This window comes from Acidimicrobiia bacterium, from assembly GCA_040878325.1.
In the GTDB taxonomy this organism is placed as follows: domain Bacteria; phylum Actinomycetota; class Acidimicrobiia; order Spongiisociales; family UBA11373; genus JAUYIV01.
Map to the genome: position 1 here is coordinate 54,762 of JBBDMM010000012.1, position 56,504 is coordinate 111,265.

60 protein-coding genes and 1 tRNA gene (2 of these 61 cut by a window edge) are annotated in these 56,504 nt (G+C 65.7%); 12 read left to right on the forward strand and 49 right to left on the reverse strand.

Features of this window, described 5'->3' with window-relative positions; translation table 11 throughout:
* From WD184_07070 to WD184_07090, 5 genes are all read right to left on the reverse strand, one after another.
* A protein-coding gene (locus WD184_07070) for a CTP synthase (GenBank protein MEX0826490.1) crosses the window boundary here: on the reverse strand, positions 1–1,125 show its 5' portion. The gene continues 528 nt to the left of window position 1, outside the view; 1,125 of the gene's 1,653 nt are visible here — the first part of the coding sequence; its start codon is at positions 1,123–1,125; its stop codon lies off the left edge, out of view.
* A gap of 99 nt (positions 1,126–1,224) precedes the next feature.
* Positions 1,225–2,835, reverse strand: coding sequence for an AAA family ATPase (locus WD184_07075; protein ID MEX0826491.1), 1,611 nt, complete (start codon positions 2,833–2,835; stop codon positions 1,225–1,227).
* Complete coding sequence (locus WD184_07080) at positions 2,828–3,661, reverse strand: NAD(+)/NADH kinase (GenBank protein MEX0826492.1); 834 nt, start codon at positions 3,659–3,661, stop codon at positions 2,828–2,830. The genes WD184_07075 and WD184_07080 overlap by 8 nt, the downstream gene beginning before the upstream one ends.
* Positions 3,658–4,407: a TlyA family RNA methyltransferase gene (locus tag WD184_07085; GenBank protein MEX0826493.1), complete on the reverse strand. Its 750-nt coding sequence runs from the start codon at positions 4,405–4,407 to the stop codon at positions 3,658–3,660. Before WD184_07085 ends, WD184_07080 begins: the two co-directional genes overlap by 4 nt.
* A gap of 7 nt (positions 4,408–4,414) precedes the next feature.
* On the reverse strand, positions 4,415–4,558 hold the full coding sequence (locus tag WD184_07090) for a hypothetical protein (protein ID MEX0826494.1): 144 nt from the start codon (positions 4,556–4,558) through the stop codon (positions 4,415–4,417).
* A gap of 39 nt (positions 4,559–4,597) precedes the next feature.
* On the opposite strand from WD184_07090, the gene WD184_07095 reads away from it, so the two are divergent.
* A complete protein-coding gene (locus tag WD184_07095; GenBank protein MEX0826495.1) occupies positions 4,598–5,323 on the forward strand; it encodes a rhomboid family intramembrane serine protease in 726 nt (241 codons plus the stop codon).
* Positions 5,324–5,327: 4 nt separating this feature from the next.
* On the opposite strand, the gene WD184_07100 is transcribed toward WD184_07095, so the two are convergent.
* Positions 5,328–6,125, reverse strand: a complete 798-nt coding sequence (locus WD184_07100) for an HAD-IIA family hydrolase (GenBank protein MEX0826496.1) — start codon at positions 6,123–6,125, stop codon at positions 5,328–5,330.
* Positions 6,126–6,184: 59 nt separating this feature from the next.
* On the opposite strand from WD184_07100, the gene WD184_07105 reads away from it, so the two are divergent.
* Positions 6,185–7,129: a hypothetical protein gene (locus WD184_07105; protein MEX0826497.1), complete on the forward strand. Its 945-nt coding sequence runs from the start codon at positions 6,185–6,187 to the stop codon at positions 7,127–7,129.
* A gap of 14 nt (positions 7,130–7,143) precedes the next feature.
* On the opposite strand, the gene WD184_07110 is transcribed toward WD184_07105, so the two are convergent.
* The 17 genes from WD184_07110 to arc all read right to left on the reverse strand — a co-directional run bounded on the left by WD184_07110 (position 7,144) and on the right by arc (position 22,963).
* The gene (locus WD184_07110; GenBank protein MEX0826498.1) at positions 7,144–8,490 is read right to left on the reverse strand and encodes a M20/M25/M40 family metallo-hydrolase; all 1,347 of its coding nucleotides are present in this window, start codon (positions 8,488–8,490) and stop codon (positions 7,144–7,146) included.
* Positions 8,491–8,545: 55 nt separating this feature from the next.
* Positions 8,546–9,019 (reverse strand): GNAT family N-acetyltransferase, encoded by a 474-nt coding sequence (locus WD184_07115; GenBank protein MEX0826499.1) that lies wholly within the window; start codon positions 9,017–9,019, stop codon positions 8,546–8,548.
* 89 nt (positions 9,020–9,108) lie between these two features.
* Positions 9,109–9,555: a DUF4193 family protein gene (locus WD184_07120; GenBank protein MEX0826500.1), complete on the reverse strand. Its 447-nt coding sequence runs from the start codon at positions 9,553–9,555 to the stop codon at positions 9,109–9,111.
* A 75-nt stretch (positions 9,556–9,630) separates the two neighbouring features.
* A complete protein-coding gene (locus tag WD184_07125; protein MEX0826501.1) occupies positions 9,631–10,440 on the reverse strand; it encodes a hypothetical protein in 810 nt (269 codons plus the stop codon).
* Positions 10,437–12,932, reverse strand: coding sequence for a DEAD/DEAH box helicase (locus WD184_07130; protein ID MEX0826502.1), 2,496 nt, complete (start codon positions 12,930–12,932; stop codon positions 10,437–10,439). Before WD184_07130 ends, WD184_07125 begins: the two co-directional genes overlap by 4 nt.
* Positions 12,929–13,645 carry a twin-arginine translocase subunit TatC gene (gene tatC, locus WD184_07135; protein ID MEX0826503.1) on the reverse strand — a complete coding sequence of 239 codons (717 nt, stop codon included), beginning with the start codon at positions 13,643–13,645 and terminating at the stop codon, positions 12,929–12,931. The genes WD184_07130 and tatC overlap by 4 nt, the downstream gene beginning before the upstream one ends.
* Entirely contained in the window at positions 13,642–13,899 is a 258-nt protein-coding gene (locus tag WD184_07140) for a twin-arginine translocase TatA/TatE family subunit (GenBank protein ID MEX0826504.1), read from the reverse strand. Before WD184_07140 ends, tatC begins: the two co-directional genes overlap by 4 nt.
* A 58-nt stretch (positions 13,900–13,957) precedes the next feature.
* Entirely contained in the window at positions 13,958–14,245 is a 288-nt protein-coding gene (locus WD184_07145; GenBank protein MEX0826505.1) for a hypothetical protein, read from the reverse strand.
* A gap of 83 nt (positions 14,246–14,328) precedes the next feature.
* Complete coding sequence (locus tag WD184_07150; GenBank protein ID MEX0826506.1) at positions 14,329–15,255, reverse strand: WYL domain-containing protein; 927 nt, start codon at positions 15,253–15,255, stop codon at positions 14,329–14,331.
* Positions 15,252–16,169 (reverse strand): WYL domain-containing protein, encoded by a 918-nt coding sequence (locus WD184_07155; GenBank protein MEX0826507.1) that lies wholly within the window; start codon positions 16,167–16,169, stop codon positions 15,252–15,254. The genes WD184_07150 and WD184_07155 overlap by 4 nt, the downstream gene beginning before the upstream one ends.
* Positions 16,170–16,268: 99 nt before the next feature.
* Complete coding sequence (gene pafA, locus WD184_07160) at positions 16,269–17,624, reverse strand: Pup--protein ligase (GenBank protein ID MEX0826508.1); 1,356 nt, start codon at positions 17,622–17,624, stop codon at positions 16,269–16,271.
* 96 nt (positions 17,625–17,720) lie between these two features.
* Entirely contained in the window at positions 17,721–18,080 is a 360-nt protein-coding gene (locus tag WD184_07165; GenBank protein ID MEX0826509.1) for a DUF2007 domain-containing protein, read from the reverse strand.
* Positions 18,081–18,120: 40 nt separating this feature from the next.
* Positions 18,121–18,789 carry a proteasome subunit alpha gene (gene prcA / locus WD184_07170; protein MEX0826510.1) on the reverse strand — a complete coding sequence of 223 codons (669 nt, stop codon included), beginning with the start codon at positions 18,787–18,789 and terminating at the stop codon, positions 18,121–18,123.
* Positions 18,786–19,580, reverse strand: a complete 795-nt coding sequence (gene prcB / locus WD184_07175; protein ID MEX0826511.1) for a proteasome subunit beta — start codon at positions 19,578–19,580, stop codon at positions 18,786–18,788. Before prcB ends, prcA begins: the two co-directional genes overlap by 4 nt.
* Complete coding sequence (locus WD184_07180; protein ID MEX0826512.1) at positions 19,577–19,771, reverse strand: ubiquitin-like protein Pup; 195 nt, start codon at positions 19,769–19,771, stop codon at positions 19,577–19,579. Before WD184_07180 ends, prcB begins: the two co-directional genes overlap by 4 nt.
* The gene (dop, locus tag WD184_07185) at positions 19,737–21,251 is read right to left on the reverse strand and encodes a depupylase/deamidase Dop (protein MEX0826513.1); all 1,515 of its coding nucleotides are present in this window, start codon (positions 21,249–21,251) and stop codon (positions 19,737–19,739) included. Before dop ends, WD184_07180 begins: the two co-directional genes overlap by 35 nt.
* On the reverse strand, positions 21,248–22,963 hold the full coding sequence (arc, locus tag WD184_07190; GenBank protein MEX0826514.1) for a proteasome ATPase: 1,716 nt from the start codon (positions 22,961–22,963) through the stop codon (positions 21,248–21,250). Before arc ends, dop begins: the two co-directional genes overlap by 4 nt.
* 208 nt (positions 22,964–23,171) lie before the next feature.
* On the opposite strand from arc, the gene WD184_07195 reads away from it, so the two are divergent.
* Positions 23,172–23,417, forward strand: a complete 246-nt coding sequence (locus tag WD184_07195; protein ID MEX0826515.1) for a ferredoxin — start codon at positions 23,172–23,174, stop codon at positions 23,415–23,417.
* Positions 23,418–23,483: 66 nt separating this feature from the next.
* Here WD184_07195 and WD184_07200 read toward each other — a convergent pair whose 3' ends face one another.
* Positions 23,484–24,284, reverse strand: a complete 801-nt coding sequence (locus WD184_07200; protein ID MEX0826516.1) for a tRNA (adenine-N1)-methyltransferase — start codon at positions 24,282–24,284, stop codon at positions 23,484–23,486.
* A gap of 175 nt (positions 24,285–24,459) precedes the next feature.
* On the opposite strand from WD184_07200, the gene WD184_07205 reads away from it, so the two are divergent.
* Positions 24,460–24,675, forward strand: coding sequence for a hypothetical protein (locus WD184_07205; GenBank protein MEX0826517.1), 216 nt, complete (start codon positions 24,460–24,462; stop codon positions 24,673–24,675).
* On the opposite strand, the gene WD184_07210 is transcribed toward WD184_07205, so the two are convergent.
* Genes WD184_07210 through WD184_07225 form a run of 4 tightly spaced genes read right to left on the reverse strand, consistent with a single transcriptional unit; the run spans position 24,660 to position 26,190 of the window.
* Positions 24,660–24,857: a hypothetical protein gene (locus tag WD184_07210; GenBank protein ID MEX0826518.1), complete on the reverse strand. Its 198-nt coding sequence runs from the start codon at positions 24,855–24,857 to the stop codon at positions 24,660–24,662. The two genes, WD184_07205 and WD184_07210, sit on opposite strands and share 16 nt — an antisense overlap.
* Positions 24,854–25,147, reverse strand: coding sequence for a hypothetical protein (locus WD184_07215; GenBank protein MEX0826519.1), 294 nt, complete (start codon positions 25,145–25,147; stop codon positions 24,854–24,856). Before WD184_07215 ends, WD184_07210 begins: the two co-directional genes overlap by 4 nt.
* Complete coding sequence (locus tag WD184_07220; GenBank protein ID MEX0826520.1) at positions 25,148–25,705, reverse strand: hypothetical protein; 558 nt, start codon at positions 25,703–25,705, stop codon at positions 25,148–25,150.
* A 2-nt stretch (positions 25,706–25,707) separates the two neighbouring features.
* Positions 25,708–26,190 carry an inorganic diphosphatase gene (locus WD184_07225; protein MEX0826521.1) on the reverse strand — a complete coding sequence of 161 codons (483 nt, stop codon included), beginning with the start codon at positions 26,188–26,190 and terminating at the stop codon, positions 25,708–25,710.
* Between the two features lie 85 nt (positions 26,191–26,275).
* Here WD184_07225 and WD184_07230 point away from each other — a divergent pair, with 85 nt between their 5' ends.
* Both WD184_07230 and WD184_07235 read left to right on the forward strand, forming a co-directional pair.
* Positions 26,276–27,496 carry an MFS transporter gene (locus WD184_07230; GenBank protein MEX0826522.1) on the forward strand — a complete coding sequence of 407 codons (1,221 nt, stop codon included), beginning with the start codon at positions 26,276–26,278 and terminating at the stop codon, positions 27,494–27,496.
* A 63-nt stretch (positions 27,497–27,559) separates the two neighbouring features.
* Positions 27,560–28,474 (forward strand): DMT family transporter, encoded by a 915-nt coding sequence (locus tag WD184_07235; GenBank protein ID MEX0826523.1) that lies wholly within the window; start codon positions 27,560–27,562, stop codon positions 28,472–28,474.
* Between the two features lie 22 nt (positions 28,475–28,496).
* Here WD184_07235 and WD184_07240 read toward each other — a convergent pair whose 3' ends face one another.
* The 5 genes from WD184_07240 to WD184_07260 form a co-directional block, all read right to left on the reverse strand.
* Entirely contained in the window at positions 28,497–29,729 is a 1,233-nt protein-coding gene (locus WD184_07240; protein MEX0826524.1) for a cysteine desulfurase-like protein, read from the reverse strand.
* Positions 29,730–29,800: 71 nt separating this feature from the next.
* Positions 29,801–30,418, reverse strand: coding sequence for a hypothetical protein (locus WD184_07245; protein MEX0826525.1), 618 nt, complete (start codon positions 30,416–30,418; stop codon positions 29,801–29,803).
* Positions 30,419–30,518: 100 nt separating this feature from the next.
* Positions 30,519–32,168, reverse strand: coding sequence for a hypothetical protein (locus WD184_07250; GenBank protein MEX0826526.1), 1,650 nt, complete (start codon positions 32,166–32,168; stop codon positions 30,519–30,521).
* Between the two features lie 68 nt (positions 32,169–32,236).
* Positions 32,237–32,611 (reverse strand): nuclear transport factor 2 family protein, encoded by a 375-nt coding sequence (locus WD184_07255; protein MEX0826527.1) that lies wholly within the window; start codon positions 32,609–32,611, stop codon positions 32,237–32,239.
* A 24-nt stretch (positions 32,612–32,635) separates the two neighbouring features.
* The gene (locus tag WD184_07260) at positions 32,636–33,040 is read right to left on the reverse strand and encodes a cyclic nucleotide-binding domain-containing protein (protein ID MEX0826528.1); all 405 of its coding nucleotides are present in this window, start codon (positions 33,038–33,040) and stop codon (positions 32,636–32,638) included.
* A 67-nt stretch (positions 33,041–33,107) separates the two neighbouring features.
* On the opposite strand from WD184_07260, the gene WD184_07265 reads away from it, so the two are divergent.
* Positions 33,108–33,533: a VOC family protein gene (locus tag WD184_07265; GenBank protein ID MEX0826529.1), complete on the forward strand. Its 426-nt coding sequence runs from the start codon at positions 33,108–33,110 to the stop codon at positions 33,531–33,533.
* Positions 33,534–33,740: 207 nt separating this feature from the next.
* Positions 33,741–34,088 carry a PRC-barrel domain-containing protein gene (locus WD184_07270; protein MEX0826530.1) on the forward strand — a complete coding sequence of 116 codons (348 nt, stop codon included), beginning with the start codon at positions 33,741–33,743 and terminating at the stop codon, positions 34,086–34,088.
* Positions 34,089–34,151: 63 nt separating this feature from the next.
* Here the strand turns inward: WD184_07270 and WD184_07275 are convergent, their stop codons facing one another.
* Positions 34,152–35,399, reverse strand: coding sequence for a DEAD/DEAH box helicase (locus tag WD184_07275; GenBank protein MEX0826531.1), 1,248 nt, complete (start codon positions 35,397–35,399; stop codon positions 34,152–34,154).
* Positions 35,400–36,221: 822 nt separating this feature from the next.
* Positions 36,222–37,169, reverse strand: a complete 948-nt coding sequence (locus WD184_07280; protein ID MEX0826532.1) for a hypothetical protein — start codon at positions 37,167–37,169, stop codon at positions 36,222–36,224.
* A gap of 342 nt (positions 37,170–37,511) precedes the next feature.
* Between WD184_07280 and WD184_07285 the strand changes: the two genes are divergently transcribed.
* Positions 37,512–40,280 carry an adenylate/guanylate cyclase domain-containing protein gene (locus WD184_07285; protein ID MEX0826533.1) on the forward strand — a complete coding sequence of 923 codons (2,769 nt, stop codon included), beginning with the start codon at positions 37,512–37,514 and terminating at the stop codon, positions 40,278–40,280.
* Positions 40,281–40,527: 247 nt separating this feature from the next.
* Here WD184_07285 and WD184_07290 read toward each other — a convergent pair whose 3' ends face one another.
* On the reverse strand, positions 40,528–41,301 hold the full coding sequence (locus WD184_07290) for a hypothetical protein (GenBank protein MEX0826534.1): 774 nt from the start codon (positions 41,299–41,301) through the stop codon (positions 40,528–40,530).
* A 72-nt stretch (positions 41,302–41,373) separates the two neighbouring features.
* Between WD184_07290 and WD184_07295 the strand changes: the two genes are divergently transcribed.
* Positions 41,374–41,541, forward strand: coding sequence for a hypothetical protein (locus WD184_07295; protein MEX0826535.1), 168 nt, complete (start codon positions 41,374–41,376; stop codon positions 41,539–41,541).
* A gap of 369 nt (positions 41,542–41,910) precedes the next feature.
* Entirely contained in the window at positions 41,911–42,966 is a 1,056-nt protein-coding gene (locus tag WD184_07300; protein MEX0826536.1) for a DUF4917 family protein, read from the forward strand.
* Between the two features lie 28 nt (positions 42,967–42,994).
* Here the strand turns inward: WD184_07300 and WD184_07305 are convergent, their stop codons facing one another.
* A complete protein-coding gene (locus WD184_07305) occupies positions 42,995–43,720 on the reverse strand; it encodes a hypothetical protein (GenBank protein ID MEX0826537.1) in 726 nt (241 codons plus the stop codon).
* Between the two features lie 222 nt (positions 43,721–43,942).
* Here WD184_07305 and WD184_07310 point away from each other — a divergent pair, with 222 nt between their 5' ends.
* On the forward strand, positions 43,943–45,028 hold the full coding sequence (locus WD184_07310; GenBank protein MEX0826538.1) for a hypothetical protein: 1,086 nt from the start codon (positions 43,943–43,945) through the stop codon (positions 45,026–45,028).
* Between the two features lie 109 nt (positions 45,029–45,137).
* Here the strand turns inward: WD184_07310 and WD184_07315 are convergent, their stop codons facing one another.
* From WD184_07315 to WD184_07370, 12 genes are all read right to left on the reverse strand, one after another.
* Complete coding sequence (locus WD184_07315) at positions 45,138–45,317, reverse strand: hypothetical protein (protein ID MEX0826539.1); 180 nt, start codon at positions 45,315–45,317, stop codon at positions 45,138–45,140.
* A 414-nt stretch (positions 45,318–45,731) separates the two neighbouring features.
* A complete protein-coding gene (locus WD184_07320; protein MEX0826540.1) occupies positions 45,732–46,436 on the reverse strand; it encodes a hypothetical protein in 705 nt (234 codons plus the stop codon).
* An 83-nt stretch (positions 46,437–46,519) separates the two neighbouring features.
* Positions 46,520–46,603 (reverse strand) — tRNA-Leu (locus WD184_07325).
* Positions 46,604–46,648: 45 nt separating this feature from the next.
* Positions 46,649–47,032, reverse strand: coding sequence for a nuclear transport factor 2 family protein (locus WD184_07330; protein ID MEX0826541.1), 384 nt, complete (start codon positions 47,030–47,032; stop codon positions 46,649–46,651).
* A 36-nt stretch (positions 47,033–47,068) separates the two neighbouring features.
* Positions 47,069–48,127: an ABC transporter ATP-binding protein gene (locus WD184_07335; protein ID MEX0826542.1), complete on the reverse strand. Its 1,059-nt coding sequence runs from the start codon at positions 48,125–48,127 to the stop codon at positions 47,069–47,071.
* Complete coding sequence (locus WD184_07340) at positions 48,124–49,119, reverse strand: ABC transporter ATP-binding protein (protein ID MEX0826543.1); 996 nt, start codon at positions 49,117–49,119, stop codon at positions 48,124–48,126. Before WD184_07340 ends, WD184_07335 begins: the two co-directional genes overlap by 4 nt.
* A 53-nt stretch (positions 49,120–49,172) precedes the next feature.
* The gene (locus tag WD184_07345; protein ID MEX0826544.1) at positions 49,173–50,285 is read right to left on the reverse strand and encodes an ABC transporter permease; all 1,113 of its coding nucleotides are present in this window, start codon (positions 50,283–50,285) and stop codon (positions 49,173–49,175) included.
* Between the two features lie 18 nt (positions 50,286–50,303).
* The gene (locus WD184_07350) at positions 50,304–51,476 is read right to left on the reverse strand and encodes an ABC transporter permease (protein MEX0826545.1); all 1,173 of its coding nucleotides are present in this window, start codon (positions 51,474–51,476) and stop codon (positions 50,304–50,306) included.
* A 192-nt stretch (positions 51,477–51,668) separates the two neighbouring features.
* Positions 51,669–53,720 (reverse strand): ABC transporter substrate-binding protein, encoded by a 2,052-nt coding sequence (locus WD184_07355; protein MEX0826546.1) that lies wholly within the window; start codon positions 53,718–53,720, stop codon positions 51,669–51,671.
* A gap of 193 nt (positions 53,721–53,913) precedes the next feature.
* Positions 53,914–55,833, reverse strand: coding sequence for an ABC transporter substrate-binding protein (locus tag WD184_07360; protein ID MEX0826547.1), 1,920 nt, complete (start codon positions 55,831–55,833; stop codon positions 53,914–53,916).
* A 200-nt stretch (positions 55,834–56,033) separates the two neighbouring features.
* A complete protein-coding gene (secG, locus tag WD184_07365; GenBank protein ID MEX0826548.1) occupies positions 56,034–56,270 on the reverse strand; it encodes a preprotein translocase subunit SecG in 237 nt (78 codons plus the stop codon).
* A gap of 139 nt (positions 56,271–56,409) precedes the next feature.
* Positions 56,410–56,504, reverse strand: partial view of a phosphoglyceromutase gene (locus tag WD184_07370; protein MEX0826549.1) — the final stretch only. 655 nt of this gene lie beyond the right edge of the window; 95 of the gene's 750 nt are visible here — the last part of the coding sequence; its start codon lies off the right edge, out of view; it ends in the stop codon at positions 56,410–56,412.

The following is a 56,504-nucleotide window of genomic DNA, read 5'->3' on the forward strand; positions in this document are numbered from 1 at the left end:
AACCCGGTTCTCGCGGGCATAGCGAACCGCCTCGATCTTTCCTTCGATTCCGCGGACCCCGAAGCCGCCGGGCACGACGATCGCATCGACCCCCTGGAGGTGGGTCTCGGCGAGCAGACCTTCCATGTCGTCGCTGGCGATCCAGCGAAGATCGAGGGCGACACCGGCCGCCAGGGCGCCGTGGCGCAGGGCTTCGACCACCGACAGGTACGCGTCGGGCAGGTCGACATATTTTCCGACGAGTGCCACCCGAACCGGCTCGGCGGGGCGGTTCATCCGGTCGACGATCTCGCGCCACTCGGTCAGGTCGGGCGCCGGGGCGTCGACTGAGAGCTTCTTGCACACGACCTCGTCTAGTCCCCCATCGTGCAACACCAGCGGCACCTCGTAGATGTTCGAGGCATCCGGGGCGTTGATCACGGCGTGGGCAGGGACGTCGCAGAACAGGCTGATCTTGCGGAGTTCTGCTTCCGCCACCGGCCGATCGGATCTCACCACGATCGCATCGGGGTGGATGCCGCGGCTGCGGAGCTCGGCAACGCTGTGCTGGGTGGGCTTGGTCTTCATCTCCTCGGATGGAGAGAGGTACGGCGCCAAAGTCACATGAACGAACACTGCGTTCTCGGTGCCGACTTCGTTCCTGAGCTGGCGGACCGCCTCGAGGAACGGGAGGATCTCGATGTCGCCAACCGTCCCGCCGATCTCCGTGATCACGACGTCGACCTCGGTGCGTTCGCCGATCCGGCGGATGCGGCTCTTGATTTCGTTGGTGATGTGCGGAATCACCTGCACGGTGTCGCCCAGGTAGTCGCCGCGGCGTTCCTTCTGGATCACCGCGAGATAGACCGCCCCGGTGGTGACGTTGGAATCGCGGAGGAGGTTGCGTCCCGTGAAGCGCTCGTAATGCCCGAGGTCGAGGTCGGTCTCCCCTCCGTCATCGGTGACGAACACTTCGCCGTGCTGGAAGGGGTTCATCGTTCCAGGGTCGACGTTGATGTACGGGTCGAGCTTCTGGTTGACGACGCGGAGGCCCCGACAGCGCAACAGCCGCCCGAGAGAGGCGGCTGTGATGCCCTTCCCGAGGCTGCTGACGACCCCACCAGTGACGAAGACGTACTTGGTCATGTCCCTCGGGAATTTGACAGTAGCACGGTGTCACCCTTTGGTTCGGGATGCTCGAGACCTATCCAATCACCTTAGGTGGTGAGCGACCGAACGACGACCTCACCCGGGCTTGCGGGTGCCGGCCAATGCGAGCAACTCCTCTGCGTGGCCCTGGCCGCGCTCGCTGTCTTCGATGCCGCTGAGCATCCGCGCCAGCTCGGTGAGCCGCTCGGACCCTTCGACCCTACGTACCACCGCACTGACGCCTTCCCGGTCGACGACGAAGTGGGAGTCGGCGAAGGCTGCGATCTGGGGAAGGTGGGTGACGACGAAGACCTGGCGCCCCTGGGCGAGGTGGGCCAGCAACTCCCCCAGCGCCAGGGCGGTCGCCCCGCCCACGCCGGCGTCGATCTCGTCGAATGCCACGACATCGGCGTCCGCCACCCCTGCGGCGACCCGCACCGAGAGCACCAGTCTGCTCAGCTCTCCCCCCGACGCGACCTTGGACACCGGTCCCGGGGTGAGCCCGGAGTCGGAGGCAAACGACAAGCCGAGCCGATCGGCTCCGTTGGGGCCGGGAGCGGCAGGCTCGACGTCGATGGTGAGGACCGGGTCACGGAAGCCGAGGCGCTTCAGCAGCTCGAGTGCCCGACCCGACAGCACCCCGGCGGCACGGTTGCGGGCGGCCGCGAGCTCCTGCCCCGATTCGATCGCCGCATCGGTAGCCGCGGCGATCTCGTCGTCGATGGTCTCGGCTCGCTCAGCGAGGGCCGCGAGGCGGGTGGCGCGATCGCGCCCGCTCGAGCCGTACGCGATCACATGCTCGACCGACGGCCCGTACTTTCGTTTCAGGTCGGACACCACCGCCGCCCGGTCCTCCATCTGCCGCAGCGCCGCCGGATCGTGCTCCACTGCCTCACCCGCCGAACGCAGTTCGAGCCCCACATCCTCGACCTCGACGATGGCGGACTCGATCCGGCGTACTAGAGCCTCCAGCCCGGGGTCGAGCTGGCTGGCAGCGCGCATTCGCTCCAAAGCCGATCGGAGCAGATCGGCGGCCTTTCCCTCGTCATCGAGCAGGTCGGATGCCTCGCCCAGCGCCTGGGTGATCTCGCCGGCATGCCGCACCCTCGAAAGGGTCGATCTGAGCTGTTCGTCCTCCCCCGGCTGGAGCCGGGCGGTCTCGATCTCGGTGGCTTCGTGCTCGGCTACCTCGCGATCGCGCACCAGGGCGCGGACGTCGCCACCCAACGCCTCCCGATCAGAACGGAGGCTCTTGAGCCGGGCCCACGCGGCGCCGTAACGGCCGGCGGCGTCCTTGGCGGCCTGGTCGAACGAGCCATCCACCAGGCGGCGCAGCGAGGCATCGCGGCCGAGCGAAAGATGCTCGTGTTGCGCAACGATTTCGACCAGGGAATCGAGCCGCTCTCCGAGCACCTTGGCGGGCACCATCGAACCGTCGAGGTATGCCCGGGAGGTCCCGGCGGCGACCCTGCGGGCAACGACCGTCTCGTCGCCTCCCATCGTGAATCGGCCCTCCACCCTCGTTTCGTCGCCGTGGGGGCCGATCCGGTCGCTGCTGGCCGAGTCGCCGCGCAACAGCCGCAGTGCTCCCAGCAGGAGAGTCTTCCCCGCGCCGGTCTCGCCGGTGATGGCCACCAGCCCCCCACCGGGTTCTATCCGCGAGGACGCGATGATCCCGAGGTTTTCGACAAAGAGTTCGTCAAGCATCGTGGAGGTGGAACTTCTCTTTGACGGTCCTGGCGAAGTTGTTCGAGCTCAGACGCACCAGGCGCACCGGATTGGGGCCGCGCGAGACGCGAACGACCTCTCCAGGAGCCAGCTCGGTCTGTACCCTGCCGTCCACGTTCACCCGGGCGGGCCGGTCCGAGGAAACCCGCAGATCGAGGGTGGTGTCGGCCCCGAACACGATCGCGCGGCCGAAGAGGTTGTGGGGGGCAACCGCGGTCAGGACGAGCGAATCCAGTTCCGGATCTACCAGCGGCCCGCCCGCCGAGAACGTGTAGGCCGTGGACCCGGTGGGCGTGGCCACGATGATCGCGTCGGCTCGATACTCGGCCAGGTGCTGGGGACCCACCGATACCGCGATGCCTACGACGTTCTGTGACAACACCTTCTCGACCACGACATCGTTGAGCGCGTCCACCGCATCCCCACCGGGGAGTTCGGCACGCAGGGTCATCCGGGGCGAGATGCGGTACTCCCCCGCCAGGAGGGCATCGAGGGCGGCCCCCACCCGGGTCGGGTCGACCTCGGCCAGAAAGCCCACGTTGCCGGCGTTCACCCCGAGAATCGGGAGCCCGGCATCCCGGGCGATCCGCGCCGCCTGGAGCACCGTTCCGTCACCGCCGATCGCCACGACAAAGTCGGCCGACAAGGCTTCCTTCGCGCCCCGCGGAGTGGCCACGGGGACGCGATCGGCGTCGATCTCCGAGACGGCCACCTCGATGCCGCGGTCTCTCGCGGCAGCGGCCACCCCGGCGGCGATCTCCGAGGAGGTGTCCCGCGTCGGGTGGAGGACGAGGGCGAGCTTCATGCGAGTGCCGCCGCCACCAGGTTGTCTTCATCCTCGACCTGACCGCCGATTGATGCGGCGACGAGGAATTCGCGGTTCCCCTTAGCGCCGAAGACCGGCGAAGGCATCGCCGCACGGGGGGCGATGCCGGCGGCGGCGAGCGCCTGAACGACCGAACGGACGGCGGCGGAGTGTGACTCGGGGTCACGAACGATCCCCCCGCGGCCCACCAGGTCTCGCCCCACCTCGAACTGCGGCTTCACGAGGACAACGTAGTCGGTGCCGGTCGCGCCGGAGGCTCGTAGCTGGGGGGCGAGGGAGGCCGCCGAGATGAATGAGACGTCCATGGTGACGAGATCGAACGGCGCCCCCAGATCGGCCGGGTCGACGGAGCGAAAGTGCGTCCGGTCGGCCACCCGGACCCGCGAGTCGGTGGCCAGGCGGGATAGCAACTGCCCGTAGCCGACGTCGAGTGCCACCACGGATGCCGCGCCCCGCTGCAGGAGGACATCGGTGAATCCTCCAGTCGAGGCGCCGACATCGAGCGCGTGCCGCCCGGCCACCTCGATACCGAAGCCTTCGAGTGCCGCGTCCAGCTTGGCGCCGGCGCGGCTCGCCCACCGATCGCCGGGCTCGATGATGATCGGCTCGTCCTCGGCGACCATCGTCGAGGGCTTGGCCGAGGGACGACCGCCGACCACGACCGACCCGACCTCGATCAAGCGCTGCGCCTCGGTGCGCGAGCCAGCGAACCCGCGACGGACCAACTCGGCGTCAAGCCTCCGTCGCAGGGTCGTCCTCCTCGGACTCGAGGAGCGCGGACAGCTCGCCGGCGATGGTGTCGGCGAGGTCCGGAGCGTCGGCTGGATCCGTTGCCTCCAGGCTCGCGAGGTTTTCTTCGATGGGCGTATCATCCATGGGGGTCATTATCCCTGTGTCCCACGACAGGAACAGCCATTGCTGCCGATCCGCGACGTCAACCCCACGAGGATCAGACCCCTGGTCACCTGGACGATCATCGCCGTCAACGCCATCGTGTACTTCGGATGGCAGCCCCAGGACGTCGATGCGGCCACCGAGTTCGTCTACGAACGGGCCGCGATCGCATGTGAACTGACGACTGGGGCGCCGCTGAGCCTCGACGAAATCAACACTGGACGCTGCTCCGACGGACCCGAACAGCCCTTCTTCCAAGGCAAGAACGTCTGGCTGTCTGCCCTCGTGTCGATGTTCCTTCACGGGAGCATCGCCCATATCCTGTTCAACATGTGGAGCCTGTGGATCTTCGGGAACAACGTCGAAGAGGCCTTCGGCCACTTGGGGTACTTGCTGTTCTACTTGGCGGCGGGGGTGGCGGCGACCGTGGGGTTTGTCGTTGTCAACCCGGAGTTGACGGTCCCGCTGGTGGGCGCATCAGGGGCGATCGCCGGCATGATGGGGGCGTACCTCGTGCTCTTCCCCAGTCACCAGGTGATGTCCCTGGTGCTCTTTCGGATCGTCGCAATACCGGCAATCTTGTTCCTCGGAATCTGGTTTCTCAGCCAGTTCTTCTTCAGCTCGGAGGGGGTGGCGTGGGAAGCCCATGTCGCCGGGTTCGCCTTCGGTGCCCTGCTGGCGTTGCCGTTCAGGCGGCTGCTGTTGAGACGCACCCTGGCCGGTGAGCGGCACTCCTCGGCGTGGTAGCCCGTCACCGCCCCAGGATGGCCGGCAGCGCTGCGACCGATGGGATCACATGATCCGGCGTCGATTCGGCAGGCAATCCATCGGCGTCGGTAACCACGCCCGTCAGCACCAGCACCGTCTTCCAACCGGCCAACCGGCCACACGCGATGTCGGTGTCGGGGCGGTCGCCCACCATCCATGTAGGTCCGCCTCCGAGGCGTCGCTCGATGGCAGCCCGCATCGGTGCAAACGGCTTCCCGGCGAACTCCGGGGGGCGGCCGCCGGCCCGCTCGACGGCGGCGATGATCGCCCCCGCTCCCGGCACCGGGACCGAGTTGGTGGGGAAGGTCGCATCGGGGTTGGTCCCGATGAATCGGGCACCGAGGATCACCGCCTGGGCTGCCCGCCGGATGCGGTCGTAAGAGATCGCCCGATCGAGGCCGACCATCACCGTTCTCGCCTCGGATGGATCCTCGGTCACCGAGACTCCGTGGGCAATGAGGGTTCCCACCAACCCCGCTTCTCCGATCGGCAGCACCGGTTCGTCGCCTTCCTGGAGCATGGAGGCAGCGGCATCGGCCGAAGTGATCACCGCATCAGGAGAAGCGGTGAAGCCGGTGATGGCCTCGAGCCGATCGGCGACGACTTCCGCCGTCTTGGTCGAGTTGTTGGTGGCAAACAGCAACTTGAAGCCCCTGGAACGGAGCCGCTGAAGGGTCTTGCGGGCGCCCGCGACGGGCTGGTCGCCGACATACAGGCAGCCGTCGAGGTCGAAGACCACGTTGCCGGGCTCGTCCCCCCCGGCTAGAACTCGTCGGGCCAATGCTCTCCCCGTTTCCAGGTTTCATACCCACCGGTCCCGGCCCTCACTCCAGCGCCGGCATGGCCGCGCTCGCCAGGAGGATTCGGGACGAGGCGGGACGGTACCAGCCCGGCTCGGCGCTCGGCCGCGCGGTGTCCCTGGGGGATCTGGAGGGCCCGATCGGCCCGGCGTTGTTTCGCTACGAGATCCATCAGCCGGGTGGAATGACCGTGGTGGGGTTGGTGGGAATCACCCGGGCGGCCGACCTGGTCCCTCACGAGGGCACCGTCTTCGGAATCTCCGACCATCCCGCTCCGGCGGTCGAGATCCGGCCGATCCTGGCGATCGTAGATGAGCCGCTGCCTCTCGCCCCAGCGCTTGGGCCCCGGGTCGAGGTGGTCGACCCCACCGGAACCCGCCACACCCTGGCTGCGGTCGAACACGAAGGGTGGGAGCTCCATCGCCCGGTGGTGGCCGATGGCCACCACCGCCGGCGGGCGGTGATGGTGACACGGGGCGACGACACCACCGTTCTGACGATGGTCGTGGGCGACTCTGGCTCCGGTCTCCGGGCCGGCACCTTCCATCGAGTCTTTGGCGACGCAGGCGAGTTGCCCCCGACCGCCGCTGACGCCTTCGAGATCGAGCCGGTCCCGGAGCCGACGGTGACCGATGGAGCCCTGGTCTGGGTCGCAGGGCACTCGGGGCAGGTCGTCGAGCTGCGCCCCCGGGCAGATGCGCTGGCGACGGTACCCGAGGTACTGCGGGGATCCCCGGCTGCTGTAGCCGAAGCCCTTCTCTACCCGCTACTCGGTGTGCACGAGAATGATGCGCTCCACATCGCATCCTGGGAGTTGGCTGTCGAGGGGGTTCCAGGTCGGGGAGGAGCGCTGCTTCTCCCCGACGTCGACGTGGGAACAGTGCTGAGTGCGGCGCGGGCAGGGCGGATGCTCCCCCCGAAGGCGAGTCGGTTCCATCCCAAGCCGCTGCGGGGGATGGTGCTCCGAGAGTTCGCTGGTGAGTAGTCGATCGCTGCTGGCTATCGCCTGTCGACTATCTCCCCGAACCGGGCGACCGTTGTAGCCAGCAGTTGGGCCGTGAGTTCGAGCGAGTCCTCGCTGACCCTCTCGTCGTGGCCGTGGAACATCCGGAGAAAGTCACCGAAGGAGACCTTTCGGTCGAACAGTGAGACTCCGTATGCCACGGTTCCCTTGGGGCGAAAGAATCGAGCGTCGGTGCCCACCGGAATCATGGCCGGGACAAGGTGAGCCTCTGGCTGGATCCCATGCAACGCATCCGTCAGGGCTTCCCACAGCGGCCCGGCCGGCGCCGAACCGCCTGCAAGGGTTGCCTCGATGGTTTCGATCTGGATCTCGTCGATTCCCGGGCCGATCGCCTTGCGGAAGTGGTCGTGAACGTCGACCACGTCCTGGCCGGGAAGCACTCGCACGTCGACCTCGGCGACGGCGTGGTCTGGCACCACGTTGGCCTTCACCCCCGACCGGAGTGTGTTGGGACTGATGGTCAAGTGGGTGCAGGCGTGAATCCACCTGGCGAGGCCGAGGTCGTCGATGGCAATGCGATCGATGGCACCACCGATTCGGTCGATATCGAGTAACTCCTCGGCGAGACCATCCGGCGGAGCCCACGCCTCGACGAACCTCCGCCATTCATCGCTGATCGAGGCCGGCGGCGGAGCCGAGGCGAGCCGGGCCATCGCGTCGGCCATCGGCACCAGCGCGTTCCGAGTGCCGTATGGCTGGCTGCCATGACCGGGGACCCCGGTGGTGTGGAGCCGGCGCCATTGAGGCCCCTTCTCGGCAACGGTGACCGGCAGCCCCGGACCGGTGGTCCCGTCCAGCAGAGGAGTCCCGATCTCGGTGAGGAGGTAGTCACACGCGACCTCGTCCCAATGATCGGACACCAAGAGGCGAGCCCCGCGGCGGCCTCCGGCCTCTTCGTCCGCCACCGCGAGGAAGAGCAGGTCGCCGGGTAGCTGCCGCGTTTCGCCGCGCCGGTGTTGCGCAAACACCGCGGCCATTGCCGCCGTCTGATTGAGCATGTCGACCGCCCCCCGCCCCCAAACGAAGCCATCGCGGCGCTCGCCACCGAAGGGATCGACACTCCATCCCTCCGCCGACACCGGTACGACGTCGGTGTGACCCATGAGCATCAAGGACGGGGCCGCGGGATCGGTCCCCGGCACTCGCCAGATCGCGCTCATGCGCCCCGGATGCGGTTCAAAGGTCCAATCTGCCGTGCCCAAATAGGCCTCGAGGGTCGCCACGGAGCGGGCCTCGCCCCCGGAGTCCGGCGTCCCGTCGTTGACGCAGGCGTTCCGTATCAGCGCCACCAGCAACTCGACCAGGTCGCCCCGAGGAATCATCTGCGGTCGTCCCCGGGCAGTGCCCTCCGGGCGCCAGACGGAATCGTCGCCCCGGTCATCCGTCGCTCCGGTGCATCACGATCGACCGGGCCTTGAAGCCATTCGACTCGAAGAAGTTCTTCGAAGCCCGGTGCCCTGGCGAAACGTGGGCGTCGAAATCATGGATTCCTCGCCCTTCTGCATCGCTCAGAAACAGGGCGATCATCGCCTCCCCTACCCCAACCCCCCGGGCCCCGGCGAGGGTGAAGATGAGGTGTACCGCGGCGACGCGGCGGCCCCCGGCCTGCGGCAAGAGTGCTTCGTCGCGCGCCATCAAGAAGCCGACTGGAACCTGGTCGATTTCGCCGAGATACAGGTGGGCCGTTGGATCCCCGAGCAATGATTCAAAAGACCCGATCACCGGGTGAGGCAGCCCGTCCGCCGACGACCAGATCGGCTTGATCGCATCCATTTCGGCCGCGAGGTCGAAATAGAGATTCTCCAAGATGGGCAGGTCGTCCCGGGTGGCGGATCTGGAGGTGGGTCCCACGGGAACAAGGCTAAATCGGTCGCAGAAGAAGGTGTGTCGTGAAGCCCGGCTGGGCCAAAGGGGCGAGCCAGCGACCTATTCGCTGACCCCTAGGCGCAGTCGCGGCAGAGCTGCTTCCGCTTGTCGGCCAGTTGGCTGGAACGCTTCACCAGGAAGCACGAACGGCAGACGAACTCTCCCAACCCCGCGGTCTCGGCTGGGGTGTCGAGTTCGATGGCTTCGCGTCGGAGCTTCCGCAGCTCCTCGGCCTCATCGACCGGAAGGCTTTCGGCTTCCTCATCCTCGGTGAGCATCTCGAGCTCTTCGGCTTCGAGCTCGTCGAGTGCCTCGCTCTCTTCGTCGTCCTCGTCATCGGCGGCCTCGTCGTCATCTTCGGCTTCATCACCGGCGACGACGACGGCCGTGAGATCGACTTCGAGGTCGGCCTCGACTTCCTCGAGATCGACCTCTTCGATTTCCTCCTCCGCATCGTCGTCGTCATCCTCCGCCCAATCCTCTTCAGGTTCGGCGAGGTCTTCGTCGTCGGGGGGCGCCATCGAGCCTCCAGGTGGTGCAATGAAGCGGGCGGAGTATATCGCCGGCCGCCGGGACCCCTCCGCCGGGTGATCTGGCTAGATCGCAAGCCGGACCGCGGCGGAAAGGCAGGTCACTCGAAACGCGCCGTGACCGACCCGTATTCCGTCGACCACGACTGGCCACGCCGAGGGGGCGGCTATTTCGGCAGTGGCGAGGGAGCGCCGTCGCACGTGGTGCGAGCGTACGTGCATCCCATTTCGCATCGAGTGGCGCAAGCGGGATAGCGCGATGCGATGTCCGTTGAACAGTTGGACATCCAGGACTCCGTCCACCAGGGTCGACCGGGGCGCCACTCCCCACGAATGCCAAAATTGCCCGTTCAGCACCAGGATCCCCGATGCAACCGACTCGGTCACAGATTCGGCGACGGTGACCGACACGCCGGTGGAAGGCAGCAGCGGAGAAGGCCACCAGGGGAACCACCGGGGACCCTTCGCCATGATCCCGGCAGCCACCGAGTTGACGAAGACCCTCTCGCCGAAGCCTCCCTCGATGTGGCCGACGTCGACCGGGTACGGGGTGTGATCGACCATGCGCTCGATCGCCCCCTGCAGTGTCTGGTCTGCGGCGAATGTCCTCAACAGGTCCGAGTGAGTCGTGATCAATGCCATATCGGTCTGGTTTTCGAGGCGGCGAGCACCCACTTCGGCCACTGCGTCGGCCAACTCCGGATCGCCCCCCTCGATCGCGATGCGGCGAAACCCGGCATCGAGGGCTCCCCCCACCGACCCCGCCAGGCCGTGGGGATCGCCGACTGATATCCGGTGGGCCACCTGAGCCTCCCGTAGTCCGGCCTCGAGGGTGGTGGCGGTCGAGTCCTTGACGGTGAATATCTGCCAACTCATAGGGCCCCCTGCGCGGCCACGACTCCGCGATCGAGCCCGCGCAGTGCCTCGCGGATCCCGCCCGGAGGATCCTCCTCGACGTCTCCGATCTGGCGGATCAGGTCGATGAGTTGGCGGCAGTTGCGGACGAAGTCGCCTACCGGGGCGTCCTCCTCCTCGAAGAGCTCTGCGAGGTTTTCGCCGGACACCCACCGGTAGACGATCGAAGCGAAACCCGCATCCGGGGGCCGGGTCTCCTGGATTCCTGCCCGCCGCTCGGCGGCGGCGATCTCTGCCCAGATCTGTTCCACCCGTTCGGCAAGGGGGGCGACCTCAGATGGCCATCCGGCGACGGTGGGCTCGCGTCGGGCCTCATAGGTGAACGCTGAGGCGAGTGCAGCCAGCGAGGGGCCATCCAGGCCCACGAACAACCGCTCGGACAGCGCTTCCGCCAGCACCAGGTCCATCTCGTTGTAGACCCGGCGGAGGCGCTCTCCCTTCGGTGTCAGGCTCCATCCGCGTACGTAATGACGATCCTCGAGGAGACCGAGCAGGGATCGGAAGTCCTTGACCAATCCCGGACCGAGTGCAGCTGCCTGCCGCCGCCTTGCTTCGAGCCGGGCTTCGACCTGCCGTGCGGCCCGGGCCGCTTCGACATGCCCGATGATCGCCGGGTCGTCGCCTTCAGGAGGGTCGAGCACCAGGACCCGCTCCGTGGGCTGGAACCGGTCGATGGCAGCCGCGACTTCCCTTCGATACACCGGGTCGCGGGGACGAAACGGCCGGGGAAGGTCGATGCGTCCCACCCGGGCGACGCTCAGCGGCAGACGATCCGAGGCGACCCGGCGGATCTGTCCCGAGTCCGAGACGGTGAGGAGTCGGGGACGCTTGCCGGTGCCGCGGGAGACGACGGCGTGGCGAACGGTCGAGCCGCGCTCGTCCCACTCGAGGATGTCACCGGGACTCGTCAGCGCGGCAAACTCGGTCAGCTGGCGGTCGCGGTTGGGCGGCCCGGCGTCGGCAATCGCCCACACATCGACGTCGGCATGGTTGGCGGTGGTGCGTAGCTCGGCCAGCCGCGCCTCGTCCTCGGCAATCGCATCGACCATTTCCGCCCGACGTCGCCCTTCCCGGAACTGGGCAAACGACGACTCGAGCAACTGCTCGGCGGTCGTCCGGTCGTACCGGGCGACGAGGTTGACCGTCATGTTGTACGTAGGTCGAAATGACGATCGGAGGGGGTGGCTCCCCCGGGCGGCGATGCCGGCGGCACGCTCGAAGGGCACGTACGGCGAGTGGAGGATCACCGCGGTGCCTTCCTCGTCGATGCCACGCCTGCCCGCCCTACCCGTCAGTTGCGTGTAGTCCCCAGCCTGGAGCAGTTCGTGCGTCTCGCCATTGAACTTGGAAAGGCTCTCGAGCACCACTGTACGCGCCGGCATGTTGATCCCGAGCGCCAGCGTCTCGGTGGCGAACACCAGGCGAACCAAGCCCTCGGCGAAGAGGCGCTCCACGATCTCCTTCATGGCCGGAACGAGCCCCGCATGGTGCGAGGCAACCCCCGACTCGAGGGCGTGCAGCCACCGTTGGTATCCCAGAACCGCAAGGTCCTCAGGTCGCAGGTGCTTGGTACTGGCTTCGGCGACCGCCCTGATCTCCGTCGCCTCATCCGGTGTGGTCAACCGCAGGCCGCGAGCGACCACTCCGGATGCCGCACTGTCGCAGCCCGCTCGGGAGAAGATGAAGAAGATCGCCGGCAACAGGTGCTGACGACGAAGGAGCTCGCACGTCTCGTGCCGCCGCGGCGAGGCATAGCGACGCGAGGCGTTCGGTGCCCGCAGAGTCCGTGCGAGGCGCTCGTTGGGCCGGGCGCCCTGGAACACCGGATACAGCCGTAGCCCACTCTTGTCCCAGCGATCGCGAATCAGGTAGGTGGACTCCAGCGGGACAGGGCGCTCGGTCTCGAGGATCAGCTCGGTGTCGCCGCGTCGATCGCGCACCCATCCGGCGAACTCCTCGGCATTGGCAACCGTGGCCGAGAGACACACCAGCGGAATGCGCCGGTCGAGGTGAACGATGATCTCCTCCCACACCCCACCCCGTGTCGGATCCTGCAGGTAGTGGACCTCATCGAGGATCACCACCCCCACGTCGTCCAGGTCGACGCTCCCCTCGTACATCATGTTGCGGAGAACCTCGGTGGTCATCACCACGATCGACGCGGTGCCGTTGATCGAGTTGTCGCCGGTGAGCAGGCCGACGGCGGCGTCTCCGTGCGATCGTCGGAAGTCGCCAAACTTCTGGTTGGACAACGCCTTGAGCGGGGTCGTGTACACCGCCCGCTCTCCCCGGCCCAGCGCCCTGGCGATGGCGGCCTCGGCCACCACGGTCTTGCCGGCTCCCGTGGGTGCCGTCACCACCACGGATGCACCCCGGTCGATAGCGGCGGCAGCATCCCGTTGGAACCGATCGGCCGGGAAGGGCAGAGAGTCGAGATATGAGCGGGCAGTCATCGGCGGATCGTGAACCGGACGGCCCAGATGGTCGCCTCATAGAGCAGGTAGAGGGGCACCGAGAGGAGCAGCAGGGTGAGCGGGTCGCCGCTCGGGGTGATGACTGCTCCGACGACCACGATGAGCAGCACAGCCCAGCGGCGCCCCGCCGCCAGCTTCCGCCACCCGAGCACGCCGATCGCCGCCGCGGAGTACAGGAAGACCGGGAACTCGAACGACAGCGCAAATACCAGCAGGAACCGCATTGCGAAAGAGAGGTAGTCGTTACCGCCGATCACCGGCGTCAGGTCGTCACCACCGAATTCGATGAGGAACGCGAGGCCGCGTCCTAGCGACAGGTATCCGACGAACAGTCCGGCCAAGAACAGCAGAACCAGCACCGAGACGATCGGGACCACGACCCGCTTCTCGCGCCGGGTGAGGGCGGGGGCGATGAAGGCCCAGGTCTGCCAGATCACGATCGGGCTGGCGAGTACGAATCCGCCGAACATCGAGAGGCGCATGAACAGGCTGAAGGCCTCCGTCGGCCGAAAGAACACGAGATCGGCGTCGCCGACTACATCCTCGTAGGGGGCAACGATCAGGTCGAAGATCCAGTGCCGGAAGACGAAGGCGACGATCGCGCCAGCCACCACCGCCAGCGCGGTCTTGATGAGCCGGTTGCGCAGCTCCTCCAGATGGCTCATCAGCGGCTGGCCGGGATGATCGGTCATTCGTTGGGACCGTTGGCGGCGGGTGGTCGCTCCCCCTGAGTCGTTGGCCCCATCGCCCGCCTCACCTCACCGAGCGACTCGACGGTGTCTTCGTACTCGCGCTCAAAACCCTGGCGGAGGTCGATGGCGGTGGCACGGATCTCGCGCAACACGCTTCCCGCCTTGCGAGATATCTCGGGCAGCCGCTTGGGCCCGAAGACGATGAGGGCCACGGCGACGATCGTGATGATCTCGGCGGGACTCACGCTGAACACAGCGCGATGGTAGAGGGGGCCCGGGCGTGCCTACCCGGTCGGTTGCGGAGAGGCCGCCCTAATTGACCTGGTCCACCCACTCGCCGGAGTCGAGAGCATCGATGAATCGCCTGATCTCGGATTCGGTGATGGTTCCGCCGTCATCGACTACTTCGTAGGCGACACCGGTCGCGAGCAGGATGCTCACCACCCGGTGGTTGGCGGGCCGCCGCTGGGTGTCCCCGCACGTCGGGCATGAGAACAGGTACATGCCCGTGCCGTTGATCGCGGTGAGTTCGAGGGTGAGTTCTGCGGGGATCAACTCGACGTCGCCGCAGACGGCGCAAGTGGTCCGGATCTGGGTCATCGAGGTGCTCCCGTGAGGTTCCACATCATCGAGCAAGGTATCGGAGCACCCATTAGGGGCCTGAATGACCATTTGGGGCCTAGTCACCGATAGCGTCCAAGGATGCGGGTGCGCAGTGTCTCGGCCGCTGCGGCGACCTCGTCGCCCGCCACCAGGGATGCGGATTCGCCGAGGCGAAGGAGGAGCCGCGCCGGTACCAGTGGGTCACGGGCCGACAGGTCGATGGTGATGCCTTCCTCGTCGGAAGCGATCGTCGAAACCGGGTAATACTCGGCCACCCAGGCCGCGTCGGGCCGCAGACGGATGCGCGCGGTGACATCGTCGACTCCCGGGGTGTACCGAATTCGGGCAACGGGTGGCGACTCCTGAGGTGTGAACTGCTCACCGGTGAGCGCGGCCTCCCTGATCCGGTCGACGCGAAACACCCGTTCGGCGGCAGCCAGTCGGCAGTATCCGGTCACATACCAGTTGCCGAGCGTCGCCAGCACCCCCCACGGCTCGATGGCGCGCTCGGTGGTCTCTCCCGAGCCGATTGCGGTGTAGGTGATGGCCACCACTTCCCCTTCTCGGGCGGCATGCCGGAACAGTGCAAGAGCGTCGGGCTCGGCGGCGAGATCGATGGCGACGGTTCCTTCGTCCGGTAGTACCACCTGCTGGAGCTTGGCAACCGCGGTCGCCAGCGCCGGAGGCGCCACCCCGGAGGACATCACCGCCAGCCCTGCAGCAAGGAGCATCAGGGCCTCGGCCGCGGTCAAGCGGACGGGTCTGGAGAAGTAGTCGGCCATGTCGACCACCACCTCGTCCTCGTCGACGAAAGCATCCATGAGATCGCCGGGGCCGTAGCCCGGCAGACCGCAGACGAAGACCACATTGAGATCCTTGACCAGATCGGCCTGCTCGTATCCGAACCGCCGGCAAACCTCCTCCACGGTGTTTCCGGGGTTGGCGATCACCCACGGCAGCATCGAGAGAATGCGGGAAAGGCGCTCGGCGGTACGTGGGCTCGTCACGAGACCCCCAAGTGCTCGATGAAGCGCTGCCGGAGTTCGGCAGGAGCGATAATCTCCGCGGCGTCCTCGAAGCCGATGATCCACCCGATCAACGCCGCCGGCGACGCCACCGGGAACACCGCCTCGAGCGATCCATCCGAAGAGACGGTCACCCGTGCGGCCGTCGACAGCTGACGCCGTGCCCACCAGGCGATCCCGGCGTCGAAGCGGACAGTGACCTCGACATCCTCTTCTCCGGCCTCCCAGGGAGCTTCCGGGAAGTCGTCTGATGCCCGAAACCCCTTGGGGCGCTCGAAGGCGCCCGCCTTGGTGCCCGCCGTGATCCCTGCCATCCGGTCCACCCGGAAGGTCCGTCGCTCCTTCGATGACTCCCCCACCGCATACCAGTGACCCATGCGGTGCACGAGGCCCCAGGGCCGCAAGGTGCGTTGCTTGTCGCGGTAGTCGAACTTCAACACCCGCCGCTCGGTCAATGCCATGAATATCTCGCCCAGCGCGTCGGCCTCGGCACCGAGATCAGCCGACAGCGGGTCGCCGGTCGATGCCATCGGCACGCCACCCAGCTTGAAGATCGCCGCGGGGCCCGGCGCCTGCCCTCCGAGGCGGACCATCCTGGTGGCGAGCCAGAGGGCGGTGCGTTCCTCGTCGGTCAGTCCGGGATCCGGCAGTGAGTACTCATCCGGCGAGACGACGTAACCCTGCTCGATCTCCCACGCATCCGTGTGCTCCAGCGACAACGGCACCCCCAACTGCCGCAGCAGGTCTTTGTCCCGCTCGAAGGTGCGCCTGAAGGCTTCGTCGGTCGGCTGGTCGTAGCCCGCCACCGTGTTGCGGATCTCATCGGCGGTGACCGGGCGACCGACGGTCAGGAGGAACGCCAGGAGGTTGAGGATCCGTTCGACGACGCGCTGCACGGAAGTGACTGTATAGGAAGAGCCAAGAATCAAGAATCAAGAAGCAAGAGTCGAGAGCAGGACGACTCTCTTGATTCTTGGCTCTTGACTCTTGGTTCTTCACAGACTCGCGATCAGCTTCTCGACGCGTTCGTCGACGGCGCGGAAGGGGTCCTTGCAGAGCACGGTGCGCTGCGCCTGGTCGTTCAACTTCAGGTGTACCCAGTCGACTGTGAAGTCGCGATTGCGGGCCTTTGCCGCCTTGATGAACTCACCCCGCAACCGGGCGCGGGTGGTCTGTGGAGGGTGAAGGAGTGCCCGCTCGACGTCCTCATCCGTGACGATCCGCTCCACCAGCCCGCGGCGTTCGAGCAGGTAGTACAGACCTCGCTCTCGAGTGACGTCGTGGTACGACAGGTCGATGAGGGCGAGGCGGGGATCGTTCATGGCGAGGCCCCGGCTGGCGCTGTAGTTCTCGATCAAGTGGTACTTGGCGACCCAGTCGCATTCGCGCTGGAGGCTGAGTGGATCCTTCTCGAGCCCGGTGAGGAGGTGTTCCCACATCTGCACGGCCGACTGCACCTGCGGGGGAAAGCCGGTGCTGCGGGCGTAGCGAATGACCCTTTCGAGATACTCCCATTGCATGTCGAGCGCCGAAAGCTCCCGACCGTTGGCCAGCCGAACCTTCCGGCGACATGTGATGTCGTGGCTGATCTCGCGAATCGCCCGGATCGGGTTCTCCAGAGTCAGGTCGCGGAAGACGACGTCGTCTTCAAGCATCTGCAGGATGGCGACGGTTGATCCCACCTTGACGTATGAGATGTACTCCGACATGTTCGAGTCACCTGCGATCACGTGGAGCCGCCGGTACTTCTCGGCGTCCGCATGCGGCTCATCCCTGGTGTTGATGATCGGACGGCTACGGGTGGTCGCGGAGGAGACCCCCTCCCAGATGTGCTCGGCGCGCTGAGCCAGGGAGAAGACGGTGCCCCGGGCCGTCTGCAGCAGCTTGCCCGCCCCGCTGAAGACCTGGCGGGTGACGAAGAAGGGAATCAGGGTGTCGATCATCCGCTGGAAATCGGTCTGGCGGTTCACCAGGTAGTTCTCGTGGCACCCGTAAGAGTTCCCGGCTGAATCGGTGTTGTTCTTGAAGAGAAACACCTGACCGCGAATGCCCTCTTCTTCCAGCCGTTGCTCGGCCGAGTGGAGCAGCCCTTCGAGAACGCGCTCCCCCGCCTTGTCGTGCGCCACCAGGTCGTACAGCGAGTCACACTCCGGCGTGGCGTACTCGGGGTGGCTGCCGACATCGAGATAGAGGCGCGCCCCGTTCTCGAGAAACACGTTCGACGAACGGCCCCAGGAGACGACGCGCCGGAACAAGTAACGGGCGACTTCGTCGGGCGACAGACGGCGCTGCCCCCGCAGCGTGCAGGTGACGCCGTACTCGTTCTCCATCCCAAAGATGCGTCGTTCCATCGGAGGCGAGGGTACCGGTGCCGGATCGATTGCGGACGGAGATCGGAGCCGACCAGGCCCGGGCGGAGGCCCAGCCTGACTAGTCCGCTCAGCCCCCTAGAACACCCGCATCAGGGTGCGGATGACGGCGGTCGCGACGATCACGAGCGTGACGGCCGCCACGAGACGCATGGGAAGGTTGTTGCGGTCGGCCACCGCCCCGCCCCGCACCTCGGGGCTCAGGGCGAACTCGATCTCCGATGCGGTGAGCACTTCGATGGCGTCCTCGACGTCGGCCTCGGCGACCAGGATCTCGGTCACCGCCCACTCGCCGATGGTCATTCGGTAGGGGCCGAGCGACTCGCCGTGGACCCGCGTGGCGATACCTGCCGACTCGAGCAGAGCCGCCGAGATCCGAGCCGACACCTCGTCACCGAACTTGGCGAGCGGGACCAGTCGCCCCGCGGAAGTGTCCATGAACGGAAGGGTACCGATCCTCTGGCCCAAGGATCACTTGCTAAGCGGAGCTGATCTCTTCGTCGGTCAGCCGGCGGAATGCCCGCCGCCCCTGGGTCCGGTCGAGCACGGCGCCTTCCCAGCCGGCGGGAGCGATCTCCGTGACGGAGGCGCACGCCGCCTTGGCCCAGCCGAGGGCTTCCAACAGTGGGGCTCGGGGCCGGTAGGCGGCCTCGAGGCTTTCGACCAGAACCTCTGCCGACCCGCCGATCGCCGACACCCGGTGCTCTTCGTGGAGCGTGCCGTCGTAGGTCACCCGGTAGATGCGGCTGGTCTCGTCGTCGTCGCCGATCTCCACCACCATGATCTCGACCTCGAACGGCTTCACGTCTTGCGTGAAGACGTGCCCCAGGGTCTGGGCGTAGGCATTGGCGAGGCTCTTGGCGGTCACGTCGGTGCGCGAGTAGGAATACCCGGTGAGGTCCGCCCGCCGAATCCCACCGATCCGCAGCTGCTCGAACTCGGTGTACTTGCCGACCCCGGCGAAGGCGATCCGGTCGTAGACCTCGGAGATCTTCTGGAGCGTTCCGCTTGGATTCTCACCGAGGAGCAGTACGCCATCGACGAACTCGACGCCGACGATCGACTTGCCGCGGGCGATCCCCTTGCGGGCGTACTCAGCCCGGTCCTTCATCAACTGCTCGGGCGGCACGTAGAAGGGCATCGTCATGGGCTGCGCTCCATCACGGTTCGCGCCATTTCCGCGACCATGGCATCCGGCAGTTCGGCATAACCCCGGGAGGACACGGTCACGATGTTGGGGTAGATCCCCCGTTTGAGGTCGGGTCCGCCTGTGGCGGTGTCCTCCTCGGCGACCGCCACCAAGGCTTCGAGCGCCAGCTCGAGCGCCCCGGTCTCGGTGAGCCCATCGGTGAACTTGGTGCGGATGTAGAGGCGGGCATCTCGCCCGCCGGAGCCCGTGGCGGCGTAATCGGTCTCCTCGTATGAACCGCCCACGACGTCGTACGAGTAGAGACGGCCTTGTTCGAGCTGCTCGTCGAAGCCGCAGAAGAGGGGCACGACTCCCAGCCCCTGAAACGCCATCGGAAGATGCCGGCGGACCATCGAGGCCAGGTGGTTGGCCTTTCCCGGGAGGCTGAGGCGCCGGCCCTCGATCTTTTCGTAGTGCTCGAGCTCGGTCTGGAACAGCCGCACCAACTCGATCGCGATACCGGCCGTTCCCGAGATTGCCACCGCCGAATACGAGTCGGCGGGATAGACCTTCTGCACCCGGCGGTGGGCGACATAGTGGCCGGCGGTGGCCCGGCGGTCGCCGGCCATGATGACGCCGTCGTCATAGCGAAACGCCAGGACCGTGGTGCCTTCGGGTGCGTCGAGGACTCCGCTCGAGCCGTCGGTCTCCCACTTTGGATCGAGGCCTCGAGCCCTCAGCAGGGCCGCGAAGGAGCTTGCTGGAATTCCCGAGTCGAGCACCAGCCCGTCCCCACTCGACTCGGTCACTGGCCGCCCTTCTGGACGTAGTTCTTGACGAACTCCTCAGCATTCTCTTCGAGGACCGAGTCGATCTCGTCGAGCAGGTCGTCGATCTTGCCGGTCAGCTCCTCGCCGACCTCCGTGGAGGCAGGTTCTTCCTGCTCGACCTCCTGGTCGGAGCCGTCACGACGAGTCTGTTTCCGCTCCTGCTCGGCCATCTTCACCTCCGAGTGCGCGAACGAGGTCCGCGGGGGTGGGTGAGCTGTCGAGGAGGTCGGCCACCCGGTCCTTGCCCCCGCGAAGGGGTTCCATCATAGGCACCCGCTTGAGGGCGTCCTCGCCGACGTCGAAGATCAGCGAATCCCAGTTGGCGGCGACTATTGCGCTGCCGTAACGCTCCACGCAGGAGCCCCTGAAGTATGCCCGGGTGCGCTCGGGGGGCGCCACGGCGGCACGCTCGACCGCGGCGTCGGTGAACAGGCGCTTCATGCGCCCTGCGGCGACCAGGCGGTGATACAGGCCCCGGGTGCGGTCGACGTCGTGGTACTGCAGGTCGAGGAGTCGCAGCTTGGGCGTCCCCCAGGCGAGACGATCCCGATCGCGGTAACCCTCGATCAAAGCGAGCTTGGCCGTCCAGTCGAGCCGGTCGGCGGTCGAAGCGGGATCGCGCTCGAGGTCGGTGAGGATGGCCTGCCAAGTCTCGATCACCTGCCGGCCGACGTCGTCGACGCCTTCGACTTCGGCGTACTTGGTGACCCAATCGAGATAGTGCCACTGGAGCTCGAGAGCGGTGGCCGAAGAGCCGTCACCCAACTCGAGCGCGGTGCGCAGGGTCGGGTCGTGGCTCACCCGCCATGCCGACTCGACGGGACGGGCCAGCTCCACCGGATCCCCCAGGGCACCCGCCTCGATCGCCGAAAGCACGAGAGCCGTCGCCCCGATCTTGAGAAAGGTCTGGGTCTCGCTGAGGTTGGCGTCACCGATGATCACATGGAGGCGGCGATAGAGGCTCGGGTCGGCATGGGGCTCATCGCGGGTGTTGACGATCGGGCGCTTCAGAGTCGTCTCGAGCCCAACCTCCTCCTCGAAGAAGTCGGCGCGTTGCGTGATCTGGTAGTCGACGGCCGGTCGACCATTCTCGCTGCCCACCTTGCCCGAGCCGGTGTAGACCTGACGGGAGACAAAGAACGGAATCAGATGTCGGGTCAAGTCGGCGAAGGGCACGGAGCGATCGACGAGGTAGTTCTCGTGAGCGCCGTACGAGTTGCCTTTGCCATCGCTGTTGTTCTTGTGGATGTGCAACCGCTGGCCCTCGGGCAAGGTGCCATTTGCCGACCGCGCGGCGCGTTCCAAGACCACTTCACCCGACTTGTCGTATAGGGCGGCCTCGAGTGGGTCGTAGCACTCGGGGGTGGAGTACTCCGGGTGAGCGTGGTCCACATACAGCCGGGCTCCATTGGTGAGTACCACGTTGACCAATCCGGTCTCGAATTCGCCGGTGGGTGCAGGGTCGTACCCAAATCCGCGGGCGTCCCTTCCCGGAGACTCCTCTTCGTACGACCATTGGATCCTTGTCGAAGTTCCGGCATACGAGTTGATCACCAGGCTCGAGCCGACCACAGGGTTGAAATCCGGCTGGTTCCGAATGGTGATGCCGAATTCGGTCTCAGTGCCTACGACCTTGTGAACCCCACTCACAGGTACTGGCCAGTGGTGATCCCCTCGATGCTGCGGCCCTCGGCCTCGCCTTCGATGAGGGTCCGCACATAGACGATCCGTTCGCCCTTCTTCCCGGAGATCCGCGCCCAATCGTCGGGATTGGTGGTGTTCGGCAGGTCCTCGTGCTCCCGGAACTCCTGTTTGATGGCGGCGATCAGGTCGGTGGTGCGCACGCCACGCACCCCGGTCTCGATCTCTCGCTTGATGGCTTCCTTCTTCGCCCTACGCACCACGTTCTCCACCATCGCACCGGAGGAGAAGTCCTTGAAGTACAGGACTTCCTTGTCGCCGTTGGCGTAGGTGACCTCGAGAAAGCGGTTGGCATCCGAAGTCGAGTACATGTCGGCGACGACCGACTCGATCATCGACTCGACCATCACGTCGACCTCTCCGCCCGAGCGGGCGAGCTCGTCGGCATCGAGCGGGGTTCCGGTGCCCAGGTATATGCGGAATATGTCGCGAGCGGCCTCCTGATTGGGACGTTCGATCTTGATCTTCACGTCGAGCCGCCCCGGGCGAAGGATTGCCGGGTCGATCAGGTCTTCACGGTTCGATGCCCCGATCACGATCACGTTCTTGAGCGTCTCGACGCCGTCGAGCTCCGAGAGAAGCTGTGGAACGATCGTCGATTCCACGTCGGACGAGATCCCGCTCCCCCGGGTGCGGAAAAGCGAATCCATTTCGTCGAAGAAGACGATCACGGGGACGCCTTCCTCGGACTTCTCCTTCGCCCGGGCGAAGATGAGCCGGATCTGCCGTTCGGTCTCACCTACGTACTTGTTGAGTAGCTCAGGGCCTTTGATGTTGAGAAAGTACGAGCGAGCATCCTGCTGGCCGGTCTTGGCGGCGACCGCGTGGGCCAGCGAGTTGGCGACCGCTTTGGCGATCAGCGTCTTGCCGCAGCCCGGAGGCCCGTAGAGGAGCACGCCCTTGGGGGCCGCCAGGCCGTAGTCGTCGAACAGCGCCTTGTGCACGTAGGGGAGCTCTACCGCGTCTCTGATCGATTCGATCTGCTCGCGCAACCCGCCAATGTTCTCGTAGGAGACGTTGGGGACCTCTTCGAGCACGAGCTCCTCGACCTCGGGCCGGATCAACCGTTCGTGGAGCAAACCGGTCCGGCCGTCGAGCCTCACATGGTCGCCGACCCGCATGAAAGCGTCCTTCATGGGACCCGCCACTTCGACCACGCGCTCCTCGTCGGCGCGTGCGAGCACGATGACCCGCCCGTCACCCAGGATCTCCTTGATGCGGACAACCTCCCCGGTCTGCTCGAACGACCGAACGTCGATGACGTTCATAGCCTCATTGAGCAGCACTTCCTGGCCGGGCTCGAGTTCCTTGATCTCGATGCTCGGCTCGACGCTGACCCGAAGCTTGCGGCCGCCGGTCATCACGTCGAGGGTGCCATCGCTATTGATCCCCTGCACCACCCCGAAGGGGTTAGGCGGTGCGGTCAGCTTCTCGACTTCCTCGCGCAGGATGGCCAACTGTTCGCGAGTTTCCTCGAGGGCAATCGAGAGTTTCTCGTTCTGCGACATCGCCTGGCTCACGCGACCCTTGGCCTCGAGGAGGCGCTCCTCGAGGACCCGAACCCGGCGGGGGGCATCCTGGAGACGTCGGCGGAGGATGGCGATCTCCTCCTCCAGCATCTTGATGGTGCCGCGGAGCTCGTCGGCCGTCGGCTCGCTCATGCCCGTTCGTCTCCCTGGCCGGCACCAGCCGGCCCCTGACGACCACGGACCGGGGATACCCGGTCCTCGGGCCGAGTATACGACGGACCGTCCCGTGGGCCGCATCACCGTCTTCGGTGGCGTAGATGCGGGAGTTCGACGCTTTCCGGGGCCGACCGGTAGCGGCCGCCGCGGTAGGATCGCCGCCATCTGGCCTGGAGCGCTCACCATGAAGGTTTGGATCGACCAGGATCTCTGCACCGGCGACGGGCTGTGCGAGGAGATCGCTCCCGACGTGTTCGTGCTTCTCGATGATGGGCTGGCGTACGTGCGCGAACGCGACAAGGTCTTCGCGTCTGCCAAAGGCAACCCCCAGGGGGCGCAGGGTGTCGCCCAGGTCCCGGCGGGCCAGGAACAGATCACCATCGAAGCTGCCGAGGAATGCCCCGGCGAGTGCATTTTCATGGCGCCTTGACGGCGCGCTCGGCAGGCATCGCCGCAGCGGGTCGAGACCGAGCCGGGTCGAGCGGCCGACCGGCGACTACAGGCTCTCGGCCGCCAGGAACTCGCTCAGCATCGCCACGGTTAGGAAGCCGGTGTGTCCCACCATCTGGCTCTTGGGCCGCACCGAGCGGCCGTCGATCTGCCAGTCCCGGTGCATCACCTCGAACGACTCGATTCCCACGAACCGCCGGCTCACGTGCAGTTCGTCATGAAGCTTCTGCACCTGGGGAACGGTCGGGAGATAGGCGCAGAAGATTCCCCCGGCTCTGAGGGTGGCCACCGCGGGCTCGACCACCGACCAGGGCTCCGGCAGATCGAGCACCACGCGATCGGGCCGGTGGTGCGCTAGGACATCCTCTACCAGGCCCTCGACCAACAGGAGATTGTCGGGTATCCCGCCGAGGAACCGGCCGATCGTCTTGCGGGCGTGATCGAGGTGGTCGGCGCGGCGCTCGACGCTCACCACCGTGCCTCCCGGGCCGACCGCCCGCAACAGCGCCATCGCCAGGGCGCCCGACCCGGTGCCCGCCTCGACCACCAACTGGCCGGGGGTGACGTCGGCCCAGTGGACGATTGGCCCCAGATCCTTCGGGTACACCACCTGAGCGCCCCGATCCATCTTGAGGACATAGTCGGCAAGACGGGGCCGCAGTGCCACGATCCGGGCTCCGGTGGCCGTCCGCACCACCGCACCTGGCCCCGACCCGATGAGGCTGTCGTGAGGTACCACTCCGGCGTGGAACTGGAACGAGCCCCCGATCCGAAGATCGACGAGGTATCGCCGGCCCCGCCCGTCGATCAACAGGCACATGTCCCCGACGCGAAACGCTTCGCTCAATTGCCGAGCAGTGCCAGGAACGGCAGGACAAGAGCGAGGATCATCGCGGTCGACACCACGATCACCATCACCTTGACCATCCGGTCGCGATTGCGAAACATGTGGTGACTCTAGGAAACCGCAGATCGAACCCCGCCGGGGCCGAACCGCCCGGCCACCCCCTTAGACTCGGTTCATGGATCTGATCGGTTTCGGCGCTCGACGGGCCCTAGGGGGCATTCGAGGAGGCGATCCGCGCTGGGCCGTCCTCGGGACGCTGGCGGTGGTGATCGGGCTGCTCCGCAGACTCAACCAGCCCAAGCGGAAGTTGATCTACTCACAGGACTTGAAGCCGGGGCAAGCCGTGAGTGTCCAGTTGGCCGGCTCGACGGGCAATCAGGAGAGTCGATAGACCTCGACGCGGGCCGAGCCCTTCTTGCCCCGGCGCCGTCCCACCAGGTAGATGACCAGCAACAGGGCGGCGACCCCCACCCCGGCGATCACGCCGACGTTCTTGGCCCCCTGGGCGGTGTCGTCGACGACACCCTGAATCTCCCGGAGCTTGTCTTCGAGATCGGAACGCTGCACGCTCATCGGGTGGCCCTCCACATCACGAGACCAGTCACCGCCAGCAACCCTAGGGAGGCCAGGATGTACCCCAGGCCGCTCCAGATCACTCCGTCGGGCATCGCCACCAGGATCAAACGCATCCCCGCCACGGCCAGGACAGCCCCCGCGAGGACGAACACGATCGACGCGGCGAGGCTGAGCGCGGCGAGGCGTCCGAGCGCCTTGGCGGCGCCAACGGTGTTCTCCCAGAGGTACTGCTTGGCGAGCGCGATGAACTCGCCGACCATGTCGGGAAGCTCACGAGGCGATGCCATCTAGTCGCTCCTTCCGAGGACCGCCCGTAGGAGAACGGTTTCTCGCTCCAGCACCATGATCTCTCGCTCGAGGCGCTCGCAGGCGTCCCCGGCCTCGAGGATGTCCTGCACCTCCGGCCACGAGATATCCAGGTAGGAGGCTACCTGATGCGAGGCGACCACCGGATCTGGCCCGATCGCGAGGTGGATGTCGCCACCGTGGCCCGACTCGGCCCGCGCCGCCATGTACCGGCGAAGCGACCTCTCAGCCGAGACGACCAGATCCTGACAAGGCGTCGGCTGCACCCGGTCGACCGGTTCGACGGCGGCCCGATCGCCGGTCCGGGCGATCGACACCAGGGTCTCCCCGATCACATCGATGGTCACCAAGTCATCGGCGTCGTCGGCGAGGCGCTCGATGCGAGCCCGGGTTCCAACCCGGCCGAGCGTGCCGTCGGGGTGGATGAGGACGACCGCCACCCGCTGTCCGACGCCCAAGCCCTCACACGTGGTTCGCACCGCATGCCGTGTGCCGGGAATCACCACTCGCCGGAACGGGACGAGCGGGAGGGACTCCACCGTCAATCCTCCTCTTCCAGCACCGCTCCGGCGGCCCGGAGAACGGCCAGCGCCTCGGCCGCTCCCTTCCAGCCCTTCGCCGCCGTCTTCATGTCCTCGAGGTCCTTGTACACGCTGAAGAAATGCTCGAACTCCCGCAACAGGTGAGGCGGCAGGCCATCGAGATCCCGCACCGCGCCCCACAGCGGGTCCCGGGCGGGGACCCCCAGAACCTTGTGGTCGGGCAGCCCTTGGTCCTCCATGAGGAAGAGCCCGATGGGACGGATCCGGATGCGGCACCCGGTGAACGTGGGCTCCGTGACGACGGCCATCGCATCCAATGGGTCCCCATCCTCGGCGACGGTGTCCGGGACGAACCCATAGTCGGCGGGGTAACGCGTGGCGGTGAAGAGCATTCGGTCGAGGTAGACGTGGCCGGTCGCCGGGTCGGTCTCGTACTTGTTGCGGCTGCCCCGAGGGATCTCGACGACCATGGTGACCAGCATCGTCGGAACGCTAACCGGGAATTGGTGATGCACGCCGATGGCTCGCCGGGGCCGCCGGAGGCCGGGGTGGTTATCGTCCTGCGCCATGGCTCGCGGTCCGGCTGACCCCCGACGCAACCTCTGGCCGCTCGTCGGCGGCCAGTCGATCTCGCTGTTCGGCGACTACCTGGCCTTCTTCTTTGCTCTCCCCATTTTCGTGCGCGACACGACGGGTTCGGCCACGCAACTCGGGCTGCTTGGGCTCTTCGAAACCGTGGCGGTGCTGGGGTTCGGTTTTCTCGCGGGGGTTCTGCTCGACCGGGTGCCAACCCGGCGGGCCTTGATCCTCGCCGACCTCGCCCGGATGATCGCTCTCGCATTGCTGGCGGTGGCGGTGGCGGCCGACGCCGGGGAGACATGGATGGCATTTGCGGTGGCGTTCATCGTCGGCTCGATGGGGACCATCTTCGACTCGGGACTCGAGACCTATATCCCGGTGGTCCTCGACGACGACCAGCTGGTCAAGGCGAACACCGCGCTGTCGATGGGGCGGAACCTCGCCCAGACGCTCGGGTTCGCAGTCGGGGGCGCGGTGATCGCGGTGACGGGTGGGGTGGCCGGCGCATTCGCGCTCGATGCGCTCTCGTACGGGATCTCGATCATCGCCATCCTTATGCTCCGGGAGGTGAGGCCGAGGGTCGTGTCCGACGCCGAGCCGGTCTGGGCGGCGCTGCGGTCGGGCCTCACCACCCTGTGGCGCCTTACTCCCGTCCGCTGGGCCACGGCGGCCGCGGCATTGGCCAACCTGGCCTTTGCCCCGCTCGCGGCAGTGATGACCCTTTACGCCGAGCAGGATCTCGGCATCGAGTCGGACCGGGCGCTGGGACTGTTCTTCGCCGGTTTCTCGATGATCGGTCTCCTCGGGGTTTCCCTCGCCCCCCGGATCGCAGCCCGGGTCGGGCTGGGACGTACCGTCATCGTCGGCGGTCTGGTGTTTGGGGCGGGCGCCACCGGGGCGGGACTCGCCGAAGGCTCATGGGCCGTCGTCCCGTTCGGCATCGCCATGGCCGGGGTGTCGATCAACCAGGTGGCCTTTGTCACGCTCCGACAGCGATTGACCCCTCCCCCGCTGCTAGGCCGGGTGATTGCCGCGTCTCGCACGATCGCCTGGGGTGGGATTCCGGTGGGGCTGATGATCGGCACCCCGATCGGCGACCTCATCGGCCTCCGGCCGCTGTTCATCGGCAGTGGCATCTTGATCGCGGCCGTTGCGGCCCTGATGACTCTGGGGCCGCTCTGGCGGGCAGAGGCGCGGCTCACCGGCTAGCCGCCGGGGGGGCTCGCGTCGGCTGCAACAATCTGGCCCGGTCCGGGGTTATTGGGGGCACAGATGGCCGGTCGATTCATCACCACGGCGCCGGGTACCCGCACGGAGGCCTTCGGGCCGCTCGAGTGGGCGCTGCTGGCATCAACTTCGCTGATGTGGGGCTCGTCTTTCCTCTGGATCGCCGAAGGGCTCGAGGCGTTCCCTCCCGCCGTCGTCACCCTGGCTCGCCTCGCCCTCGGCGCGCTGACCCTTGCCTTCATCCCCGCCACGCGGCGGCCGGTCGATCGTGCCGACCTGCCCCGAGTCGCCCTGCTCGGACTCGTGTGGATGGCAATCCCCCTAACCCTGTTCCCCATCGCCCAGCAGTCCGTGGACTCGTCCATCGCCGGCATGGTCAATGGGGGCACCCCTTTGTTCGCCGCTCTGGTGGCGACGATTCTGCTTCGCCGGAAGCCCGGACCGGCCCAGTTGGCGGGAATCCTCGTTGGCTTCGGCGGGGTGATCCTCATCACCGTGCCCTCGGCATCAGGTGACGGGGGGAGCATCTCGGGAATGTTGTTGATCATCCTGGCAACCGCGATGTATGGGCTGGCGGTGAACTTGTCGGTGCCGCTTGCCCAGCGATACGGGTCGTTGCCGGTGCTCCTCCGTGCCCAACTGGTGGCGCTGGTCGCGGTCACGCCCTTGGGGGTGATTGGCCTCGGCGACGCCACCTGGTCGTGGAGCGCTGCCGGCGCAATGGTCGTCCTGGGGGCTCTCAGCACGGGTCTGGCGTTCGTCGCCATGACCGAGCTGGCTAAGCGGGTGGGAGGAACCCGAGCATCCATCGGGATCTACTTCATCCCGATGGTGGCGACCATCCTCGGGATCATGTTCCGGGCAGAGCGACCCGCGGGCCTGGCGTTCGTCGGGATGGGACTCGTCATCGTCGGGGCATGGCTCAGCAGCAGGCGGGAGGCCGCGTCAGGTAGCAGGTAGCAGGTGGCAAGTGGCTTGACCGTCAGGCGAGATCGTCGAGGGCGGACAGCACCCGGTCCACTTCATCCTGCGTGTTGTAGTGGACAAAGCCGATGCGCACCAGACCACCCTTGTCGCCGAGGGCCAACCGGTCCAGCACATTGACCGCGTAGAAGTTGCCGCTCCACACGAAAATGCCCTGCTTGCCCAACTCGGCGGCAACGTCGCCGGCGGAGACTCCCCCGACATGCACTGCGAACGTCGAAACGCGCTCATCGATCCGCGCCGGATCGCTGATCCCATGGACCGTCACGGCTGGCATCTCGGCCACACCTGCGAGGAACCTCGCGGCCATGGCATCCTCGTGCTCCCGGATGGCACCGAATGCGCTTTCGAGGCGGTCGCGCCTGCTCTGGCCGGTTCCGAGTGAAGCCAGGTAGTCGATGGCAGCGTGCACCCCCGCCAGCGCCTCGAAGGACTGCGTACCCGTCTCCCACCGTCCCGGACCGACCTCCGGAGCAGGGACGACCTTGTACGGCGTGAGGTTCCGCAGGTGCTCAGATCGGGCCCAGAGCATGCCGGTGTGAGGGCCACAGAACTTGTAGGCGCTCGCTGCGAGGAAGTCTGCGCCGAGACTGGATACGTCCGAGATTCGATGAGCCGAATAGTGGACCGCATCGACGAACACCTGCGCCCCGACGCCCCGGGCCATCTCGATGATCGTGCCGAGGGGGGTGACGGTGCCGACGGCATTGGAAGCGGCGGTGACCGCAATCAGCCGGGTGCGCTCACCGATTACCTCCGCCAGGGAGGCGAGGTCGATGGTGCCATCTTCGGGCCGCAGGCCGGCCACCTTGATCGTGGCCCCTCTGTCAGCCGCAGCCAAGCGCCACGGCGTGACGTTGGCGTCGTGGTCGAGCGCGGTGACCACGATCTCGTCGCCTTCCCGCCACTCACGGGCGATCGCCCGAGACAGCGAGAAGGTGAGGCTCGTCATGTTCTGGCCGAACACGATCTCGTCCGGTTCGCCGCCAAAGAGGTCGGCGGCGGCCAACCGGGCGTCCCGCACCACGCTGGCCGCGTCCACCGACGAACTGAAGGAGCCTCCGAGGTTACTCAGCCCGCTTTGGAGGACGCCGGCCATCGCGTCGATCACAACCTGCGGTACCTGAGTTCCTGCAGGGCCGTCGAGGTGGGCGACACCCCGCCCATCGACGGCGCGTTGTAGCGCGGGGATGCCGTCGCGGATTCGGTCGACATCGAGTGGCTGGAGCATCGGCAGACCATAACCCTTACGTGGCCGGGCTCTCCTGCGCTCGTGTTGCTGCACCGAGGCGGTGAGGGGGATCAGGGCAGGACGGTCATCTCGACGAAGACCATGTCCTTGACCATCCGGGTGAGGGTCCAGGCATTCACCCAGGCCTCGACCTGATGCGTGCCTTCGAACGCCCGCCCTTCCACCCAGCAGTCGGTGGACTCCCCCGGCTCGAGGATGCGGGCTTCACACCGCGCCGGCCCGTAGAGCTCGACGTAGGCGTAAACACCCCACAGCGTTCCAGCGGACTTGTTGGTGACATGGAGGCGCCACGTGACCCGGTCGCCATCTTCGATGACGCCGAACTCCTTGCCATCGCCCTCCCCTTCGAAGTAGAGGCCGAGGGTGACGGTCCCGTCGTATCCGTCCTCCGGCAACATCGGCAAGGTCGTCGTAGTGGGTGCCAGCGTCGTGGTGGGGACGGGCACGGTCGTCGTGGTGGGCGCGATCGTGGTGGTGACGACCGGGCCGGTGGTGGTGGTGGTGGTGGTGGTGGTGGTGGTGGTGGTCGAAGCATCTCCAGCGCCGCCGGCTCCGGGTCCGGACGACGCAGTCAGGCGCGGGGTGACCAGGAGGAAGGCGGCGAACATGACGCCCGCCAGGGCGACGATGAAGATCGTGCGGCCGATCCCGTCGGGGAGTCGTTTCATTGACACCGAAGACCACTTTCCGTTGCTTTCCCACCACTGTAAGTGATGGTGGTGACGGCGTCACCCCCCGCGGATCGTCATTACGCCGCGCCAAGTGTGACTAGTCCCTCGGACGCATGGCGGCGAGCACGAGACGGGCGATCGCATCGTGCCCCACCTCGTTGGGGTGAAGGGTTCCGGTGGTGTCGAAACGGGCTTCCGGCCCCTGCAGCACGGCCGACTGGGCTGCGGTGCGATACCAGGTGACGTCGATACCCCCCAGGAGCATCGGCCCCCCACCCAGGCCCGGATTGCGGAACCAGCCCTCCGGATAAGAAAGGCGAGCGCCACCGATCGGCGCGGTGTGCCCGTACTCAGCCGGGTAGCCGTAGTCGGGCCAGGGGGCGCAGTAGCCATGGCCGGCTGCGAAGGCTTCCGCGACTCCGCCCACGAAGATCCAACCGCGGCGACTGGCGGCGTCGCTGATCACATCGTTCAGCGGACCGAGGAGGAGATCCACTCCGAGTTGCTGCTCATTGCGGTCGATCTCATGCACCCCGAAGGGCGGAGTGGCGTCGCCCACAATCTCGCGGCACTGCTCGCCGGCGACGTCCGCCCCGGTCGGATCGGGATATCCCACTATCACGGTCGTGCCCACCTCAAAGGACGCCAGGGCGCCCTCCAACCTGTCGAATGCGCCCGGCAGTCCATCGAGCCCGGGCAATTCGCTCCAGCCGCGGCGGCTTTCGTCTGGCCGGCACACCAGTGAGAAGGGGGCCTTGTAGCCCAGACTCACTCCCCGGCTCCAATCGCCGTCGCGTACCGCGGAAAAGGTGTTCTCGATCAGCATGTCGTAACAGATCGGGTCGAGCATCGGGTCCGCTTCGATCAGCCTCCGCACCGCCCGAACGAACCCTACGTCGTTGCCTCCGGCCTGGATCAGCAGCACATCGATCCGGCGGTCACCGACGAGGTGCCTCAACTCGTCGATCTGGGACGAGTCGAGGCCGTCACCCTGGGCAGTAAGGATTCCGCGGTCGATGCGCGCTCCCGAGGCAGCCACGGAGATGAACGTCACCGAAGTGGAGCGGTCGACCCGCTCCATCGCCAGCGCGACCCGGGCAGGCCACGCCACGCTCGACCGCCGTGCTGCGGCATGGGTGACTACGGCCGCCGGATCGGACGAACCGGCCCAACGCGCCGGGACCGACGATCCGACCCGGGGGGCCTCGGGGTTTCCCTCCCCTGAGGCATAGGAATCGCCGATGGCCACGATGAGGAGGTCGTCCACCTCGAAATCCTCAAGGATCGAAGCACTCAGGCTCACCCACCCGAGCCGGATTCCGGCAGCCACCTCCATCGTGTACCGGCCCTCGGGGAGAAGCAGCCGCAACTCGGGGTCCAGCGTCGTGTATCGGAGCGGCGCCTCGAGCGCACCACCATGAACGGTCCATCGATAATTGGTCACCGGCAGGCCCGCCAGGTCGGCCGTGGTTCCCGACAGCCCGGCCTCGAAGATCAGGCCGAACTTCGCTTCGGGACAACCCCCAGGACACGATCCCGGTGCCAGGTTGTGGGCGTACTCGGTCGTGTTCGGCAGGTCCATTAAGCCATCGCCATCGTCGTCACCGCCGAACCGGTCGGTCATCGACCAGGTGATGATCGGAACGATTGGATCTGATCCTGCAGATGCGTCAGCCGGCGACGCGGGAAGTCCGGCCAGAGCGACGCCGCACGCAAGTGCCAAGAGGATGATCTTCGGTCGCTTCATCACAATGGGAACACCGTAGGGGGCTCACGGGTTCCCACCGACCACTGAAGAGGATGGAGCCCGGGACCTCAGGCTCGCTCGCGGAACCATTCGGTGAATTCGACGCAGCGCCCCTCGGCGTCGAATTCCATGGCAAAGCAGTTGTCGTACACCGCTCTGGTCTCTGTTCGGTCGGGGTCCGTGTAGTAGCGGCTCCAGCCGGTCGCCACCACCCGATTGCCGTCGACGGCGTAAGGCTCGTACACGGCCTCGAAGGTGCCGGCGTCGTCGGGATCGCCGAGCCAGGACTCGACCACCGCGGTTCGCCCCACCAGTGGGGCATCGGCGGGGTGATACCGATACTCGATGCCCTCGGCGAACAGGTCGCCGATCGCGTTGGGGTCGTACGATTCCCAGGCGCGCACATAGCGGTCGAGCCATTCCCTCGCCGAGGCGTGATTCACGGCCGGGTCTCCCTTCGGATGCCTCTAGGTCGCTTCGGCGAGACGGCGCGCCAGTTCGCGCAGCATGCTGAGGGTCATCGCCGGCTCCTGTTCGAGTAGATCGAGCAGGTCATCGCGGCGGATGGCGAGTGCTCGCAGCGGTTCGACCGTGATCACCCGGGCGGCCCGCGGCGTGTCGGCGAGCACCGACAGCTCTCCGAAGAAGGCGCCGGGGCCACGCTCGATTTCGCGCCCGTCGGGAAGTTCGACCCGGACGGCTCCCTCTTCGATCACGAAGACCCCGGTGCCGGCCTGGCCGAGCTCGATGAGCACCATTCCCTTGGGCGCCTCGAACTCGGTGGCGAGCCGTGCCACCCGTTCGAGTGCCGATTCGTCGAGCCCGCCGAAGAGGGGCACCTGGCGCAAGCTGTTCACCGCAGGCGTCGTCATCGTCGGAGGCTACCTCGGCCCGGCTGCCTCGGGGTCGGCGGGCGGAGAACGGTGCCACAATCCCCCGGTGCGCATCAGCCTGGTGACCCTCGGCGTCGAGGATCTGGCGAGGTCCCGACGGTTCTACGAAGCACTCGGGTGGACCAGCGGGTCAGCCCCGGAAGACGACGTCGTCTTCTTCCAGTCAGGGGGAATGGTGTTCGGCCTGTGGGATCGCCGCCGGCTGGCCGAGGACAGCGGCGTAGCGGATACGGGGGGCTGGGGAGGGATGACCCTCGCCCACAACCTCGGAGCGCCTGATGAGGTGGACCAATTCATCGCACGGGCGCGCCTTGCGGGCGCAGCCATCGTGCGAGAGCCAGCGCCAACCTTCTGGGGCGGGTACTCCGGCGCCTTCACCGACCCGGACGGTCATCCGTGGGAGGTCGCTCACAATCCGTTCTGGCCCATCGATGCTTCTGGGGCCATCCACCTGCCACCCGCGCCGGGGTGACCATGGCCCTTGTGGACTAGGTGAGGACGATCAGCAGAATGATGATGAGGACGAGGGTTCCGATTCCGATGTACATGTGTCTTCCCTTTGGTCGTTGGCATCCAGATGTACCCCGCCGGTGCGGGCCATAAACAGGCTCTGGGGTTTCCGTGGACGGGTTTGCGGGTAGGTGGCCCTAGAACGCCGCTACTCGAAGGAGACACTCCGATGACCACGCCCAGACTCCTATCCGCCCACAGTCTCATGTCCGACCGGGTGCAGCAGCCTTCCGGCGAGCACCTCGGGGACATGAAGGAATTGATGATCGACCTGGACACCGGCCGCATCGCCTATGCCGTGCTGTCGTTCGGCGGGTTCCTCGGACTCGGCGACAAGTTGTTCGCCCTCCCCTGGTCGGTGTTTCACGTCGACACGGACGAGAAGGCCCTCGTGCTCGACGTGCCGAAGGAGACCCTCGAGCAGGCACCAGGCTTCGACAAGTCGAACTGGCCCGCGGGGCCCGAGCATTGGGGTCTCGTCGACACCCATTGGGCCGACTACCGCCGAGTCGCCTGAACAAGCCAAACGCGGACGTTGCCCCCGGCACTTTGTCGGGGGCAACGTCGCGAGACCGGCAGGTCAGCGCCGGCGACGGGTGCGGAAACGTCGCGAGATCTCGACCTCGCTCGTGCGCTTGGGATCGACCGCAGCCGGTTCGAAGGCCACCAGGTCGTCGAGCCGGGGGTCGTTGGAGAACATCTTCACGATCTCTAGGTTGAGGCCCGAGGCCCGCTGCAGCCGTTCGACGTCCTCGACCTGGTCCCACTCGACCAGGGACACCACCAGGCCGGTCTCCCCCGCCCGGGCGGTGCGTCCCGAGCGGTGGACGAAACTCTTGTAGTCCTGGGGGGGATCGAAGTGCATCACCACGTCGACATCGTCGATATGGAGGCCCCGGGAGGCGATGTTGGTGGCCACCAGTGCAGGGAGCCGCCCCTCGGCGAAGTCGCCGAGCACCCGTTCGCGGTCCTTCTGGATCTTGTCACCGTGGATGGCCAGAGCATCCACCCCTTCGTCCTGGAGCTGTCGGGTCACCCGATCGGCGTTCGCCTTGGTGCCCACGAAGATCAGAGTGCGGGTCACCCCCCGGATGATCCGGGCTGCCACCTTGGCCTTGTCCATGTAGTGGACGGCGAGGAAGCGATGTGTCTGCTCGTCGACGATGTCGCTCTCAGTGATCACCTCGTGGCCCACCGGGTCACGCAGGTAGGCAGTGACTAGGGAGCGCACGGCGCCGTCGAGGGTGGCCGAGAACAGCATCACTTGAGGTTCACCGGCGATCGAGCGCATGATCGATCGAACCTGGGGAAGGAAGCCCATGTCGGCCATTTGGTCGGCCTCGTCGAGCACCACACAGTCGACGGCCGTGACGGAGACCAACTTGCGCCTGATCAGGTCGATCAGCCGCCCGGGAGTGGCGATGACGATGTCGACCCCCCGCTCCAGTGCCTTTGTCTGGGTACCCATCGACGCCCCGCCGTATACGGCGAGCAGCGAGCGGCCCATAGCCCTGGCTAGGGGCTCGAGTTCGTCCGCAACCTGGCTGCACAGCTCCCGGGTTGGGACGAGGACCAGGGCCCCCGGCTGATTCGGGGGGGACTTCTTCGACCGCTCGATCATCGGGATGCCGAAGGCAAGTGACTTGCCAGACCCGGTCTGGGCCCGGCCGCAGACATCGCGGCCGAGCAACGCGTCGGGGATGGTCATGACCTGGATCGGAAAGGGGGCGGTGATGCCGCGACCCCGAAGGACCTCGACGATCGGCTCGGAAACACCTAGGGCGGAGAAGTTGGTGACTGTGTCAGGGTTCATGGTGGAGTTCTGCATATGTCCTTTTAGGAAGCGGCGGCGCGTCGACTCGTCGACGATGGTTGACGGGAACGATGGCGCAATCTGCAGCGTCGGCCTGCCGTAGTTCAGTGTAACGGTCGGCAGGAGTGGATCCGGAATTGAGCCGCTCCCGACATCCTCAACCAGTGTTTTCGAAGATCCGGCGCAACGACGCAGGTCATCCGGTCAGAGTCAGACCGGGTAGACGGCTGCAGCGCACCCGCCCACCGAATCGGGTTGCGGAGCACCACGAATGCACATGCGGTGAGACCGATCAGTACGGCAGGTGCTCCAACCGAATCGGCATGATTCGGCGCGGGCATAAACCGTTCGTTCGGCCGCACGCGGCAGCCTGCGACTCCGCGGGGCGGGTCCGGAGGCGTCGCCGGGAGAGGTCATGCGGGGTTATCGGCCCGTCAGGGCCCAGGGTTGAGGTACGCCCGGTTCGAGGAGGCGTGGTCGCCGAGCCCTTCACCGACGCAATCGACCTAGAGGTCGTTTCTGATGGGTCCTCGGCAGACTCCCGGCGCACCACCAAGTAGGCCCCGCCGTCGCAAGCGACGGCGGGGCCTGGGTCGAATGGTTAGTTGGGTCAGCGACTACCGCCTTCGACTGAATCCCCATCCCCCGCCAAGCAACAACAGAACGAGAACGATGATCAGCAACGTGCTCATTTCCACTCCCTTGATCGACAATGAACTTGCGTGAACTGTCTTACCCAACGGCGGCGCATTATCAAACCGCGCAAGGGTTTCCGGTGTCCGACGCGAGACGGGTCCCAGTTGTCGGAACTCGCAGGACCGTAACCCGGCGGCCTGGCTAGCCGGTCCTCTCGTCCCACCACTTGAGGACTCGCCGCGCCCTGAGGGTGTTCCACTTGCTCGGCGCGCCTACGGGGGTTTCGAGGTCGAAGAAGACCCGCCCTGGGTGCAGTCGATCGAGGAGCCATCGGCCGTCGGGCTGCTGCTTGGATCGGACGACCTCGATGGCCTCCTCCATCCTCGAGTCCGGTTCGTCCTGAGCTCTCCGGAAGTAGTCGAGGGCCCGCAGCACGTCATAATGCCAGTAGTACGGGAACGCGAAGTCCAGAAACCCAGGATCGACCACCTCCGCGGTGCTCTTGCGGTGAAACAGGCGGCGCTCGAGTAGGTACTCCTCACCGGCCCGGCGAGCATCGCCAACCCCTTGTTTGCCCTGGTTCGCCGCTTCGAGTTCGAGCAACCCGTCGAGGACGTTGATCGTGCTGTCAAATGATGAGCGAACCGATCCCCGCTCCGCCTCACAGTTCCACCCACCGTCTTCGAGCGTCTCACTCAGAACCCTGTCGACGACGCCGGCCACATCCGCGCCCAGGTAGACGCCTGTCTCGATCGTTCGTCCGTTGATGCAGGGCTCCACCTCACCGTCGAAGTAGCGCTGCCCCTCGTGCTCCCACCGCCCGTTCTCCATCACGAGGCTCAGGGCCCGTTGCGCCGATGCGCTGTTTGGGGGAAGGCCGAAGATCTGCAGTGTCTGCAGCGTGTGCATCGTCGCCGTCCACGGCTGACCCGGCTCGTCACCGCCCCACACATAGTCGGCCGGGAAGCAAGCGCCACCCGCCCACAGCCCGTTCTCATCCTCGAGGGCGAGGAGCCGGGCACCCGACCCCTCGAATTCCACTCTGGAGCGCTCGCGCCCCCATTCGGACTCGGGGAGATCGAGCAGGTCACGCATCACCTGCCAGCGGATCGCCGGGTCGGAGTCGAGGAGCCAGTCGACAGTGATCACGGCCAGCCACACTAGACCACCAGTGCGACAGCCAGATCCCGCGTGGAGGGCTCAAGAAGTGGTCTTGTCCTTGGCGAAGTGAGCCTTTGGCTGATCGGTCAGACCGGGCGTGAAGACTCAGGAGTGGGACGCCCGGCCGTCATGTGTGCCAGAGTGGCGCTCATGAGCGATAGCGTCATCCGTGACTTTGCGCGTCGATTGGTGCACGTTTGCCGGAGATGAGTTCGATCTGGCGCTCAAGCGTGTCTTGTCTTGAGCTGGGAACTTTTCGCCCCGCCCGGCGAGTGGGGCCGCCAGCAGTCGTAGCCCGCGACCGGATAGGCTGCTGACGCGGGAGGTCGCATGCCACAGTTGCCCACGGGCACCGTCTCCTTCCTGTTCACTGACATCGAGGGTTCGACGCGCCTGTGGGAGAGCTCCGCCGAGGCGATGGCCGGCGCGGTGGCACAACACGATGCTCTTCTCATGGGGGCGATTGCAGATCAACGGGGGACCGTCTTTTCGACCTCGGGCGACGGTGGGGCCGCCGCATTCGTGCGCGCCCAGGAGGCGGTGGACGCGGCTCTGCAGGCTCAAATCGCGCTGGCGGAGGCGAACTGGGAGGGCGCCCCACTCCGCGTGCGAATGGCGATCCACACGGGTGAGGCATTCGAGCGGGACGGCAACTACTTCGGACCGGCGCTCAACGAGGCCGGGCGCCTGCTCTCCACGGCACACGGCGGCCAGGTCGTCATCTCGAGCGCCACCCGGGAGGTGATGGGGGCAAAGCTCCCAGCCGGGGTAGATCTGCGTGACCTCGGTGAACACAGGCTGCGTGATGTCGCCCGCGCTATACGAATCTTCCAGCTCGTCCACCCTGGGCTCGCAGCCGACTTCCCTCCGCTGCGGACCGGCGAACCCACTCGGAGCCGGCTTCCGCCCCAGGTGACGACGCTGGTAGGCCGTCATGATGAGCTGGCGGGCATCGACAAGCTGCTCGTGGAGAGCCGGCTCCTGACGCTGGTCGGAGCGGGCGGGTGCGGCAAGACTCGTCTTGCGGTGGAGATTGCGTCGCGATGGCAGCCCGAGATGCCCGACACCGTGTGGTTCGTGGACCTGACGGGCGTCTCAGAACCCGAGCTTGTCCTGCCGACGGTGAGCCGCGCCCTGGAGCTGACCGAGGCCAGCGGCACCGATGGGCTCGAGCGGCTGCTCGAGTTTCTTCGGCCCAAGCAGGGGCTGCTCGTCATCGACAACTGCGAGCATGTCAGGGACTCGGCGGGATCCGTGGTCGCCGCCATCGTGCGCGGTGCGCCTTCCATGAGGATTCTCGCTACGAGTCGTGAGGCGCTCGGCCTGCAGGGCGAAGTGCTGTGGGAGGTTCCACCCCTCCCCATTCCGGCGGTGGACACTCCAGCCGACGAACTCCAGCGGTTCGACTCAGTAAGGCTCTTCGAGTCCCGGGCGGCGGCCGCCTTCCCCGAATTCAGCATCACATCAGCGAACGCCGATGCCGTGCGGCGCATCTGCCGGCGCCTGGACGGGATTCCCCTCGGTGTTGAGCTCGCCGCGGCTCGTCTCCGGGTGATGACCCTCGACGATCTGGCGAAGCGCCTGGAGGCGTCGCTGGGTGTCCTCGGCTCGGCCGGGCAAGATGTCGTCCCCCATCATCGCACCATCGAGGCGACGCTCGAATGGTCCTATGAGCTTCTCGATCCCACCGAGCAGGACCTGTTCCGGCGTCTCGCGGTCTTCGCGGGGGGCTGGACACTCGAGGCGGCCGAGGAGGTCAGCGGTGCGGCGCCGCAGGGGCCGGTGGCCGTGCTCGACGGGCTCTCGTCCCTGGTCGAGAAGTCGTTGGTGGTCGTGATCAGACATAGCACCGCGAGTCGGTACCGCCTGCTGGAGCCGGTCCGCCAATACGCCAACGGCAAGCTCACCGCATCTGGGGTGGCCGACGATATCCGCCGACGTCACGCCCAATACTTCGCGCATCTCGCCGAGACCGCCTATCCGAACCTGATCGGACCCGACGAGGGCACCTGGCTCGACCGGCTCGAGGCCGATGTCGACAACCTGCGGGAGGCCCTTGCCTGGCTCAGTGAGAGCGACGCCCCGACTGCCCAGCTCATGGCGGGCGCCCTCCAGCAGTTCTGGGGACGGACGCATCGGGACGAGGAGGCGATGGGCTGGCAGCGGCGCCTCGTTCCCACCCACGCCACCCCCGGGACCGCGCTCGCCCGGACCCTGGTGCTGTCGAGCCTGCACAGCCTCGAAGAGGCCGTTGCTCACCACGCCAAGCTCGACCAGGCGATCGAGCTGTACCGGATCTACGGACCGGAGCGCGAGTTGATCCTGGCGCTTCGGGTCCGAGCCGGACACTACGACGCCTTCGGGGAGTGGCCGGAGGCCGTCGCGCTCCTCGAAGAGGCGGTGGAGCGGGCCCGTGCCCTCGGTGACGCGGCCCTGCTGACGCTCGCAACATCCCATCTCGCCGGAATCCTGACCCGGTGGGCAGGCGACCTGGTCGCTGCGGCTCCGCTCGTCGCCGAATCGGTCGCCGCGGCCCGGAGTCTCGCCTCTCCCGTGCTTCTGCACGACGTGCTCAATACCGCCGCCCACTTCGAGGAGGGCCGTGGGGATCTGAAGGCTGCCTCGGCCCTGCTGCTCGAGGCACTGGACGTCGAGAGACGCTCGGCGTCTCCCCTCGGCGGGGTAGGGGTGGCGCTGACCCGCCTTGCGGAGATCGCCGTGATGGAGGACCGGCTCGACGCGGCCCTCGATCACCTGCGCGAGCAGTCCGAACAGATCGAGACGCTCGGCTACGGGGACGCGTTCACTCGGAATCCGCTGCGACGCGAGTCACTCCGGATTTTGGGTGAAATCGAGGTGCGCCGCGGCAACCACGCCACGGGCGTCACGCTGCTCGCCGCACACGCCGCGACCTTTGCGCCGCAGCGTCTCGAGAAGGTGCGACAGGAGCGCTTCGACGCCGCGTTGGCAAGCGCCCGAGGGGTACTCGGCGACGAGGCGGCAACGAGAGCCTGGAACGAAGGCAGCGGATTGACCCTGGAGCAGGCTCTGCGGTACGGGGAGGGTGGACTGGGGGCGTCAGCGGGCGGCGGGCGGTGAACTCCAACCGCAGGTAGGGCTGTGTCGGAGAGCCAAAGCGTGGTGAACACGACCCCTACGCGAGAGGAGTTCCGCTTTGCGGAACTCCCAGAGCAACCCGAAGGGTTGCCAGTGTGTCGGAGAGCCTTCGGGGGTTAACTCAGACCCTGACTGGAGGCTCAAGCCGTGGAGCCGGGCCTGACGTAGGTCCCGCACGGCTGAGGGGCCAGAGCGCGTGGCCCTGGCCCCTCGTCGTACTACGGAACGGTTAGCGGCTGTCTTCGCCGGTCTTGACGAACTGGATGCACAGGCCCTGGTTGCGGAACCCGAAGTCCATCCACCCGCCCTTCTTGCACTCGTCCGCGGTCTGAGGCGCGACTACTCCAGCGTGCCAGTACGCGGTGTAGTCACGGGCTCCATCGTTGTAGTGGTTCAAGAACACCTGGCCGATGGTGTCACTCCCGGCATAGGACGAGCCTGCAAACTGGCCGTTGATGGCATAGTTGACGGTGTCGGTGTCGGGGTCGAGAGCAATACTGAGCGTGTTCCAATCGCCGTACTTCACGGCGACACCGCTGGGGATGTAACCCCCAATCCCCACAGTGTTCCAGACGTAGAACCCAGCGTCGACCGTTGTTGAGTTGCGGAAGACGATGAGGGGATAGGCGGTGATGGGGTCGTCGCTCGTCCAGAAGCCCACATTCAGCGGACTGGTTGCAGCATCCTCCCATTCAACCGGGACATAGAGGTCAACCTGAACAGCCAAACCGAAATCCGCAACCTTCTTGATTCCCTCGAAGTAGTAGAATGGGCTCACCGTCGATCGATTAGCACCGACGACACCGATCTCGGCGACGTCATTCCGCCCGTGGGCGGAGACCGAGGTGACGCCCCCACTCGGGAACTGCCGATCAACTTCCCAGTTGTTGTCCAGCTCGTCTTGGGTGAACGGGTCGAGCATCGCTGATGAAGCCAACGCCGCGACCCCGGTCAACCCGAGAGCCAGCAACAGCACTGAAAGTACCGTGATTGTCCGTCTCATGTTCGATCTCCCCTTCGTTCTCCACTCCATGTGCCAAACCTCGCCCCAACCTCGGTCGTGGAGCATCCTTCCATGGACTATAACCTCCTGCGTCACGGAACGTGCAAGCGCCAACTACCCAGCGTGTTCTTGGCCATCGGACCCGCCCCGATCCTCGTCAGGTTCGGGAACCGGATCGCCCAGGACGATGCGCCACAGTGCAGCCGCCGCAGCCGGATCGACCCGCTCGACGACGCGTAGACGCGACGCAGCGTCAGGCGTTCGGTCTTCGCCTTTGCAGCAGCTAGCGCGCATGCGCGCACTTCCCGAGGGTCTTGGGGAGTTCAATGCGGAGCCCAGACACCGCGTCGTTACGCCGTCTCGTGTATCTCAGTGCACCGTGAGAGTGTTTCGCTGCAGCTGTGTCGGAGAGCCGACGGCTAGATGGCGGATCCTGGTGTGGGGCGCTGACCCTAGAGGGTCGAGTGCTGATCCTGGTGGACCACGAGCCCTCTGATGAGGCAGTCTCCCAGGCCGGCAGGCTGATTCAGAAGGTGCCTCATGCGCAGCCGCCGTGGTGAGACCGTCCTGTAGGCTATGGACTCCCGACTTCCCAGAGACTGGTTGGTCATGACCCTCCTGCGGCCGTGGTCCGAGATAAGCGGGCGATTCCGACACAGCCTCCTCATCGGGAACGGGGCGAGTCGTGCGGTGTCAGAGTCCTTCGCCTACGAGTCGCTCCTTGAGGTGGCGGGGCGTCCATCGCAGGTCCAACCCCTCGATGCGAGGGACCGTCAAGTGTTCGAACTCGTGAATGAGACAGACTTCGAACGTGTGCTTGGAGAGATTGACCGGGCTCAGTCAATCGCCCGACTGGCTGGAGTGTCCGACCTTGATGCTCTAGCAGAGCAGTACGTCCGAGTAAGAAGTTCACTGATCGACGCTGTTCACACAGTCCATCCGCTTTACGCCGACCTGTCGTCGAACCGGCTTGAGCGGGTGAGGGACTCGCTGCTCCACTTCGCCTCGGTCTTCACCACGAACTACGACCTTTTGTTGTACTGGGCGATGACGGCCGGCGGTGGTAGCAGGCTCGACAGGTTCCGTGACTACTTCTGGAACCCAGAGATCTCATTTGACCTGACCGATACCGGGGTTGCTCCCGGGAAAACCCGAGTGCTGTATCTCCACGGCGGCCTCCACCTGTTCGATCCGCCGGATGGATCGACAGTCAAGGCATCGGGGTCGGAGGGTGATTCGGCGTGGAGCGTGTACAGCCCACTCTTGGCACTCACCTTCCACTACCGGGGCGCCACGTACCCGCTATTCGTCGCCGAAGGCTCGTCGGGCCGCAAGCTCACTGCGATCACTTCGAACGACTACCTCAACTTCGCCTACAGCGAATGGATCGGACACTTCCTGCCACAGACAAGCCCCTTCGAGAGTCTGGTGGTCTTCGGCCATAGCCTGGGGACCGGGGACGAACACTTGGTTCGACCCGCCATCGCCCAGTTGCAGCAGGCGGAGCGCCGGGGCGAGCCGCTGCCGGAAATCGCCGTGTCTCTCCGGCCGGACAATTCGACGGCGCTCGATGCCAGGAAGCAGTACTACCGAGCGAGGCTTGGCCGTGACGAAGTCGAGTTCTTCGACGCCTCGACGCACCCGCTCGGATTTCCGCCGAGTTGAGAGTTCGCCGCTTGGCACTCCCAAAATGCTACGAATTCGGCTGGTCGCCCTGGGCGGCCTCGGGCAGGCTGATCTCCTCAAGACAATGAGGGCACTTGGTGGCGCCTGAGTTGACCGGTTCTCGGCATCTGGGGCAAGGGGGGCGAGGGAAGATGCGCTCTAACACGCTACCGGAGCGATCCCGTCCGATGCGTTGAAGTTCGTCGAGGCTTCTGGCTATCGACTTGAGGTGTGCAGCAGCATCGGCACCAGGGGCCGAGAGGCTTGAGTAGAGCACGCCCTCGAAAGATGCAAAGTCGACTACTACATCTTCCTCGTAAGCAGTACCTCCGTACTCGTAGGTGATCGTGGCCCGGAAGGTGCTATTCGCCACGTCGGCGAAGTAGTCCTGCGGTGAGATGAAAGACCATCGATACATCCGCCCTGGCGGAAGGTACGGAATTCCTCGGTCGAATGGTCCAGCGGCAGATAGACCGGTTCCGCTTCCGTCGAGGACATCCTGTTGCACATTGAACTGGACGTTGTTGGCAGCTCGCTCGCCGAAATTTCCTACGCCGATCTCCAGCATGGGTCCCCCTCGACCTGAGACGTCAAGGTGAACATATGGCCGCTGGCTGAGCCTGGCTGCATCGGCGATACGACGGGTCTCGATGACATACCAGAACGTGAGTCCAGCAAGAATGAGCGTGGCTATCGCCTGAACGGCACCCGTGTTTCGATTGAGCGTGTCGACAAGATCTACGGCGAGAACCAATGTGAGCTCCTAAGGGTGCGTGTCCTGTATCACAGCACCCTCAAACTACATCTGCCGGGGTGCTCGCCGGGACTCCCTCACTTCTTGTCGTAGGGGTCAGATACATTGTGGGCTGTTCACCGGCATGTGATCGGGGTCCATGTTGACCCCAGGCGTATCCGCCGGGTTAGCCCCCTAGTTGGGGGGCTCTTCCAAACCGGATGTCGCTTGGGGAGGTCTTCCATGGTTACCAGGTCATTCTCGTCCGATTCCAATCCACTGAGCGTGGTGCGTGAGTTGGCTTCGGGCATCGATTCGCTCTACTTGTCGGGGCGGGCTGTTCTGCCTGATTCGTTCTTGGAGCGGTTGGAGCGTGCCAGGAGTCGAGCGCTTGAAGGCCGCGAGCCGGTCGGCTTCAGTCTTGGTGGGGTGGAGTTCGGGGTGACTCCCTTCGGATGGGGGCGGTATCCGTACCGGTTGTCGCATGAGTACGGGCTGATCGGGTTCACCTCAAGTGATCATCTGCCGGCGGTTCGAGTCCAGCCCAAGGCGCAGCTACTGCATGGCATAGGTCCCGAGGCGACGGTGGAAACGTTCTCGTCGCTGATCGCTGAGATTGCTGCTGTGGAGTGGTCAGTGTCCCGGGCGGATCTGTTCGCCGATTTGCAGGGGTTCTGGCCGGATGCGAACACACGGGACCGGTTCGTGTGTCGGGCCAGGACGCTCACCACTTACGAGGAAGCGGGCGATCTGACCGGGTTCCAGTTCGGGAAGCGTCGAGGTGGTGGGATCACGGCCCGGATGTATGAGAAGTCGGGCCAGGCTCGCAAGAGTGGTGGCGACTACTGGTTCGATATCTGGGGGGAGTCCTACCGGCCTGGGGAGCCCGTCACTCGGGTCGAGATCGAGTACGGGCGCAAAGCCCTCCATCAATGCGACGTCACGACTCCCGAGGAGCTTTTCGCCAATCTTGCGGGATTGTGGGGATACGGCACTGAGTGGCTGTCTTACCGTCAGGCATCGACGGACAAGAACCGGTCTCGTGCACCGGTGGCCCCGGAGTGGGAAGCAATCCGCAACGTATCTCTCCGAGACCGGCCGGTAACTATCGAGCGCACCACGGCGTCGAAAGCGGCAGCCTCAGAGCGTCAGATGAAGCAGGCACTGTGCGGGTGGTTGGCGAGCTTTGCTGCCTTCCGGAACGTCGACTCCATCGGTGCGAGTCTCGACCTTCTTGACCCGGTGCTGCGGGACTACGAGCGAGAGACCGGCATCCCGTTCTCGACTCGGGTGCACAAGAAGCGCCGCAAGCAGGATTGGGGCCTATGAGCGCCCAGGACTATGAGCGGGTAGCGTCGGTGCTCGTCGCTGTGAGTCTGCGCATCGTGCGCAAGCGCCAGGAGGACACCGAGTGCTGACCGTCGCCTACTGCCGAGTCTCAACCGAGGAGCAGGCCGCCGAAGGGTTCTCGATCGACGGTCAGGCCGACAAGCTGCGTGCCTACGCCGAACTCCATGATCTGGGACCTGTCACCGTCGTCGAGGAACCTGGCGCTTCGGGGAAGAACCTCGACCGACCTGGTCTCCAGCAAGTCCTGACGATGGTCGAGCAGGGGCACGTCGCTCACCTGCTCGTCTGGCGACTCGATCGGCTGTCACGGAACCTCGGAGATTTGATCCTGCTGGCCGACACCTTGGGCAAGGCCGACGTTGGGCTGCACTCCTTCACCGAACGTCTCGACCTGTCGTCGGCCACCGGTCGGATGTTCTACAACGTCCTGGGATCGTTCGCTCAGTTCTATCGGGAGCAACTCGGCGAGAACGTCGTGATGGGAATGGCCCGAGCTGCTCAGGAGGGCAAGTGGATCAACCGACCCAAGACCGGATACGACCTCATCGACGGCGACCTCGTGCCGAACGCCGATGCCGAGACCGTTCGTCGCATCTTCAGACTCAGAACCGAGGGCTGTTCGTACTCGGAGATCGAGAAGCAAACCGGAGTCAACTATTCGACGGCTCGGGGCATTTTGGAGTCACGCATCTACCTCGGCGAAGTCGTCTGGCGTGGTGAGTGGTTCTCCGGACAGCATGAGGCGATCGTCACCGAAGAGCTGTGGGAGCGGGCGCAACGAGGATGGGTCAAGGGCCGTCGTCGCCAGAGCAAGCATCCGTTGACCGGCGTCGTTCGCTGTGGTCTGTGCGGGCGGGTCACGTCGGTGGATCAGAACGGCAAGGGCAGCCAGTTCTTCCGCTGCGTTCATCGAGGGAAGGGTTGCGATCAGCCGAGACGGTCTGTGAATGGGATCGAACGTGCGGCGTTGCTCGGTCTGCGCCTGGTTGGTGGCGATGAGCAGTTGCAGGAGGCGATCAGGGTCGAGTTGCGGAGGGCGACCGGGCCGGTACCCCGCAGGGGTCCGGACCGGTCCCCCGCACTCGTGGATGATCTCCAGGAGCGGCGGCGCAAACTGCTCGACCTCCACTACGCCGACAAGATCGGAGCCGACCTGTTTGCCGAACAGGAAGCCGACCTCACCATGCAACTCGGCAGGCTCCAAGCCGAACTCAACGAGACCCAACGCCGACTCGAAGAACGCAACGAGATCGCCCAGGCCTTCGAGGACGTAGCCCGGCACCTGGCGGACCTCGACATCGACGAGATATGGCAGGAAGCAACCGACCAGGAGCGTTGGATCATCGCCTCGGACCTGCTCGATGAGATCGTCTTCTTCCCAGACCATCTGGAAGTCAAGGTGTCGGGAGCGCCCCGGATGAACGTAACCCTCCGAGAGGTGGGCCTCACCGGAGGGTCTAGTTTTCAGCGTGTCGGAGAGAGGACTCGAACCTCCACACCCTTGCGGGCACTAGGCCCTCAACCTAGCGCGTCTGCCAATTCCGCCACTCCGACGTGGGGCACGGGAGTGTAACGCGGGCCTGCGCTCTCCCAGTCCCGTCAGGATCCGAAGAATCGGTTTATCGCCTCGGTGTCGTCGGAGAATGCCCAGCGTTCGGTCGCCTTGCCATCCTTGAAGTGGAAGATCTCGGCGGTGCGGTAAGAGAAGGTCTTTCCGTCCTTGGTCACGTGGGCCTCGACCAGGGCGATCGTGTGGTCGTCGTTGGCGACGACATCGTGCAACTCGCCTTGGAAGTCGAATCCGGCGTCGTCGAAGCCGCCAAACGACGCCAACACGGCCTCCTTACCGACGATCGGATCCGGCGAGCCGATCACGTGATACTCGATGTCATCGGCGATCGCGTCAGCCAGCGCCTCGATGTCACCGGCAATCATCTTGTCGAAAATCGATCGATAGAGCGCAGCGTTTGGATGATCTGCCATGACAATCCCCTCGTTTTGAAGGGAGCCAGCCTACGCCTAGGTCCGCGCTGCTGGAGCGGCGTTGGGGGCGAGGATCCGGCCGCCCACCTCGACCAGGTGGCAGGCGACGAAATGGCCGTTGCCCTTGTCCTCGAGGGGCGGATGATCGGCGGTGTGGCAGATGTCCATCGCCCACGGACACCGGTCGAGGAATCGGCAGTGCGGCTCGGGGTTGATCGCCTTCGTCACGCCGCCCTTGATCTCCACCTTCGGCCGTTGGTAGGACGGATCGGGCACGGGGACCGCTGACAGCAGGGCCCTGGTGTAGGGATGAAGGGGATTGCTCAGCAACTCCTCGGTGGGTGCCAACTCCACGATCTTGCCCAGGTACATCACCGCGATCCGGTCACACATGTAACGGGCAACCGCCAGGTCGTGAGTGATGTACAGGTAAGAGACGGAGAACTCTTTCGCCAATCGGAGCATCAGCTCCATGATCGAGATGCGGATGCTGACGTCGAGCATCGAGGTGGGCTCGTCGGCCACCACGAAACTCGGGTCGAGCACGAGCGCCCGGGCGATGGCCACCCGCTGCCGCTGACCGCCCGACAGCTCGTGGGGGTAGCGGAACATGAACGACTGAGGCGGAGACAGGCCCACCGCGCTGAGCAGCTCGGCCACGCGGGCCTCGCGCTCTGCGACGGACCGCACCTGCTGGACGACCAGAGGCTCGGCGATCGTGTCGTAGACGGTGCGCCGCGGGTTCATCGACTCGTATGGATCCTGGAAGATCATCTGGACGTTGCGGCGGAACGCCCTCATGTTCGAGCGGCTGATGTGGGCCACATCGATCATCGAGCCGTTGTCGGCCATCTCGATCTTGCCGCCGGTGGCCCCCATCAGCTTCACCAGCATCCGCCCGGTGGTGGTCTTCCCACAGCCCGACTCCCCCACCAGTCCCAGGCTCTCGCCGGGGGCGATCTCGAAGTCGATGCCGTCGACAGCATGAACGAAATCGACTGGCTTACGGAAGGCGCCGCGGGTGATCGGAAACAGCTTCTGCAGGTTCTCGACCTTGATCAGCGGCTTCGTGGTGATCTCGAGGTCGCTGGTCATGCGACACCCCTCTCGGTGATCTCGGGGACCTGGTCCCAGTGCCAGCACTCGACGAGGTGGCCGCCGCCGACATCCTCGAGGGGCGGCGTTTCGACCGCGCATTTCTCGGTCGCGAAGGGGCAACGAGGATGGAAGCGGCAACCTGAGGGTGGGTTGAGCAGGTTCGGCGGCTCGCCCTTGAGCGGGGCCAACTTGCGGCGGGGCCCGGCGATCGAGGGTGCCGAGTTCAGCAGCAAGTAGGCATAGGGGTGCTTGGGCCGCTGGAACACTTCACGGGTTGCGCCCAACTCCACGACTCGCCCGGCGTACATCACGCCGATGGTGTCGGTGACTTCGGCGATCACCGCGATGTCGTGCGAGATGTAGATCATCGCCATCCCCAGGTCGCGCTGAATCCGCTTCAATTGGTTGAGGATCTGGTCCTGGACGATCACGTCCAGGGCGGTGGTGGGCTCGTCGGCGATGATCAGTTGCGGATCGCAGGAGAGGGCCATGGCGATGATGGCCCGCTGGCGCATTCCCCCTGAGAACTCGTGGGGGTATCTGTCGAGCATCTTCGGGTCGACCCCAACCAGAGTGAACAGCTCTTCCATGCGGGCACGAGCCTCGGCGGCGGTCGGCAGCGGCTTTATGTGCAGGTTCATCGCTTCGCGGATTTGGTCGCCAACGCGCTGCACCGGGTTCCAGGCGTTCATTGCCCCCTGGAACACCATCGAAATGTCGCTCCAGCGGTGGGTGCGCATCTCGTCCTCGGAGAGAGCAAGCAGGTTTTCACCGTTGAGGCGGATCTCGCCTTGCTTGAACTCGGCGTTGTCGGCCTGCAGTCTGAGCAGCGCCATCGCCACCGACGTCTTGCCGCACCCCGACTCCCCCACCAGGCCCATCGACTCGCCGGCGCGGATGGTGAAGGAGACATCGTTGACCGCCGAGACCGAGCCTTTCTCGGTGTGGTACTCCATGGTGAGGTTGTCCACCTCGAGGAGGGCCGGCATCCCCGCACCAGACGGGCGCGTGCTTAGAGGGGTATCCGCAGTCTGCATTGCGCTCAGCGCCTCCTGAGTCTCGGGTTGACGACTTCGTCCATCGCCCGCCCGGCGAGGAAGAACGCTGCAGCCAACAGTGTCACGGCCATGCCCGCCGGGATGAGCAGCCACCAGTAGCTGGTCCCGGAGAGCAGATAGCCGGAGCTGTGGGCAACGTTGATCATGAGGCCCCAACTCATCTGCACGTTCATCAGGCCGAGGAACGAAAGCGTTGCCTCGAGCGCGATCGCCTCGGTGACCGTGAACATCATGTACAGGAAGCTGAGCGGCAGCACGTTAGGAATGATGTGCCGGAAGATGATGTGCGCGTTGGAGCCTCCGGCCACCCGGGCGGCGTCGATGAATGGCTTCACCGACACCGACAGGGCCTGTGACTTGAGGACGATCGCCGTCCCTCCGAAGCCCGACAGGATTCCGATCAGCACTCCCAGTAATGGCAGTGTCAGGGTGAACAGCGACGAGATCACGATCAGGATCGGGATCAGCGGCACCAGCAACACCAGGTCGGCGAACCGCATCAACAAGCTGTCGATCCACCCTCCGAAGTAGGCAGCAATGGATCCGACGGTGGTCGCGATCAACACCGTCACCACCGCGGCGATGGCACCGAGGAAGAACGCCGCTCGGGTGCTGTACATCAACTGCGACAGGATGTCACGCCCCAGTGGGTCGGTGCCCAGCCAGTGTGAGTCCGAGGGCGGCGCCGGCTGCTGCGGGATCGAGATGACCTCACCCACCTGCACGAACGGCGTCGACTTGAGCTTCGCCTCCGCCAGGAGCATCTCGCCGTCGCCCACCTCGGGCCCGGCGACGATCAGGTATTCGGCCCGGGGCGCGTCATAGCCCCTCACCGGGTCGTAGACCGCCGGATCCCAGACGTTGCCCATGAGGAAGGGGTGGATGATTGCCGCCAGAGCGAACGCGATGATGATGCCGAGGCCCACAAGGCCGATCTTGTTCTTGGCGAAGAGGGCCCAGTTGCGGCTGAGTGCCTTACGGAAGAGGCGAAGTCGGATGCGCCACAGTGGTTCCTGGATTACGGGGCCGCCACCGGGAGCCCGCGGCAGTTGGAAATCCCCGACTTGTGGTTCTTCGAGGTCGACGCGATCGCTCACGATTGGCTCCTCCTTCCGCTACTGGTAACGAATGCGTGGGTCGAGATAGACATAGATGATATCGGCGATCAGATGCCCGAGCAGGGCGAGCACCGCGATGATCGACAGGGTGCCCATCGCCAGCGGGATGTCCTCGAGCAGCACCGCCTGGAAGAGCAGCAGCCCGATCCCCGGCCACGAGAACACGGTCTCGGTGATGATGCCGCCGCCGATCACGAACGCCAGGGCGAGCACCAACGAGGTGACCACCGGCAGCAGGGCATTCCGGGCCGCATGACGGTCGCGGATCGCCTTTTCCGGCAGACCCTTGGCGCGTGCCGTGAGGATGTAGTCCTCACGCAGCGTCTCGAGCATCGAGCTCCTGGTGAGCAGCATGATCCCGGCGAATGCCACCAGGGTCAGGGTCCCCACCGGCAGGATCGTGTGATGGAAAATGTCGCCGGCGTACTTGCGCATCGGCGAGATCCAGAAGTACACGAAGGGGAAGATCACCGCCGCCAGGAACGACCAGTTGCGCACCCGGATCGCCTGCGGAAGTTCCAGTCGCTTCCGTGCCACCAGGGTTATCACGGACGCGACGAACAGGGCCAGGGTGGCCACGAGGATCATCCGCATGAACACCTCATTGGTGGTGAACGGAGAGCCGGTCCACTCGGGCGCGTCGATGAACTTGTTGATCGGGAACACCGTGAAGCCAACCCAGCCCGCAACTGTGAACCCAAAGAACCAGATCATCAGCAGCGCGAACCACGGATAGAAGATCGTGTAGAGCCCGACGCCGCCCAAGGTCAGCAAGTACTCGGTGGCCTTGCCCCGCCGCCATGCGAGCACCTTCCCGGTCACGAAGCCCAGGTAGTAGGCGAGAACCGTGGCAGAGAGGAACAGCACGATGGTCCGGGGCAGCGCGGCGAGGATCAGCGAGCTCACCGAGGTCGGGTACTGCGAGAGCGCCACCCCCATATTGCCGGTGAAGAAATTCTTCATGTACGAGGTGTACCGGCCCCACAGCGGCTGGTCGAGACCGAGGCGGGCGGCGAGGCGAGCCTTCTCCTCCGGCGGGATATCCGGGTTGCCGATGTACTGCTGGGAGAGATCTCCCGGCTGTGCTTCGAGAAGGAAGAAGAGGATGGTGAGGAAGATCGCGAACAGGATGATCATCTGCACGAGCCGTTTGCTGATGAACTTCGTCATCCCCGGTCCTCCGTTCGCCCGGCGTGCTCGCCGGAATTGGGCGAAGATAGCAGGTTAGGCCGATCGCGCTCGCGTCCGCGTGGCCTCCGCTCAGGTTACCGCGGGATCCGCTTCACGCCAGACGCGAAGTGGGGGGGGGGGGGCCGAAGTCCCGCCCCACTTCCTAGTTGCTCTTGCGAGCGTCTAGTTCATTTACGCAGCCGCGCCGACCACGCCGGGGAAGCCGTTACCGAACTGGAGACCCGAGAGGGTGTCCGTGAACGGGAACGAGACTGCCGCCGAGCGGTACGCCTCGAGGATGCCAGTGTCGAACAGGACGATGTAAGGCTTCAACTCGAAGAGAATCGCCTCCATCTCCCACATGATGTCAAAGGCAGCCTCGAACGTCTGAGCAGCGTTGAACTCCTCGACCAAAGCGTTGAACGCCGGGTCGTTGAATCCGGGGCTGTTGTTCCCGTCGTTCACGAGGGTGTCATTCTTCCCAGCGAAGAAGGACTCGTGATACGTCGGAAGGGCCGGGTTACCCAGGCTCCAACCGAGGAGGAACATGTCGTAGTCGAGCTCACCAGCGTCGTTCGGCACGTACACCTTGTTCACCAAGATGTTGAAGTCCGTCGGGAACGCTTGCGCCTCGAACCCGAGGTCCGAGAGGGCCTGGGCAATGATCAGCGAATACGTTGCGCGAAGCGGGTCGTAGCCAGGTCCGGGAGACAGAATCTCCAGTTCCTGAACCGTGACGCCGTTCAGCATGATGCCAGAGCCAGGAACGATCGCGTTGACCGCGAAATCGGGCTCCTGCCCCTCCGGCCAGGTGAACCCGTTTGCCTTCAACGCGGCTACCGCGAGGTGGAGGCGAGCCTCAGAACCCGTTGCGGTGTAGTTCGTGTCGTCGGCTGGATCGTCGGCATCTTCACCGGGATCCACGAACGGAGCACCATCGTGACGGACATCCGTCGACGCTTCCGTGTAGATGAGCGCGAAGGCATCGGCCACTTCCGCGTTGTACCAGTTGGTGTTCCCTTCGGGAACCGTTGCGTACAGCGGGAAGGCCACGCCCTGGAGCACGCTGGTGGCCACGTACTCCTTGTTGATCATGAACGCCAATGCATTGCGGAACCCCTGGTTGGACATGGGCTCGCGGCGCAGGTTGAACGCCATGTAGCGGAAGCCGTTCGTCGGGTTGACGACGGCCGTCAGGTTCGGGTCGCTGGTGATCTGGTCCTGGAGACCACGCTGAAGGCCCAGCGGGTTGTAGAGGAAGTCCACGTCGCCATTCCTGAGAGCCAGGATGGCAGCGCTCTGATCACTGTAGAGCTCGAACGTCTGCTCGCTCATGAACGGGCCGCTCGTATACGTCACGCCGCCGGAGACGACCTCACGACCGGTGTCGTAGTAGGTGTCGTTGGCGAGGACACGGGCGAACGCGCCAGCCTCACGGCTGTCGAACACCGTCGGACCACCCGAGGGATCGCCGATACCCGAAGCCGCATAGAGCGTTTCGGCGGGATCCGCGCCGCCTGCTGCTGCTGCGACGACATCGCCCCAGAAGTGCGCCGGCATGATGGCGGAGAGCCCGGGACCATGCGGCCAGATCGCGAGACCCGGCTCGAGGTTCCAGGTGAACTTGACCGTCTTGTCGTCCACGGCCGTAACCGCAGTCAGGCCGAGGTTCTCCGACACGACCGTCGGGTTGCAGCCCTCGGTATCGGGATCGTCGATCAGCGCCCACTGGTACGAGGCCACCCAGTTACCACCGAGGCAGAAGTCGCGCACCGTCTCAGCGGTGAACACGATGTCCTGAGCGGTGATCGGGGTGCCGTCGCTCCAGTTGGCATCGTCACGGATCGCCACTTCGACGGAGAAACCGTCGCCGTCGGCAACCGCGGTGCCGGGATCAGCAGAAGCCGCGATGTCGTTGCTCAGCTCCAACCCCGGAAGGTTGATGCCAAAGAGCGACGGCTTCGTCGGCCCAAGCACGTAGGCGTTCCACACCGTGCTCTGGGGGTCGTTATACGCCCAGTAGTTGTCGGTGGTGGTGTCCGCGAAAATGCCCGTCCGGTATACGAACCCTGCCACAGGAGGCGCGGTCGTAGCCGTAGTAGTTCCGGTGCCTATGGTCGTAGTAGCGCCAGGCGCAGCAGTCGTGGTGGTGGCATCGTCATCGCCGCAAGCGGCGGCCACCAACGCAAACACTGCGAAGGCAACTACGAGCCGCCATCGGCCCGAGAGCTTCGGAGTTGTCACTATTTGTCTCCAATCGTCAGTCTGACGGGCGGAACGGGCACGTGCGCGAAGTCGCGCAGCGCGCACCGTGTACCCACCTTGGGAGCCAGGGTACTCGGGCCCGGGAATACCGGCAACAGGTCCGAGGGGGGTCGCGGGTGCAACCCAGGAGCACCTCCGGCCTTTCGCTGAGGGGATGTCGACACCGATCGGATCAGACGACGCCTTCGCGAGCGGAGTCGCGCTCTTCGTCGGGTCCGTCGATCGACCCGGTGGCCCGGTGCCAGAAAGCGGCGTTCCAGGTGTCCACCGCCAGCGGGGATCCTCCCCCGATCGGTACCACCACAAATCCGGTGATCGCATCCGCCCACACCGCCCCCAGCCGGGGATGCTGATATAGCGGTATCAACGCGACCTGGTTGGCCAGGATCGCCTCGGCTTCCTCCACCAGGTTGGCGATCTCGTCGTGGTCGAGCGTGCTGTTGAGGCCCCGGTTGACGAACCCATAGCGGACGGTTCCGCTGTTGATCACCGACGACGGTCCCTGTTCGTAGCCCGATCCTGAGTATTCGTGCCCTGCCACGAACTCGACCGCCTCGGTACCCCACCGGTAGAAGTTCGAGCCCCCCGGGGCGGGCGCACGAGCCGGATCGAAGCTCGCCTGAAAGCCGAGCAGCCCGGTGAGTTCGGGGGAACCCTGCCATCCCCACGAGGCCATGTCATAGATTCCGAAGTCGAGGGTGTCACCGAAGAACACCGCCGAGTCCTCCACCACGACGTCCGTGCGGATCCCGGCGTTCCCGAGCATGGCGGCCACGAGCTGCGCCAACCGGATGCGGGTGTCGCCCCGCGCCACCGTCAGGACCGCCCGCACCGGTCGCGTCGTGCAGTCGACTTCCGGTTTGCCACAGAGCACCTCGATGAGCTCGCGCGATCGCTCCGGATCGAACTCGTACTGCGCCCACCCATCCTGGGAGAGAAAGGGCAGGTATGCATCGACATAGGAGTCGAGGGGGGAGATGACTCCACCAAAGAGCTCATCCACCAGCCGTTGCCGATCGATGGCGTGGGCAATGGCCATCCGATATTCGACGTGCTCGTTGTACGAGTTGCGATTGCGATCGAACCGGTTCTCGCCCAACTGGAAGTTGATCTGCTCCCACTCGGCGCTGCCGACCACCTGTGCGTCGAGACCGGGAGTTTCGTCGGCCAGCACCCGCTCCATCTGATCGGTCGCGTCGGCGAAGGCGGCGATGTCGATCTCGTGGGCAAGAAGCGCGTCGACCAAGGCCTCTCGCCCCGGGTAGAACCTGAAGACGATCCGGTCCAGGTACGGCAGCTGTTGCCCGGTGACTGCGTCGAACTCGAAGTAGTTCGGATTGCGGACCACCGAGAAATACGAGCCTTTCTCCCAGGCCTCGAAAACGAACGGGCCCCCGGAGACCCACGGCACATCGTCGAACACCCGGAGGAAGTCCCGGGCCTGGGCGGCGTGCTGAGGAATCAGGGTGTTGAAGATCAGTTGAACGGCGAGCGTCGGGCGCGCCATCGTGTACTCGAACGTCTTCGGCCCGACGACGATCGATTCGGGGAGAATGTCCTGGTATGTCGTCCGATCGAGCACGTACGTCGGGTTCATGATCGTCTGGTACGTGAACTGAAAGTCGTCGCCGCTGATCGGTGTGCCATCCGCCCAGACCCGGTCCTCTTTGATCCGATAGCGAACGGTCATCGTGCCGTCAGGGTTGAGCGTGAGGCCCCCGTTCTCGATGCTGGGGATCTCCTCGACCACATCAGGCATCAATTCGAGCGTGGCCCCATCGATTCGGTGCACCCCGGTCCAGAAGGTGCGACCGATTGCACTCACCGCGTAGGCCGAGCCGCCCGGCAGCCACGGGTTGAGGATGTCGGGCTCGATCTCGACCCCCACGATCGCCTCGCCCCCGTAGGGGTTCGGCACGATCGGCTCGGTGGTGGTGGTCGTCGGGGGGAGCGTCGTGGTGGTGACCGGCGGCAGTGTTGTGGTAGTCGGAGGGGCGGTCGACGTCGTTGTCGTCGGCGCAGCCTCACCCACGCCGCAGGCGGCGACGACCAGCAGCAAGCAAGCCACCACCCGCGGCGCAAAGGAACGCATTCCCAGCATTCTCCCCGACCTCCCGACGTAGCGGGGCCCGTTGGCTCCCGGGGCCGACGGCTGCCCTTTGGGCAGCTTGGGAGCGCTGCCGAACTCCATCGGTGGAGGCCGAACAGACGCCGGTCGGCCCTCCTCCACGAGCGGACCCCAACCCCGCCGTGGCCGTCGGGGACAGGTTCGCCTTCCCCCCTAACGAACTTTCAGGTGAGGACCCACGAGAGACCGAGCGTCGTCGCGCCAAAGAGCACGGCAACGGTCACCGTGATTCGATCGAGGTTTCGCTCCGCCACGGTCGATCCCCCCAGCCCCCCCAGAGGGCCCATTCCGCCACCGAAAGCGTCGGAAAGCCCGCCCCCACGCCCCGCATGCAGGAGTATCAGCGCGATGAGGGCAAAGCACAGGATCAGATGGAGCACGATGAGAATCGCCGCGAGCACAGGGAACCTCGTTGGGAGATGGGGAGTATAGGGGACGGTCCACAGCCGCCAGCCAACAGCCAACGGCCAATAGTCAAGCCCCGTCCCAGGTGGAAGAGGGCCTAGCCGCGGTCGCTGGCTATCGGCTGTTGGCTGTTGGCTACTTCGCCTTGCCCTGTTCGGCGACTGCCCGGGCCGCGGCCGCGGCGGCTTCGGGATCACCCAAATAGCCGCTGTCGATGCGCCTCAAGTCGT

Excerpts from the sequence above, each read along its gene's own strand:
- WD184_07075 (MEX0826491.1), bottom strand. The coding sequence starts at position 2,835 with ATGCTTGACGAACTCTTTGTCGAAAACCTCGGGATCATCGCGTCCTCG.
- WD184_07080 (MEX0826492.1), bottom strand. The coding sequence starts at position 3,661 with ATGAAGCTCGCCCTCGTCCTCCACCCGACGCGGGACACCTCCTCGGAG.
- WD184_07090 (MEX0826494.1), bottom strand. The coding sequence starts at position 4,558 with ATGGATGATACGCCCATCGAAGAAAACCTCGCGAGCCTGGAGGCAACG.
- WD184_07105 (MEX0826497.1), top strand. The coding sequence starts at position 6,185 with ATGGCCGCGCTCGCCAGGAGGATTCGGGACGAGGCGGGACGGTACCAG.
- WD184_07110 (MEX0826498.1), bottom strand. The coding sequence starts at position 8,490 with ATGATTCCTCGGGGCGACCTGGTCGAGTTGCTGGTGGCGCTGATACGG.
- WD184_07120 (MEX0826500.1), bottom strand. The coding sequence starts at position 9,555 with ATGGCGCCCCCCGACGACGAAGACCTCGCCGAACCTGAAGAGGATTGG.
- WD184_07125 (MEX0826501.1), bottom strand. The coding sequence starts at position 10,440 with ATGAGTTGGCAGATATTCACCGTCAAGGACTCGACCGCCACCACCCTC.
- WD184_07130 (MEX0826502.1), bottom strand. The coding sequence starts at position 12,932 with ATGACTGCCCGCTCATATCTCGACTCTCTGCCCTTCCCGGCCGATCGG.
- tatC (MEX0826503.1), bottom strand. The coding sequence starts at position 13,645 with ATGACCGATCATCCCGGCCAGCCGCTGATGAGCCATCTGGAGGAGCTG.
- WD184_07145 (MEX0826505.1), bottom strand. The coding sequence starts at position 14,245 with ATGACCCAGATCCGGACCACTTGCGCCGTCTGCGGCGACGTCGAGTTG.
- pafA (MEX0826508.1), bottom strand. The coding sequence starts at position 17,624 with ATGGAACGACGCATCTTTGGGATGGAGAACGAGTACGGCGTCACCTGC.
- WD184_07165 (MEX0826509.1), bottom strand. The coding sequence starts at position 18,080 with ATGGACACTTCCGCGGGGCGACTGGTCCCGCTCGCCAAGTTCGGTGAC.
- prcA (MEX0826510.1), bottom strand. The coding sequence starts at position 18,789 with ATGACGATGCCCTTCTACGTGCCGCCCGAGCAGTTGATGAAGGACCGG.
- WD184_07180 (MEX0826512.1), bottom strand. The coding sequence starts at position 19,771 with ATGGCCGAGCAGGAGCGGAAACAGACTCGTCGTGACGGCTCCGACCAG.
- arc (MEX0826514.1), bottom strand. The coding sequence starts at position 22,963 with ATGAGCGAGCCGACGGCCGACGAGCTCCGCGGCACCATCAAGATGCTG.
- WD184_07195 (MEX0826515.1), top strand. The coding sequence starts at position 23,172 with ATGAAGGTTTGGATCGACCAGGATCTCTGCACCGGCGACGGGCTGTGC.
- WD184_07205 (MEX0826517.1), top strand. The coding sequence starts at position 24,460 with ATGGATCTGATCGGTTTCGGCGCTCGACGGGCCCTAGGGGGCATTCGA.
- WD184_07210 (MEX0826518.1), bottom strand. The coding sequence starts at position 24,857 with ATGAGCGTGCAGCGTTCCGATCTCGAAGACAAGCTCCGGGAGATTCAG.
- WD184_07215 (MEX0826519.1), bottom strand. The coding sequence starts at position 25,147 with ATGGCATCGCCTCGTGAGCTTCCCGACATGGTCGGCGAGTTCATCGCG.
- WD184_07225 (MEX0826521.1), bottom strand. The coding sequence starts at position 26,190 with ATGCTGGTCACCATGGTCGTCGAGATCCCTCGGGGCAGCCGCAACAAG.
- WD184_07230 (MEX0826522.1), top strand. The coding sequence starts at position 26,276 with ATGGCTCGCGGTCCGGCTGACCCCCGACGCAACCTCTGGCCGCTCGTC.
- WD184_07235 (MEX0826523.1), top strand. The coding sequence starts at position 27,560 with ATGGCCGGTCGATTCATCACCACGGCGCCGGGTACCCGCACGGAGGCC.
- WD184_07240 (MEX0826524.1), bottom strand. The coding sequence starts at position 29,729 with ATGCTCCAGCCACTCGATGTCGACCGAATCCGCGACGGCATCCCCGCG.
- WD184_07245 (MEX0826525.1), bottom strand. The coding sequence starts at position 30,418 with ATGAAACGACTCCCCGACGGGATCGGCCGCACGATCTTCATCGTCGCC.
- WD184_07250 (MEX0826526.1), bottom strand. The coding sequence starts at position 32,168 with ATGAAGCGACCGAAGATCATCCTCTTGGCACTTGCGTGCGGCGTCGCT.
- WD184_07260 (MEX0826528.1), bottom strand. The coding sequence starts at position 33,040 with ATGACGACGCCTGCGGTGAACAGCTTGCGCCAGGTGCCCCTCTTCGGC.
- WD184_07270 (MEX0826530.1), top strand. The coding sequence starts at position 33,741 with ATGACCACGCCCAGACTCCTATCCGCCCACAGTCTCATGTCCGACCGG.
- WD184_07275 (MEX0826531.1), bottom strand. The coding sequence starts at position 35,399 with ATGCAGAACTCCACCATGAACCCTGACACAGTCACCAACTTCTCCGCC.
- WD184_07285 (MEX0826533.1), top strand. The coding sequence starts at position 37,512 with ATGCCACAGTTGCCCACGGGCACCGTCTCCTTCCTGTTCACTGACATC.
- WD184_07290 (MEX0826534.1), bottom strand. The coding sequence starts at position 41,301 with ATGAGACGGACAATCACGGTACTTTCAGTGCTGTTGCTGGCTCTCGGG.
- WD184_07295 (MEX0826535.1), top strand. The coding sequence starts at position 41,374 with ATGGACTATAACCTCCTGCGTCACGGAACGTGCAAGCGCCAACTACCC.
- WD184_07300 (MEX0826536.1), top strand. The coding sequence starts at position 41,911 with ATGACCCTCCTGCGGCCGTGGTCCGAGATAAGCGGGCGATTCCGACAC.
- WD184_07310 (MEX0826538.1), top strand. The coding sequence starts at position 43,943 with ATGGTTACCAGGTCATTCTCGTCCGATTCCAATCCACTGAGCGTGGTG.
- WD184_07320 (MEX0826540.1), bottom strand. The coding sequence starts at position 46,436 with ATGGTCTGGGAAGAAGACGATCTCATCGAGCAGGTCCGAGGCGATGAT.
- WD184_07330 (MEX0826541.1), bottom strand. The coding sequence starts at position 47,032 with ATGGCAGATCATCCAAACGCTGCGCTCTATCGATCGATTTTCGACAAG.
- WD184_07335 (MEX0826542.1), bottom strand. The coding sequence starts at position 48,127 with ATGACCAGCGACCTCGAGATCACCACGAAGCCGCTGATCAAGGTCGAG.
- WD184_07340 (MEX0826543.1), bottom strand. The coding sequence starts at position 49,119 with ATGCCGGCCCTCCTCGAGGTGGACAACCTCACCATGGAGTACCACACC.
- WD184_07350 (MEX0826545.1), bottom strand. The coding sequence starts at position 51,476 with ATGACGAAGTTCATCAGCAAACGGCTCGTGCAGATGATCATCCTGTTC.
- WD184_07360 (MEX0826547.1), bottom strand. The coding sequence starts at position 55,833 with ATGCGTTCCTTTGCGCCGCGGGTGGTGGCTTGCTTGCTGCTGGTCGTC.